Source organism: Deefgea sp. CFH1-16 (assembly GCF_016881365.1).
Taxonomy (GTDB): domain Bacteria; phylum Pseudomonadota; class Gammaproteobacteria; order Burkholderiales; family Chitinibacteraceae; genus Deefgea.
Window position 1 is genome coordinate 3187585 of sequence record NZ_WLYT01000001.1, and the last position, 57671, is coordinate 3245255.

55 protein-coding genes, 9 pseudogenes and 1 CRISPR repeat array (2 of these 65 only partly in view) are annotated in these 57671 nt (G+C 47.5%); of the genes and pseudogenes, 14 read left to right on the forward strand and 50 right to left on the reverse strand.

All coding sequences use genetic code 11. From position 1 onward, the window contains the following. Nucleotides 1–412: a CRISPR direct-repeat array (repeat unit 28 nt; unit sequence GTTCACTGCCGCACAGGCAGCTCAGAAA) (it extends 4307 nt beyond the left edge of the window). A gap of 148 nt (nucleotides 413–560) precedes the next feature. The 5 genes and pseudogenes from tyrS to GKO28_RS17410 form a co-directional block, all read right to left on the reverse strand. Then, nucleotides 561–1837, reverse strand: a pseudogene (tyrS, locus tag GKO28_RS17390) (tyrosine--tRNA ligase). 64 nt (nucleotides 1838–1901) lie between these two features. Beyond that, nucleotides 1902–2576, reverse strand: a complete 675-nt coding sequence (gene lolD / locus GKO28_RS17395; RefSeq protein WP_182077226.1) for a lipoprotein-releasing ABC transporter ATP-binding protein LolD — start codon at nucleotides 2574–2576, stop codon at nucleotides 1902–1904. Then, a pseudogene (locus GKO28_RS17400) lies at nucleotides 2569–3812 on the reverse strand (lipoprotein-releasing ABC transporter permease subunit). The gene lolD and the pseudogene GKO28_RS17400 overlap by 8 nt, the downstream one beginning before the upstream one ends. A gap of 109 nt (nucleotides 3813–3921) precedes the next feature. After that, nucleotides 3922–6558 carry a bifunctional acetaldehyde-CoA/alcohol dehydrogenase gene (adhE, locus tag GKO28_RS17405; protein WP_182077227.1) on the reverse strand — a complete coding sequence of 879 codons (2637 nt, stop codon included), beginning with the start codon at nucleotides 6556–6558 and terminating at the stop codon, nucleotides 3922–3924. Between the two features lie 372 nt (nucleotides 6559–6930). Further along, the gene (locus tag GKO28_RS17410) at nucleotides 6931–7686 is read right to left on the reverse strand and encodes a hypothetical protein (RefSeq protein WP_182077228.1); all 756 of its coding nucleotides are present in this window, start codon (nucleotides 7684–7686) and stop codon (nucleotides 6931–6933) included. Between the two features lie 146 nt (nucleotides 7687–7832). Between GKO28_RS17410 and GKO28_RS17415 the strand changes: the two genes are divergently transcribed. From GKO28_RS17415 to GKO28_RS17425, 3 genes are all read left to right on the forward strand, one after another. Further along, complete coding sequence (locus GKO28_RS17415; protein WP_182077229.1) at nucleotides 7833–8519, forward strand: hypothetical protein; 687 nt, start codon at nucleotides 7833–7835, stop codon at nucleotides 8517–8519. Continuing rightward, the gene (locus GKO28_RS17420) at nucleotides 8461–8916 is read left to right on the forward strand and encodes a class I SAM-dependent methyltransferase (RefSeq protein WP_182077230.1); all 456 of its coding nucleotides are present in this window, start codon (nucleotides 8461–8463) and stop codon (nucleotides 8914–8916) included. The genes GKO28_RS17415 and GKO28_RS17420 overlap by 59 nt, the downstream gene beginning before the upstream one ends. 208 nt (nucleotides 8917–9124) lie before the next feature. Next, nucleotides 9125–9328 (forward strand): RepB family protein, encoded by a 204-nt coding sequence (locus GKO28_RS17425; RefSeq protein WP_182077231.1) that lies wholly within the window; start codon nucleotides 9125–9127, stop codon nucleotides 9326–9328. Here GKO28_RS17425 and GKO28_RS17430 read toward each other — a convergent pair. Then, the gene (locus tag GKO28_RS17430) at nucleotides 9325–10245 is read right to left on the reverse strand and encodes a tRNA-dihydrouridine synthase (protein ID WP_182077232.1); all 921 of its coding nucleotides are present in this window, start codon (nucleotides 10243–10245) and stop codon (nucleotides 9325–9327) included. The two genes, GKO28_RS17425 and GKO28_RS17430, sit on opposite strands and share 4 nt — an antisense overlap. Before the next feature lie 163 nt (nucleotides 10246–10408). Between GKO28_RS17430 and GKO28_RS17435 the strand changes: the two genes are divergently transcribed. From GKO28_RS17435 to dapD, 5 genes and pseudogenes are all read left to right on the forward strand, one after another. Next, nucleotides 10409–10996, forward strand: coding sequence for a LexA family transcriptional regulator (locus tag GKO28_RS17435; protein ID WP_173534158.1), 588 nt, complete (start codon nucleotides 10409–10411; stop codon nucleotides 10994–10996). 58 nt (nucleotides 10997–11054) lie between these two features. After that, nucleotides 11055–11882 carry an NADPH-dependent 7-cyano-7-deazaguanine reductase QueF gene (gene queF / locus GKO28_RS17440; RefSeq protein WP_182077233.1) on the forward strand — a complete coding sequence of 276 codons (828 nt, stop codon included), beginning with the start codon at nucleotides 11055–11057 and terminating at the stop codon, nucleotides 11880–11882. A 9-nt stretch (nucleotides 11883–11891) separates the two neighbouring features. Continuing rightward, the gene (gene msrA, locus GKO28_RS17445) at nucleotides 11892–12368 is read left to right on the forward strand and encodes a peptide-methionine (S)-S-oxide reductase MsrA (protein WP_282099362.1); all 477 of its coding nucleotides are present in this window, start codon (nucleotides 11892–11894) and stop codon (nucleotides 12366–12368) included. A gap of 136 nt (nucleotides 12369–12504) precedes the next feature. Then, nucleotides 12505–13709: pseudogene (gene dapC / locus GKO28_RS17450) on the forward strand (succinyldiaminopimelate transaminase). Between the two features lie 111 nt (nucleotides 13710–13820). Further along, complete coding sequence (dapD, locus tag GKO28_RS17455) at nucleotides 13821–14642, forward strand: 2,3,4,5-tetrahydropyridine-2,6-dicarboxylate N-succinyltransferase (RefSeq protein WP_173534154.1); 822 nt, start codon at nucleotides 13821–13823, stop codon at nucleotides 14640–14642. Between the two features lie 115 nt (nucleotides 14643–14757). On the opposite strand, the gene rpoS is transcribed toward dapD, so the two are convergent. The 9 genes and pseudogenes from rpoS to rmuC form a co-directional block, all read right to left on the reverse strand. Continuing rightward, the gene (gene rpoS, locus GKO28_RS17460; RefSeq protein WP_182077234.1) at nucleotides 14758–15717 is read right to left on the reverse strand and encodes an RNA polymerase sigma factor RpoS; all 960 of its coding nucleotides are present in this window, start codon (nucleotides 15715–15717) and stop codon (nucleotides 14758–14760) included. Between the two features lie 7 nt (nucleotides 15718–15724). Then, a complete protein-coding gene (locus GKO28_RS21995) occupies nucleotides 15725–16699 on the reverse strand; it encodes a peptidoglycan DD-metalloendopeptidase family protein (protein WP_182077235.1) in 975 nt (324 codons plus the stop codon). A 39-nt stretch (nucleotides 16700–16738) separates the two neighbouring features. Next, the gene (locus GKO28_RS17470) at nucleotides 16739–17368 is read right to left on the reverse strand and encodes a protein-L-isoaspartate(D-aspartate) O-methyltransferase (protein ID WP_182077522.1); all 630 of its coding nucleotides are present in this window, start codon (nucleotides 17366–17368) and stop codon (nucleotides 16739–16741) included. Between the two features lie 20 nt (nucleotides 17369–17388). Next, the gene (surE, locus tag GKO28_RS17475) at nucleotides 17389–18132 is read right to left on the reverse strand and encodes a 5'/3'-nucleotidase SurE (RefSeq protein ID WP_182077236.1); all 744 of its coding nucleotides are present in this window, start codon (nucleotides 18130–18132) and stop codon (nucleotides 17389–17391) included. A 63-nt stretch (nucleotides 18133–18195) separates the two neighbouring features. Then, complete coding sequence (locus GKO28_RS17480) at nucleotides 18196–19074, reverse strand: DMT family transporter (RefSeq protein WP_247646622.1); 879 nt, start codon at nucleotides 19072–19074, stop codon at nucleotides 18196–18198. A 115-nt stretch (nucleotides 19075–19189) separates the two neighbouring features. Further along, on the reverse strand, nucleotides 19190–19663 hold the full coding sequence (locus GKO28_RS22480) for an SRPBCC family protein (RefSeq protein ID WP_307839058.1): 474 nt from the start codon (nucleotides 19661–19663) through the stop codon (nucleotides 19190–19192). Continuing rightward, nucleotides 19638–20330 (reverse strand): aromatic ring-hydroxylating dioxygenase subunit alpha, encoded by a 693-nt coding sequence (locus tag GKO28_RS22485; protein WP_307839059.1) that lies wholly within the window; start codon nucleotides 20328–20330, stop codon nucleotides 19638–19640. Before GKO28_RS22485 ends, GKO28_RS22480 begins: the two co-directional genes overlap by 26 nt. A gap of 229 nt (nucleotides 20331–20559) precedes the next feature. Next, nucleotides 20560–23146, reverse strand: a pseudogene (gene acnB / locus GKO28_RS17490) (bifunctional aconitate hydratase 2/2-methylisocitrate dehydratase). A gap of 473 nt (nucleotides 23147–23619) precedes the next feature. Next, nucleotides 23620–25146, reverse strand: coding sequence for a DNA recombination protein RmuC (gene rmuC, locus GKO28_RS17495; protein ID WP_247646623.1), 1527 nt, complete (start codon nucleotides 25144–25146; stop codon nucleotides 23620–23622). Between the two features lie 59 nt (nucleotides 25147–25205). Between rmuC and flgA the strand changes: the two genes are divergently transcribed. The 6 genes and pseudogenes from flgA (at nucleotide 25206) to GKO28_RS17525 (ending at nucleotide 33170) form a co-directional block, all read left to right on the forward strand. Further along, nucleotides 25206–25901: a flagellar basal body P-ring formation chaperone FlgA gene (gene flgA / locus GKO28_RS17500; RefSeq protein ID WP_182077239.1), complete on the forward strand. Its 696-nt coding sequence runs from the start codon at nucleotides 25206–25208 to the stop codon at nucleotides 25899–25901. A 124-nt stretch (nucleotides 25902–26025) separates the two neighbouring features. Further along, nucleotides 26026–26973 (forward strand): bifunctional riboflavin kinase/FAD synthetase, encoded by a 948-nt coding sequence (locus GKO28_RS17505; RefSeq protein WP_247646624.1) that lies wholly within the window; start codon nucleotides 26026–26028, stop codon nucleotides 26971–26973. Between the two features lie 24 nt (nucleotides 26974–26997). Next, on the forward strand, nucleotides 26998–29877 hold the full coding sequence (gene ileS / locus GKO28_RS17510; RefSeq protein ID WP_182077240.1) for an isoleucine--tRNA ligase: 2880 nt from the start codon (nucleotides 26998–27000) through the stop codon (nucleotides 29875–29877). Further along, nucleotides 29870–30352, forward strand: a complete 483-nt coding sequence (gene lspA / locus GKO28_RS17515; RefSeq protein WP_182077241.1) for a signal peptidase II — start codon at nucleotides 29870–29872, stop codon at nucleotides 30350–30352. The genes ileS and lspA overlap by 8 nt, the downstream gene beginning before the upstream one ends. Next, a pseudogene (gene ispH, locus GKO28_RS17520) lies at nucleotides 30349–31279 on the forward strand (4-hydroxy-3-methylbut-2-enyl diphosphate reductase). Before lspA ends, ispH begins: the two are co-directional and overlap by 4 nt. Before the next feature lie 121 nt (nucleotides 31280–31400). Continuing rightward, the gene (locus tag GKO28_RS17525; protein WP_182077242.1) at nucleotides 31401–33170 is read left to right on the forward strand and encodes a GGDEF domain-containing protein; all 1770 of its coding nucleotides are present in this window, start codon (nucleotides 31401–31403) and stop codon (nucleotides 33168–33170) included. 59 nt (nucleotides 33171–33229) lie between these two features. On the opposite strand, the gene rfaE1 is transcribed toward GKO28_RS17525, so the two are convergent. The 35 genes and pseudogenes from rfaE1 to GKO28_RS17670 all read right to left on the reverse strand — a co-directional run. Then, the gene (rfaE1, locus tag GKO28_RS17530; RefSeq protein WP_182077243.1) at nucleotides 33230–34159 is read right to left on the reverse strand and encodes a D-glycero-beta-D-manno-heptose-7-phosphate kinase; all 930 of its coding nucleotides are present in this window, start codon (nucleotides 34157–34159) and stop codon (nucleotides 33230–33232) included. Between the two features lie 2 nt (nucleotides 34160–34161). After that, a complete protein-coding gene (gene pyrF / locus GKO28_RS17535; RefSeq protein ID WP_173534139.1) occupies nucleotides 34162–34854 on the reverse strand; it encodes an orotidine-5'-phosphate decarboxylase in 693 nt (230 codons plus the stop codon). 47 nt (nucleotides 34855–34901) lie between these two features. Further along, nucleotides 34902–35681: a hypothetical protein gene (locus GKO28_RS17540; RefSeq protein WP_182077244.1), complete on the reverse strand. Its 780-nt coding sequence runs from the start codon at nucleotides 35679–35681 to the stop codon at nucleotides 34902–34904. Further along, the gene (locus tag GKO28_RS17545; RefSeq protein WP_182077245.1) at nucleotides 35645–36073 is read right to left on the reverse strand and encodes a hypothetical protein; all 429 of its coding nucleotides are present in this window, start codon (nucleotides 36071–36073) and stop codon (nucleotides 35645–35647) included. The genes GKO28_RS17540 and GKO28_RS17545 overlap by 37 nt, the downstream gene beginning before the upstream one ends. Nucleotides 36074–36091: 18 nt before the next feature. Then, entirely contained in the window at nucleotides 36092–36397 is a 306-nt protein-coding gene (locus GKO28_RS17550; protein ID WP_182077246.1) for a lipopolysaccharide assembly LapA domain-containing protein, read from the reverse strand. Nucleotides 36398–36520: 123 nt separating this feature from the next. Continuing rightward, nucleotides 36521–36805 (reverse strand): integration host factor subunit beta, encoded by a 285-nt coding sequence (locus GKO28_RS17555; protein ID WP_173534136.1) that lies wholly within the window; start codon nucleotides 36803–36805, stop codon nucleotides 36521–36523. Between the two features lie 14 nt (nucleotides 36806–36819). Continuing rightward, a pseudogene (rpsA, locus tag GKO28_RS17560) lies at nucleotides 36820–38490 on the reverse strand (30S ribosomal protein S1); the annotation flags it as partial. Between the two features lie 173 nt (nucleotides 38491–38663). Then, nucleotides 38664–39335, reverse strand: coding sequence for a (d)CMP kinase (cmk, locus tag GKO28_RS17565; RefSeq protein ID WP_182077248.1), 672 nt, complete (start codon nucleotides 39333–39335; stop codon nucleotides 38664–38666). 68 nt (nucleotides 39336–39403) lie between these two features. After that, the gene (locus tag GKO28_RS22005) at nucleotides 39404–39691 is read right to left on the reverse strand and encodes an aldo/keto reductase (protein ID WP_282099364.1); all 288 of its coding nucleotides are present in this window, start codon (nucleotides 39689–39691) and stop codon (nucleotides 39404–39406) included. Nucleotides 39692–39725: 34 nt separating this feature from the next. Further along, nucleotides 39726–39803 (reverse strand): annotated as a pseudogene (locus GKO28_RS22010) (hypothetical protein); the annotation flags it as partial. Between the two features lie 7 nt (nucleotides 39804–39810). Continuing rightward, nucleotides 39811–40122, reverse strand: a complete 312-nt coding sequence (locus tag GKO28_RS22015; RefSeq protein WP_282099365.1) for an aldo/keto reductase — start codon at nucleotides 40120–40122, stop codon at nucleotides 39811–39813. Nucleotides 40123–40126: 4 nt separating this feature from the next. Further along, entirely contained in the window at nucleotides 40127–40396 is a 270-nt protein-coding gene (locus tag GKO28_RS22020) for an aldo/keto reductase (protein ID WP_282099366.1), read from the reverse strand. Beyond that, nucleotides 40393–41274: a prephenate dehydrogenase/arogenate dehydrogenase family protein gene (locus GKO28_RS17575; protein WP_182077249.1), complete on the reverse strand. Its 882-nt coding sequence runs from the start codon at nucleotides 41272–41274 to the stop codon at nucleotides 40393–40395. The genes GKO28_RS22020 and GKO28_RS17575 overlap by 4 nt, the downstream gene beginning before the upstream one ends. A gap of 19 nt (nucleotides 41275–41293) precedes the next feature. Continuing rightward, nucleotides 41294–42310, reverse strand: coding sequence for an N-acetylneuraminate synthase family protein (locus tag GKO28_RS17580; RefSeq protein WP_182077250.1), 1017 nt, complete (start codon nucleotides 42308–42310; stop codon nucleotides 41294–41296). Between the two features lie 156 nt (nucleotides 42311–42466). Continuing rightward, entirely contained in the window at nucleotides 42467–43132 is a 666-nt protein-coding gene (locus GKO28_RS22025) for an MFS transporter (protein ID WP_182077251.1), read from the reverse strand. After that, nucleotides 43059–43616: an MFS transporter gene (locus GKO28_RS22030; RefSeq protein WP_182077252.1), complete on the reverse strand. Its 558-nt coding sequence runs from the start codon at nucleotides 43614–43616 to the stop codon at nucleotides 43059–43061. The genes GKO28_RS22025 and GKO28_RS22030 overlap by 74 nt, the downstream gene beginning before the upstream one ends. Before the next feature lie 117 nt (nucleotides 43617–43733). Then, nucleotides 43734–44306 (reverse strand): CDP-diacylglycerol--glycerol-3-phosphate 3-phosphatidyltransferase, encoded by a 573-nt coding sequence (gene pgsA, locus GKO28_RS17595; protein ID WP_173534130.1) that lies wholly within the window; start codon nucleotides 44304–44306, stop codon nucleotides 43734–43736. Between the two features lie 12 nt (nucleotides 44307–44318). Continuing rightward, nucleotides 44319–46214, reverse strand: a complete 1896-nt coding sequence (uvrC, locus tag GKO28_RS17600) for an excinuclease ABC subunit UvrC (protein ID WP_182077253.1) — start codon at nucleotides 46212–46214, stop codon at nucleotides 44319–44321. Beyond that, nucleotides 46211–46567 (reverse strand): phosphatidylglycerophosphatase A, encoded by a 357-nt coding sequence (locus tag GKO28_RS17605; RefSeq protein ID WP_307839060.1) that lies wholly within the window; start codon nucleotides 46565–46567, stop codon nucleotides 46211–46213. Before GKO28_RS17605 ends, uvrC begins: the two co-directional genes overlap by 4 nt. Nucleotides 46568–46702: 135 nt before the next feature. Then, on the reverse strand, nucleotides 46703–47152 hold the full coding sequence (locus GKO28_RS20625; protein WP_247646625.1) for a thiamine-monophosphate kinase: 450 nt from the start codon (nucleotides 47150–47152) through the stop codon (nucleotides 46703–46705). Continuing rightward, nucleotides 47124–47666 carry a thiamine-phosphate kinase gene (gene thiL, locus GKO28_RS20630; protein ID WP_307839061.1) on the reverse strand — a complete coding sequence of 181 codons (543 nt, stop codon included), beginning with the start codon at nucleotides 47664–47666 and terminating at the stop codon, nucleotides 47124–47126. The genes GKO28_RS20625 and thiL overlap by 29 nt, the downstream gene beginning before the upstream one ends. A gap of 47 nt (nucleotides 47667–47713) precedes the next feature. Continuing rightward, nucleotides 47714–48190 (reverse strand): transcription antitermination factor NusB, encoded by a 477-nt coding sequence (gene nusB, locus GKO28_RS17615; RefSeq protein WP_173534126.1) that lies wholly within the window; start codon nucleotides 48188–48190, stop codon nucleotides 47714–47716. Continuing rightward, a complete protein-coding gene (ribH, locus tag GKO28_RS17620) occupies nucleotides 48187–48654 on the reverse strand; it encodes a 6,7-dimethyl-8-ribityllumazine synthase (RefSeq protein WP_173534125.1) in 468 nt (155 codons plus the stop codon). The genes nusB and ribH overlap by 4 nt, the downstream gene beginning before the upstream one ends. A 2-nt stretch (nucleotides 48655–48656) precedes the next feature. Further along, nucleotides 48657–49757, reverse strand: a complete 1101-nt coding sequence (ribBA, locus tag GKO28_RS17625) for a bifunctional 3,4-dihydroxy-2-butanone-4-phosphate synthase/GTP cyclohydrolase II (RefSeq protein ID WP_182077254.1) — start codon at nucleotides 49755–49757, stop codon at nucleotides 48657–48659. Then, nucleotides 49754–50365: a riboflavin synthase gene (locus GKO28_RS17630; RefSeq protein ID WP_182077255.1), complete on the reverse strand. Its 612-nt coding sequence runs from the start codon at nucleotides 50363–50365 to the stop codon at nucleotides 49754–49756. The genes ribBA and GKO28_RS17630 overlap by 4 nt, the downstream gene beginning before the upstream one ends. Nucleotides 50366–50373: 8 nt before the next feature. Further along, a complete protein-coding gene (locus GKO28_RS23065) occupies nucleotides 50374–50547 on the reverse strand; it encodes a zinc-ribbon domain-containing protein (RefSeq protein ID WP_173534122.1) in 174 nt (57 codons plus the stop codon). Next, the gene (locus tag GKO28_RS20635; protein WP_307839125.1) at nucleotides 50544–51131 is read right to left on the reverse strand and encodes a RibD family protein; all 588 of its coding nucleotides are present in this window, start codon (nucleotides 51129–51131) and stop codon (nucleotides 50544–50546) included. Before GKO28_RS20635 ends, GKO28_RS23065 begins: the two co-directional genes overlap by 4 nt. Next, complete coding sequence (ribD, locus tag GKO28_RS20640) at nucleotides 51071–51655, reverse strand: bifunctional diaminohydroxyphosphoribosylaminopyrimidine deaminase/5-amino-6-(5-phosphoribosylamino)uracil reductase RibD (RefSeq protein WP_307839062.1); 585 nt, start codon at nucleotides 51653–51655, stop codon at nucleotides 51071–51073. The genes GKO28_RS20635 and ribD overlap by 61 nt, the downstream gene beginning before the upstream one ends. Nucleotides 51656–51657: 2 nt before the next feature. Next, the gene (gene nrdR / locus GKO28_RS17645; RefSeq protein WP_173534120.1) at nucleotides 51658–52110 is read right to left on the reverse strand and encodes a transcriptional regulator NrdR; all 453 of its coding nucleotides are present in this window, start codon (nucleotides 52108–52110) and stop codon (nucleotides 51658–51660) included. Nucleotides 52111–52317: 207 nt separating this feature from the next. Further along, a pseudogene (glyA, locus tag GKO28_RS17650) lies at nucleotides 52318–53566 on the reverse strand (serine hydroxymethyltransferase). A gap of 114 nt (nucleotides 53567–53680) precedes the next feature. After that, nucleotides 53681–54976, reverse strand: a complete 1296-nt coding sequence (locus GKO28_RS17655) for a CorA family divalent cation transporter (RefSeq protein WP_247646626.1) — start codon at nucleotides 54974–54976, stop codon at nucleotides 53681–53683. Further along, complete coding sequence (locus tag GKO28_RS20645; protein WP_247646627.1) at nucleotides 54882–55337, reverse strand: hypothetical protein; 456 nt, start codon at nucleotides 55335–55337, stop codon at nucleotides 54882–54884. Before GKO28_RS20645 ends, GKO28_RS17655 begins: the two co-directional genes overlap by 95 nt. Nucleotides 55338–55373: 36 nt before the next feature. After that, nucleotides 55374–55922: a hypoxanthine-guanine phosphoribosyltransferase gene (locus tag GKO28_RS17660; RefSeq protein WP_203564326.1), complete on the reverse strand. Its 549-nt coding sequence runs from the start codon at nucleotides 55920–55922 to the stop codon at nucleotides 55374–55376. A gap of 136 nt (nucleotides 55923–56058) precedes the next feature. Next, nucleotides 56059–56626, reverse strand: a pseudogene (locus tag GKO28_RS17665) (adenine phosphoribosyltransferase). Beyond that, on the reverse strand, nucleotides 56619–57671 hold the 3' portion of the coding sequence (locus tag GKO28_RS17670; RefSeq protein WP_182077256.1) for an NCS2 family permease. Its footprint extends 261 nt past the window's final position; the window shows 1053 of its 1314 coding nt (coding positions 262–1314); its start codon lies beyond the right edge, outside the window — the gene reads right to left on this strand; it ends in the stop codon at nucleotides 56619–56621. The pseudogene GKO28_RS17665 and the gene GKO28_RS17670 overlap by 8 nt, the downstream one beginning before the upstream one ends.

Below are 57671 nucleotides of genomic sequence, written 5' to 3' on the forward strand. Positions count from 1 at the left end.
ACACGCGGCTTTCGGATTTACGCGTTCACTGCCGCACAGGCAGCTCAGAAAGGACCAAAAAAAAGCCAGTCAGATTTACTTGAAGTTCACTGCCGCACAGGCAGCTCAGAAAGCCAGCGGTACGCATTGCAGCAGCTACGGCAAGTTCACTGCCGCACAGGCAGCTCAGAAAGCTTGCGGGGAGGGTTCCCGATTTGACTTACGGTTCACTGCCGCACAGGCAGCTCAGAAAAACAAGCGTAACCGCCGCCGCAGCAAGGCCGGGTTCACTGCCGCACAGGCAGCTCAGAAAAAGTTCAAAGCGGCTGCGGCTGCATCAGGTACGTTCACTGCCGCACAGGCAGCTCAGAAAATTAATTGAGACTGTACCGCCGGATCTATCGTGTTCACTGCCGCACAGGCAGCCCAGAAGTGCGGTAGTCATTGTGGCTTGATTGCGCTAGGCTCCAGAGCGTGTCAGGTGTCGACATAAAATGCCGCTTACCCGTGAGGTAGAGCGGCATTTTTACTGGGTATATTACATGGATCTATTTAGATACTAGCTTGCGTAATAATCCCCATTACTGCCAAACCACCAACGCATGATTTTTCTTGCCACGACGAAGTAGGGTGTAGCGGCCAAATTTGTAATCGGCTTCGGTAATTGTCGCGGTTAGATCAGTGATTTTGGCTCCATTCACAATCGCGGCGCCGCTTTCAATAAAGCCACGTGCTTGGCTTTTTGAGGTGGCAAGCTCAGTAGCGGCCAAGACATCAATCAAGCCGTTGGCGTCGCGCGCCAGCTCGAATGTTGGCAAGCCGTCCAGTGCCAGTTGTTCAAAATCAAGTTCGGTGAGGGCGTTTTGGTCTTCAGCAAACAGGCTTTGGCTAATGCGCTCAGCAGCGATCACCGCGTCTTTGCCGTGTACGAGTTCAGTGACTTGTTCGGCCAAGATACGTTGGGCTTCTGGCTTTTTACCTGAAGCCAAATCGGCGGCTTCAATTGCGGCAATCTCAGCCACACTCAAGAATGTGAAGTAGCGCAGGAATTTATATACGTCGGCATCTGCAGTCGAAAGCCAAAATTGGTAGAACTTGTACGGTGAGGTTTTTTTTTGCGGTCCAGCCAAATGGTGCCGCTTTCAGTTTTGCCAAATTTAGTGCCGTCAGACTTGGTGACCAATGGCATTGTTAAGCCATGTACCGATTGTTGACGCATGCGGCGAGTTAAATCCGTGCCTGCTGTGATATTGCCCCATTGATCAGAACCGCCGATTTGCAATTGGCAATTGTATTTTTCGTTCAGCACAACAAAATCGTAACCTTGCAATAAGCTGTAGGTGAATTCAGTAAAAGAAATGCCGTCGCCGTCACGGTTAATTCGTTGTTTTACTGATTCTTTGTTAATCATATTGTTAACAGAGAAGTGTTTGCCGATGTCGCGCAAGAACGCCAAGATGTCCATCTTGGCGTACCAGTCATGGTTGTTGGCCATAATAGCGGCGTTATTGCCTTCGAAACTTAAAAACGGCGAAACTTGGTTGCGGATTTTGCCAACCCAGCCTTCGATAACGTCCAGTGTATTGAGCTTGCGCTCAGCCGCTTTAAATGAGGGGTCGCCAATCATGCCGGTGGCGCCGCCAACCAGTGCGATTGGTTTGTGACCAGCTTGTTGGAAGCGCTTTAGTACCAAAATAGGTACCAAACTACCAATGTGCAGGCTGTCTGCAGTTGGGTCAAAGCCACAATACAGAGTGATGGCTTGTTCGCTCATGAGTTTGCCAAGTGCAACGGCGTCGGTTTGTTGAGCGATGAGGCCGCGCTGTTCTAGGTCTGCCAATAAATCAAATTGAGTCATTTGTTTTCCTTCTTAATCACAATAATAATGGGTATTTGCTGCAAAGCATTGTCTCTCGCTGTTGCTAGCTCAATACCCCAAAGTCTAAACGCAGTGAGCGATCACAGCGCGCGGCCAATTCAGTGTCGTGGGTTACGATCACAAAGCCAGTGCCACTCTCTCGAGCCAATTCCAGCATTAAGTCAAACACCACGCCGGCATTTTTGCGGTCCAAATTGCCGGTCGGCTCGTCAGCCAATACGCAGGCGGGCTGGGTCACCAGTGCTCGCGCAATGGCGGCGCGTTGGCGCTCGCCGCCCGAAAGTTCGCTCGGCTTGTGGTGCCCACGATGACCAAGGCCGACTTTGTCGAGCATGGCTTGCGCTTGCGCTAGGGCGGCGACCTTGTTCATTCGGCGAATAAATAGCGGCATGGCCACATTTTCGGCGGCGGTAAACTCGGGCAATAAATGATGAAACTGATATACAAATCCCAGCTGATGATTGCGCAATAGTCCGCGCTCAGTTTCATTGAGCAAAAATGGATCTTGTTCCAGTAGGCGAACTTCACCACTGGTAGGGGAGTCAAGCGCACCAAGGCAGTGTAGTAGGGTGGATTTGCCCGAGCCCGAAGCGCCAATAATCGCCACGATTTCGCCACGATTCAGTTCGAAATTTACCGCACTTAATACTGGTGTTTGCAGTTGGCCAGACAGATAGGTTTTGCTGAGGTTTTTTGCTGACAAAATTACATTACTCATAGCGTAGCGCCTCCGCTGGATTAACTCGCGATGCACGCCAGCTGGGGTAAAGCGTTGCCAATAGCGCCAATAACAATGAAATGACGCCGATGCTGATCACATCGTTGGCGATGATTTTGGATGGCAACTCGGTGATCAAATAGACATCGGCAGACAGAATCTGCGCGCCGATGATTTTTTCAATAAAGGGGACGATGGTGCCAATATTGGCGGCGACCAATACGCCACCCGCGACGCCAGCCGCAGTGCCGATAAAGCCGGAAATCGCACCATTAACTAAAAATATTTTCATAATCGAAGTCGGTGACGCGCCCAGTGTTCGCAAGATGGCAATGTCCGCTTGTTTGTCAGTCACCAGCATCACCAGGGTTGATACCAGATTAAACGCAGCGACAGCGACAATGAGCGTCAAGATAATAAACATCATGCGTTTCTCGATTTCAACGGCGCGAAAATACGTCGGGTTTTCTTGGCTCCAGTCGGCAACAATCAGCTCAGGTAAGGTGCGGTTGATTTCTCGTGCCACTTCACGGGCTTTAAATAAGTCGTCGATCTTGAGGCGTACGCCGCTGACTGCATCGCCGGTGCGATATAGTTTTTGCGCGTCGACCAGATGAATCATCGCCAAATTGGCGTCATACGGGTAGTAGTCCGCTTTAAAAAATGCCGCCGACGGTAAACTGTCGCATGCGCGGGAGTAGTCCGGCCGGCGTGACTTGCCCTTGTGGGGTGATGAGGGTGACTTTGTCGCCCACGCCCACGCCGAGCTCTTGCGCTAAGGCCCAGCCTAGCACCACATTAAATTGCCCTTGTTGCAAGGTGTCTAGCCGACCGCTAACGATTTTTGTCGGCTAACTCGCTCACTTTAGGTTCGAGCTCAGGGTTGATGCCGCGCACCAAAACCCCTTTGACTTGGCTGCCATTGGTGAATAAACCTTGCCCCATTACATAGGGTGCAGCGCCTTTGACGTGTGGATTTTGCGCACTGATTTTTGCTGCCGCATGCCAGTCTTGCAGGCTGTTTTCGGGGCTAGAGATCGTAATGTGCGAGGTCATGCCGAGCATGCGATTGCGTACTTCTTCTTGAAATCCATTCATGACCGACAAAACAATAATGAGCGCGGCAACGCCAAGGGCAATCCCGAGGATTGAAACCAAAGAAATAAACGAAATAAAGCCATTGCGCCGCTTGGCGCGGGTGTAGCGAAGGCCAATTAATAATTCATACATGCACAAGCGACCGGTTTTTTTGGTGTGGGTGGGCAGTTTACCATGTGGACGCACAATCCTCCGACAGCAAAAAGCCCGCTTTTGCGGGCTTTTTAAGGTTAAGGCAAATTATTTCTTATTTGCTGGCTTTGACTTCAGCGACTACGCCGTATGTTTCTTTGTAGGCGCGGCCGTAGTAGCTGTCGATTAGCAGTTGTTTCAATTCGCTAATCAATGGGAAGCGTGGGTTGGCACCGGTACATTGGTCATCAAACGCTTCTTCAGCAATGCGGTCAACACGAGCCATAAAGTCAGCTTCGTTAACACCCGCGTCTTTGATCGACATTGGAATGTTCAATACTTGTTTGAGTTCATCCACCCAAGCAATCAAGCTTTCCATTTTTTGGTCGTCGTTTTTGCCAGCCAGACCCAAATGCTCAGCGATATCAGCATAACGGCATTTAGCTTGTGGGCGATCGTATTGGCTAAATGCAGTTTGTTTGGTCGGAATGTCGACTGCATTGTAACGGATCACGTTGCTGATCAATAGGGCGTTGGCTAAGCCGTGCGCCAGATGGAATTCAGCGCCCAGTTTGTGCGCCATTGAGTGACAAACACCCAAGAATGCGTTGGCAAATGACATGCCGGCGATCGTTGCTGCATTGTGAACTTGTTCACGTGCTTTAGGATCGTTCGCGCCATTGATGTATGACGATGGCAGGTATTGCTTAAGTAATTTGAGCGCTTGCAGAGCATGCGGATCAGAGAACTCGTTCGCCAATACCGATACATAGGCTTCAAGTGCGTGGGTTACGGCATCAATACCACCAAAAGCAGTCAACGATTTTGGCATGTTCATCACCAAGTTTGAATCGATGATGGCCATGTTTGGTGTGAGTTCGTAATCGGCAATTGGGTATTTCATGCCAGTTACTTCATCGGTTACCACGGCAAATGGCGTTACTTCTGAACCAGTGCCCGAAGTGGTTGGAATGGCAATCAATTCAGCTTTAATGCCCATTTTTGGGAAAGTGTAGATACGTTTACGGATATCCATAAAGCGCAGCGCCAAATCTTCAAAATGAACTTCTGGGTGCTCGTACATAACCCACATGATTTTTGCGGCATCCATTGGTGAGCCGCCACCGAGCGCAATAATGACATCAGGTTTGAAGCTGTTGAGCATCGCCACGCCTTTGCGAACAACGGCCAAGGTTGGGTCGGCTTCAACTTCGTGGAATACTTCAACTTCTAAACCTTGTTGTTTTAGTACGCGGATGGTTTCATCGCACATGCCGTTATTGAACAAGAAATGGTCGGTAACGATGGCTGCGCGTTTTTTGCTGCCACCCAATTCTTTCAGTGCAATCGACAAGCTGCCACGACGGAAGTAAATGCTTTTTGGAAGTTTGTGCCACAACATATTTTCAGCTCGCTTCGCAACAGTTTTCTTGTTGAGTAAGTGTTTTGGGCCTACGTTTTCAGAGATCGAATTGCCGCCCCATGAACCACAACCCAAAGTTAGCGATGGTGCTAATTTAAAGTTGTACAAGTCACCAATACCACCTTGTGAAGAAGGCGTATTAATCAAGATACGGGCTGTTTTCATTTTGTCGCCAAAGTAGGCGATGCGTTCAGCTTGCAAATCTTGGTCGGTATAAAGTGATGAAGTGTGGCCAATGCCACCCAAAGCCACCAGTGCTTCAGCTTTAGATACCGCATCAAAGAAGTCTTTAGCGCGATACATGGCCAAAGTAGGGGAGAGCTTCTCGTGAGCGAACTCTTCTTCTTCGCCAACTGAAGTCACTTCACCGATCAATACTTTGGTGTAAACCGGTACTTTAATGCCGGCCATTTCAGCGATCTTGATTGCAGATTGACCAACGATATTGGCGTTTAGGCCGCCGTTAACCAAAATCACTTTACGAACTGCTTCGGTTTCTTTTTTGCTTAAGATGTAGCCGCCGTTTTGGTTAAAGCGCTCTTTAACTTGTTCGTAGATGCTATCCACAACGATAACTGACTGTTCTGAAGCGCAAACCACGCCATTGTCGAATGTTTTTGACATCAAGATTGAAGCAACTGCGCGTTTGATGTCGGCAGTTTCATCGATAACAACTGGGGTATTGCCTGCGCCAACACCAATAGCAGGCTTGCCAGAGCTATACGCTGCTTTAACCATGCCTGGGCCACCGGTCGCCAAGATTAAGTTCAAATCTGGGTGTTTCATTAGGTGGTTTGATAATTCAACAGTTGGTTCGTCAATCCAGCCGATGATGTCGCGCGGTGCGCCGGCAGCAATGGCTGCTTCTAGAACGATGCGTGCCGCAGCGCAAGTTGATTTGCGGGCACGTGGGTGCGGGCTAAATACGATACCGTTGCGGGTTTTCAAAGAAATCAAAGCTTTGAAAATGGCAGTTGAAGTTGGGTTGGTCGTTGGTACGATACCGCAGATAATCCCGATTGGCTCAGCAATTGTCATTGTGCCGAAAGCATCATCCACTGACAGAATGCCGCAAGTTTTTTCGTCTTTGTAAGCATTGTAGATATATTCAGAAGCAAAGTGATTCTTGATGACTTTGTCTTCAACAATGCCCATGCCCGTTTCGGCAACTGCCATTTTAGACAGTGGCAAGCGTGCATCGGCAGCGGCCAAGGCAGCAACACGGAAGATTTCATCGACTTGTTCTTGCGAATATGTGGCAAACAATTGCTGTGCTTTTTTTACCCGAGCGACCAGTGCATCAAGTTCTTGTACATTAGTAACAGTCATTAGGATCTCCGTATATTTCAGTAGGTGTTGGTGTTTCTATAAATTATGCACTGATTTTATTTACTGGGCACTAAAGCTTTGCCAGGTAAATAAGCGTAACTATAAACATTGTTGGTTGGACAAAATCGCTATAGCTGCTGTGGCATGAATTTCTATGTCGCTAGAATAAACGTCTACCGAATGACGTTGTTTGATATTTGTCATGTTTTTTACTGTGTATCTACATATGTTCGCATAATGTATATTATGTAAAGTAAAGTAGATGAAGTTCATCAAGGCCGCGCAAGCGCTGGGTTTGTTGTGTGTTTTGGTGTGTATTCCTTTGTTGGTATGTCCCATTCTATCTCGCACTCAAGTCCCCTCCTCGTGCAACTACGTGTTGAAACAATCGTCGTACCAGATTTTGCTAAGTTGATTGTATTGGTCACGCAAATATTGCGTTGAGTTCGCTCTTTGTTGTGCACGAATTCGTTCGCGCTCGGATTCGATATTTTTACAGTATGGTGAGTTACGCTTTGATTCGTTGTTGATTCGCGCAATTGCTGGTTTGTAGGGGTCGGCCGATGTGGACGTTGCATTGGTTTGGAATGCATCAGCCCTAGAATGCTGCAATTCAGATGTAGAAAGCACTTTTACTGGTGTTAGGCCGTTATCTAAACAATTACTTGCCTGATAAACGACGCGACCTTCGTCGGAGAGGCATTTCACCACTTGCGCTGAATTTGCCACTGCGGGCTGGTGGTGGTTGATTACTATCGTGCGGCTGGACGGATCTGAGTGCTGAACTTCTAGTGTTGAGTCTAGGTCTTGTGTATTTTCTGCGTAAGCATCCAAGGTTTTTCGGTTGGCGGCGATGATTTTACGGTTAGCTTCGTCGATGGCTTCGCCCTTTTGCGCTTGCTCGGCCAGATATTTGGCGTCATCACGAATAAGCTCAACCTTATTGCCGTCGATTAAGAATGTGTAATGCGGTAAAACGTCCGCGCGGTAGGCTCCCAAAAGTGCGGCGCTCAATATGCCAGCAAATACAATAATCGGCAGGATTCGATTGGGTTTGCTTGGCTCATGACCCGCTCGGTCGTCGATGTAGTTCATTGTTGGTTTGCTCGGAGATGTGCGATTAGTCATAGGCTGACACAAATGCTCGAGTATGAATACAGCAAATCGGGGCATTGTAGGGCTTTTGGGTCTGGGTGCGGCAGGTTTTGTCTTGAGCTGCTAGAATTGCGCCTCGAACAAGATCGCTCGATCTGTAGCCCTATAAAGAAAACTTGATGTCTGCTGATTTATTGCCCTCTGCGCCTTTTGTTGCGCTTAATTTGCAACGCTATCCCGTTAAACACGCCAAAGATTTGCAGGCATGGGATGCTGCAGATGCCTATTTGGCTAGTTTTATTCGTAAAGACGCTGCACTGGTTTTGCTTAATGATAGTTTTGGTGCTCTGCATGCAATGGCGATTCAATGTGGCGTTGCCGCAGTCTTGCATATTAATGATTCGTGGTGTTCACGGTATGCGATCGAAAAAAACACTCGTGCAGAATTGATTGACTATGTAGGGCAAGTAACGACTTGCGCGCTGGTCAAGTTGCCAAAATCATTGTCTATGCTTGAGGCGCAACTGCTTCAGTTAGCCAACGGGATAACGATGCCGGTTGAAGTGTATTTTTCCGGTATGCAAAAACACGTGAGCAATGGGCATTTAGCGTTAATCAAGCAGTATTGTGATGATGTTGAATATTTGCCAACACAGCGCAAAGCCAGAATGTATCGCGCTAATTTGCGACCCAGCCAGCTGCGCATACAGCCCTATAGCCAGTCAGTGCCTGAGCTTGATTTGATCTTGCAGAATGTGGCTGGGGTTTTTGCCGAGCAAAAAATAGACATCGGGTCACGATTTTTTATTGAGCACTTTTTCGCAGTTGCCAGCGGCAAAAACAGTGGCCGATGTCGGTTGCGGTAATGGCTTGTTGTCTTTGGCTTATCATCAGCGTCATCCTGATGCGGCCTTGTATTTGTATGATGAATCAAAGGCTGCTGTTGCGTCGGCACAGCTTAGTTTTGCGGCCAATTTCCCGCAGGCGGCGGTAGAGATTTTGCATCGCGATGGTTTGGTGGGTGTGGCTCAACAGTTTGATTTAATTTTGATTAATCCACCGTTTCATCAGCAAAATACCATTACCACTGATATCGCGATCAGTATGTTTACACAGGCCAAGCAATGCATGCATGCCGACAGTGAATTATGGGTGGTGGCAAATCGCCATTTGAATTATCAAGCCGATTTAAAAAAGCTATTTCGTCGAGTGAGTGTCATGGCACAAAATGCAAAGTTTGTGATTTTAAAAGTGATGCGCTAGGGGTTGGTGTTGCGGGTGGTAATTTTTTAGTTAAAGCCAATCTAAGCTCGTCACCTATTGTCTGAATGTGCGTTCTGCAGGATAATAGAGCGCCATAAATTCGCGACATGTCACACTATGAAGCACCCTGGCGATCAGCATACGCTTGAACTACCTGAAATCCCCTTGTTAAAAAAAACGCGGTCGCCCAGCAATTCATGGCAAGCCGATGAGTGCCGCTGAGCGCAAGCGCCGCTCGCGTTCAATGCAAGTTGGCCGCGCGACGCGCGACCACAACCAACGATTACCCAAAGCGCTCTCAGTCGAGATTGATGCCAGCTTGCATCAGCGCCTAAAGCGGTATTGCGAAGCCAATGGCATGACGCAGATTGAAACCTTAGAGCAATTAATTCAGACTTTGCCAGAGGTTTAGTCGGCTATTCGAACGAGCGCTGGACAGGCTTGTTCGATCTCTTCGGGCAAATTCAAGGTGCGAATTTGCTGAAATAAAACTTCGGCCTCAGGGTAGTGTTTACGTAAGTAGTTGAGCCACTGCTTTACCCTGCCCGCCTGATATTTTGGATAGCAATGCGTTAAAACTTGCTGCCAGAAAATCAAAAACAAAGGCTGCAACTCACTCCAGCTTAAGGTGCGCCCAAGTTTTGCCTCCAAAGCCAAGCCCGGATTGGCGACGATACCTCGCCCCAGCATGATGTCGTCACAGCCTGAGATCTGTTGGCAGCGTTTAAAGTCTTCTAAAGTCCAGATTTCGCCATTTGCTACGACAGGAATGGTGATGTTTGATTTAATCTCTGCAATCCATTCCCAGTAAGCCGGCGGTTTATAGCCATCGGTTTTTGTTCGCGCATGAACCACGACCTCGGCGGCACCGGCGTTGGCAATGGCTTGGGCGCAATCAATCGCTTGAGAGGTATCTTCATAACCAAGGCGCATTTTGGCGGTTACGGGGATATGCCCCGGCGTGGCTTGGCGAACCGCGCTAACAATCTGATAAATAACCTCTGGTTCTTTGAGTAAAATCGCCCCGCCACGATGGCGATTGACGGTTTTGGCGGGGCAGCCAAAATTTAAATCAATACCGTGCGGATTGAGCTCAGCCAGTTTGGCTGCGTTTTCCGCCAGGCATTGCGCGTCAGAGCCTAATAGTTGTACGCGAACCGGTACGCCACTGTTGGTGTGACTCTGGTTATTGAGTTCGGGGGCAATTCTTTGGAAAGTGCGGTACGGTAATACACTGCCACTGACACGGACAAATTCAGTGACGCACAAATCGATTCCGCCTGCGCGCGTTAATACGTCGCGCAACACGCAATCGAGCAACCCTTCCATGGGGCTAATAAAATCCGCACGGCAAACTCAAGCAATAAAATAAAGCGCCATTGTAATCGACTGTGCGCCGCTTGTATGGCTAAGTTATATGCCCTTTCTTGCTTGACAGCAGAACGAACGTTCAATACGCTATAGAGATATAATTGATACTACGAGGTGCGCGATGGCCAACCCCAATCGTGATGCAGAATATCTAGGCAAGCTGCAAGACTACTACGCTGATTATCGCAATATTCCATCGTATTCAGCCATTGGCGAGCTACTCGGCATGGCTTCAAAATCGGCGGTGTCGGCCCTAGTTAAGCGCCTGACTTTGGCGGGTTTTATTGAAGTGACGCCGGATAAGCGCCTGGCACCAACAAAGCGATTTTTTGAGCGTGAATTGGCCGATTTTAATCTACCGGCGGGTTTGCCTGCAGCGGCCAATGATGCGATGAGCGAAGCCATCTCGCTGGATGAATTTTTGATGCCACGACCCGCATCGTCGATTTTGGTAAAAATCAAAGGCGACTCGATGATGGAGGCGGGTATTTTTGATGGTGATATTGCCGTTGTCGAAAAACGCCATGCCGCCTTGGTTGGTGATATTGTCGTGGCGATTGTGGATAATGAATACACGCTTAAAGAGCTGGGTAAGGATAAGACGGGATACTTTTTGATTCCGCACAATAGCGACTACAGCATTATCCGCCCAGAGGCGAGTTTGGAAATATTTGGCGTTATGGTGGGTTTGGTGCGTAAGTACCGATAAAATGCAGTTGATTATTGCCAGCGGCAATGGCCGTTAAACGATTTATGGATGCAAAGCGATGAGTGAAGTCGAGTTTTCGCCGCTAGGAAAAACGAGCGAATATATTACAGAGTATGACCCTAGTTTATTGTTCCCAATTGCTCGTGAGCAAAAGCGGCTAGAAATTGGGATTAATGAAAACCTGCCTTTTTTTGGTGTGGATATCTGGAATGCCTATGAGCTTTCTTGGCTGAATGCCAAGGGTAAGCCGCAGGTGGCGATTGCGAGTTTTCATATCCCAGCAAATAGCCCAAACATTATTGAATCCAAGTCGTTTAAATTATATTTAAATAGCTTTAATCAGACTAAAGTCGATGGTTTTACTCAGCTGAGCGAGTTGTTGCAACAAGATATTTCAGCTGGCGTTGGCGCGCCGGTTCAAGTGAAGTTAACTGAGCCCGCTTTATTTGCACAGCAACAAATGGCCGAACTCAGCGGTTACAATATTGATAACTTGGATCTGGATGTTGATCTTTATTCGCCTCAATCCGGTATTTTGCGCTGTGAAAATACCGAAGCGACCACGACTGAAACACTGACTTCGGATTTGTTGAAATCTAACTGCTTGGTGACTGGTCAGCCCGATTGGGCGAGTGTGCAAATTCAATACACCGGCAAGGCGATTAATCGTGAAAGTTTATTGCGCTACTTGATTTCGTTTCGCAACCACAATGAATTTCACGAACAATGTGTTGAACGGATCTTTGTTGATATTATGCGCGACTGTGCGCCGCTCAAATTGGCGGTTTATGCGCGTTATACCCGTCGCGGTGGTTTGGATATCAATCCTTTCCGCACAAATTTTAATGCCGCTCAACCTTCTAATGCGAGAACGGCGCGTCAATAAGGAAAAATTATGCTTGAGACCATTACTTTAGCTGGCGGCTGCTTTTGGTGTTTGGAGGCGGTATTTCAACGTGTACGCGGTGTTGAGTCGGTGGTTTCAGGTTATATGGGTGGGTATGTTGATCAACCCCAGTACGAGCAAGTCTGTCAGGGCAATACTGGGCATGCCGAGGTGGTGCAGATTGAGTTCGACAATGCTGTAGTTAGTGTATCCGACTTGCTTGATATTTTCTTTGCAATTCATAATCCACGCACCCTCAATCGACAAGGGCATGATGTGGGAACACAGTATCGCTCGGCTGTTTTTGCCAGTAGCGCCGAGCAGCTGGCCGTGACTAAAAACAAAATCAATGCACTGGCACAGCAAGACCAAGGCCCGATCGTGACCGAGCTAGAAATGGCGACTCATTTTTTGGCCCGCAGAAGTCATTCACCACAATTACTATCGTTCAAATTCAAATCAACCCTATTGCGTGGCAGTTGTTGAACCTAAGCTTAAGAAGTTGATGCTCGATTTTGCAGAAAAAATACGCTAAGCCTTGTTTTTGCTGTATCTAGCGTGGCGCAGGGAGCGTGCAAGAGGTTATAATTGCCGTCTTCCCTAACTGCCAAAGAGCCGCGCAATGTCGCCGCGACTAAATTTACTTCAGCCCTACCCTTTCCAGAAACTGCGTCAGCTTTTTGCTACGCTGACGCCGAACAAAGATTTAAAGCCGATTAATTTGTCGATTGGTGAGCCCAAGCATGCTGCCCCCGAGCTCATCAAAGCCGCTTTGCTCAATAATTTATATCAGGTCTATCAAGTTACCCTGCCACGTTAGGTTCGGACGACTTGCGAGCCAGTATTAGTGAATGGCTTGCACGTCGTTACAATATACCGGCTCTTGATATAAACACTGAAATATTGCCAGTTAATGGCAGTCGCGAAGCGCTATTTGCTTTCGTTCAGGCGGCTATTGATCCAACTCGCGATCGTCCGGTGGTGCTATCCCCTAATCCGTTTTATCAAATTTATGAAGGCGCGGCATTGTTGGCCGGCGCCGAGCCTTGGTTCGTCAATTGCACCGCATCGCAGCGTTTTCAGCCTGATTGGGATAGCCTGCCCCAGGCCGTTTGGGAAAGAGTGCAAGTGGTTTTTGCCTGCTCGCCGGGCAATCCGACTGGTGCAGTGGCCTCGCTGGATGATTGGCGGCGTTTGTTTGCGCTGTCCGACCAGTACGGCTTTGTGATTGCATCCGATGAATGCTATTCGGAAATCTATTTTGGTGACAATAAGCCATTAGGCGGGCTTGAGGCGGCTCGTTTGCTGGGGCGTGATTATACGCGTCTGGTGGTTTTTTCATCATTATCAAAGCGATCGAATGTGCCGGGGATGCGCTCAGGTTTTGTTGCGGGAGACGCGCAGATTTTGGCGCAATTTTTGCTGTATCGTACCTATCACGGTTGCGCTATGAGCCCAATGGTGATGGCAGCCAGTGCGGCCGCGTGGCGTGATGAGGCGCACGTAGTTGAAAACCGTAAATTATATGCCGAGAAATTTGCTGCGGTGACCCATGTGTTGCAAGAAGTGCTGGAGGTTACGCTGCCTGATGCGGCCTTTTATCTTTGGGCTAAGGTACCGATGGATGATGAGCAATTTACGCGGGAGCTATTCGAGCAACAACACGTGACTGTTTTGCCTGGCTCTTACTTGGCGCGTGAAGCTCACGGTGTGAATCCAGGGCTGGGTTATGTCCGCATTGCATTGGTTGCTCCGCTTGACGAATGTGTTGCTGCCGCCGAACGAATTGTGCATTACTGCAAGACATTAAGTCATAAACAACGTTAATGCTTGTGCCCTGTTTTTAGGGCTGACATTCAAATGAGCCATCAAGGCTAGTTTGAATGTCGATGTGACTATTGAATTTCTATTGATCTGCCAACCCGAGGACTAATTAAAATGAATCATTTGCAAGCCATTATTGAAACTGCATTCGAAAACCGTGCAGACATTACGCCAAGCAACGTCTCAGCCGATTTACGCGTGGCGGTGAACGAAGTGATTGCCGCTTTGGATCAAGGTCAATTGCGCGTGGCCGAAAAAATTGATGGCAACTGGCTAACTCATCAATGGATTAAAAAGGCAGTATTGCTGTCATTTCGTATCAACGACAATGTGGTGCTAGATGGCGGTTGCACGCAGTTTTTTGATAAAGTGCCAAGCAAGTTTGCGGATTACACTGAAGAAGATTTTCGCGCTGGCGGTTTCCGTGTCGTGCCAAATGCAATTGCTCGTAAGGGCGCTTACATTGGCAAAAATGTCGTATTGATGCCCTCTTACGTCAATATCGGCGCTTTTGTTGACGAAGGCACTATGGTGGATACATGGGCAACCGTGGGTTCATGCGCACAGATTGGTAAAAACGTACATCTTTCTGGTGGTGTTGGTATTGGTGGTGTGCTTGAGCCATTGCAAGCCGGTCCAACCATTATCGAAGACAATTGCTTTATCGGTGCTCGTTCCGAGGTGGTTGAAGGCGTGATCGTTGAAGAAGGTTCGGTCATCTCAATGGGCGTTTATATTGGGCAATCAACGCGCATTTATGATCGTGAAACGGGTGAAGTCACTTATGGCCGTATTCCTGCAGGATCTGTGGTTGTTTCTGGTAATTTGCCGTCTGCTGATGGTAAATACAGCTTGTATTGCGCGGTGATCGTGAAGAAAGTGGATGCAAAAACACGTTCAAAAGTGGGTATTAACGAGTTGTTGCGTGGAATTTAAGGCGACTTGTCATCAATGACATCAAACCCCGAGTTGGCGTTGCTGCTCGGGGTTTTTGTTGTGTGGATAGATGCCGGGATAAATAGTTTGCAGTGCCCAGTTAAGGGGGGGTAAATTACAGGACCACATCACGAGCTACGCCGTAGCGACGCAAAATTCTACGCAACTGATCTAGCGCTTCGATTTGGATTTGTCGTACTCGCTCTCGCGTTAAGTTAAGATTGGCGGCCAAATCTTCTAAAGTACAGATTTCGTAACCATTTAGTCCGTAGCGCCGCTCGATGACCATGCGCTGCTTGTCATTAAGCTGTTTTAACCATTCTTTAACATAACGCTCAACTTCGGCATTTTGTAAAATGGCTTCTGGGCCATCGTGCTGCTCATCAGGGATCGACTCGCCGATCGATAGCATCGGGTCAATATCGAGCGGTGCATCTAATGAAGCGACACGCTCATTCAGACTCATTACACGACGAACTTCTTCTACATCTTTGCCGACCAAGTGGGCAATGTCTTCAATTGCGGGTTCGTGCCCCAAGCTGGCTTCTAAGTGTCGCTGCGCACGTAGGTAAACATTCAACTCTTTAATGACATGCACTGGCAGTCGAATCGTGCGAGATTGATTCATGATCGAGCGCTCAATACTTTGGCGAATCCACCATGTGGCGTAGGTCGAAAAGCGAAAACCACGCTCAGGATCGAACTTCTCTAAGGCATGCATCAGGCCAATATTGCCCTCTTCGATCAAATCGAGCAAAGTCATACCGCGATTGATATAGTGTTTAGCGATATTCACCACTAGGCGCAAATTGTGCTCAATCATTTTCTGTCGCGCAGAAAAGTCGCCCTGCACCACGCGTCGAGATAGCGCGCGCTCCTCGTCAGGGGTGAGCAATTTACTTTGCCCGATCTCATTGAGGTAAATTTGCGTTACATCGCCGGTGCTCTCGGCGGTGTAACGGTCGGTTTCTTCTTTGGCTTCGGTATCGACTTCAGCATCATCCGCATCTGCCTCAATGAGTTCATCATCTTCGTCAGCAAGATCTTCTTCTAAAATATCGATTTGATCGCTCATACAGCCTCTAATTCAACTTGATGTAGTTGCTCGGATCGACCGGCTTACCAAACTTGCGTAATTCGAAGTGCAGCTTGACCTGATCGCTATCGCTATTCCCCATTTCGGCGATTTTTTCGCCTTTTTTTACTAAATCATTTTCTTTAACGAGCAGTTTGCTGTTGTGCGCATAAGCGGATAAAAAGCCATCGCTGTGTTGAATGATGAGCATTTTTCCGTACCCTTTCAATCCGGACCCAGCGTAAACAACCTTACCACTGCCTGACGCAACTATAGATTGCCCCATTTGTCCTTTGATATCAATGCCTTTACTTTCAGCAGAGAAAGTAGAGCTCACCTTTCCTGCTGTTGGTGGGGTCCAAATTGTGGCAGTGGTGTTACTGTCTGCCGAATTTAAGTCCACTGTAGCGCCTGATTTCTCTACGTTTGCTGTCTTAGTGGCCGATGCTGGTGCGCTGGCTGGTTTGCTGATCGTCGCTTTGCTCGGGCTGGAAATATTTTGTTGTTTGGCAACAACAGCTTGCCCTTCGGCACGCAGCGCAATGCTACTTGCTGTTTGGTTGGAATATGGCTCTTTTATGGCCCGAGGATATTGCTGAGTGCTGGCTGGTTTACTTGGGGGCGCACTGACTGCTTCATCGGAAACCAAGGGTCTTATTTCAACACCGGACGTGGCGATGGTCGAATTGGCAGGGCCAAGACGTAATACTTGGCCAATTCTTAGGCCATTTACATCTTCAATTTGATTCCAAGCGACCAGATCTTTGTAAGCAACGCCATTTTCAAGCGCAATACGATAAAGTCCGTCACCCGCTTTAACTGTGTAGGTATTGGTCGCGGGTTGGCTAGTAGGTGCGGCAGGCACGGCGGCTGCAACTGGTGCATTGCTGCGATCAACAATCGGTGCTGGGGTGTTGGGCGTACTGGAGCAGGCGCATAAGACGAGGGTTGAACAAATGGCGCTGTAACGAATAGCACTCACGCGCGTTCTCCTTTTATTTGAGTAAAGTCGGATGATGAATTACGAAATGCCCGGTAGCAATGGGACAAATTTTACTTTTTCCAGCCGGGTTTCAGTAAAACCTTCGTCGAGTCGCTCAATCATTCTTAATTCTTGATCGGCATCGCCAACAGGAAAGACCAAACGACCACCAATATTGAGTTGGTCCATAAGGTGCTCTGGCACAATGGGCGCTGCAGCAGTAATAATAATGGCGTCAAATGGTGCAAGTTCGGGCAAGCCTTTACTGCCATCAGCATGACGCAATCGAGCATTATGCACACCCAGCGTATTAAGTCGATCCCGAGTATTACGCACTAAGCCAGCAATCCGCTCAATGGTATGCACTGTTTTGAAAACCTTAGCCAGAATCGCCGTTTGATAACCGCACCCCGTGCCGATTTCTAAAACTTTATTGTGTTTAGGTACGGCATAGAGCAGCTCTGACATTCTGGCGACGATATAGGGCTGAGAAATCGTTTGCGCAAAGCCAATCGGCAATGAAAAGTCATCGTAGGCCTTGTGCGCAAGGGCTTCATCGACAAAAGCATGCCTTGGGATTTGCCCCATGATGGTGAGGATGTTTTCGTTCGAGATGCCCTGTGCACGCAGCCGCTCTATCATTCTGGTTCGTGTGCGAACGGAGGTCATGCCACTACCTTGCTGCAGCATTATGAATTTACCCACTGAGTCATAAAATCAATTTGTTGATGTGCTGTTAAATCAATAGAAAGCGGTGTGATCGATACGTAGCCATTGGCAATGGCGTCAAAATCGGTGCCACTACTGGCGTCAGCAACTTTACCAATAGGGCCCACCCACCAGATTGGCTCGCCGCGCGGATTTTCATCACGAATGACAGGGGCTGACTTGTGACGTCGCCCCAGTCGAGTGATTTTGGTGCCAGACAATGACTCGTAGGCGATATCGGGTACGTTCACGTTGAGTAGTATGGCGCCACGAAATGGATTTCGAATAAAGCGCTGTACTAAATCATTTGCCACTTGCGCTGCCGTTTCAAAGTGCACTGGATTGTGCGAAGCCAATGAAATTGCAATTGCAGGTATTCCCAGTAAATAACCTTCCGTTGCGGCGGCCACCGTACCGGAATAAATCGTGTCGTCGCCCATATTTGGGCCGTGATTAATCCCAGCTACCACCATATCAGGTAAGTCAGGCATTAAGCCCGTTGCGGCCAAGTGCACGCAATCGGTCGGTGTGCCATTGACGTAAAAAAAGCCAGATGCAGACTGATTGACAGAAAGAGGTCGATCCAGCGTGAGAGAGTTGCTTGAGCCACTTCGATCACGCTCAGGTGCGCACACAAAAGTATCACCTAGCCCGCCTAAGGACATCGCTAAGGCGGCTAATCCCGGTGAAAAATAACCGTCATCATTGCTGATTAAAAAACGCATATTTGATGCCCTTTGGCTGGGAATTTTAATTGCTGTTCATGGTACGAAAAAACATCGACTTGATTACGGCGCTCGGCTTGATCTGGCACCGATTCCCGCTAGTACAATCATCAGCATGGCGACGATAGCCAGCGAAGTTGGCGCATCCGCCCAGACTATCCAGCTGAGTAAGGTAGAAAACAATACTGTTAAATACGACAAGCTGACAATAACCAGAGAACGACCTTTGCGGTAGGCTCGCGTCATAGCCAACTGCGCTACCGTGGCACAGCTGCCCATGCCAAGCACAATCCATGCATCATACAAGCTCGGCCGAAGTAAGGGCTCGGCTTGCAGTAGCATAAAAAGCGCCGCGCCCAATGTCGAAATCAACGAAAAGTAAAATACAGTTCGCCATTCTGGCTCGCCATACTTGCCTAATTCGCTGACATTCATATAGGCCACGCTCGCCAATAGGCCGGATAATAAGCCCATTACACCGCCTAACCATTGCTCGGCTGCAAACGTGGGTTGCAATAAGGTGACGACGCCTAAAAAGCCCAATGCAATACTGCCCAATAATTGCCATTGAGGCCATTTCTTTTGTCGAACGATGGTAATTAATACAAAAAATAGCGGAGAAGTGTAATTGAGTGTCACCGCCATGGGTAGAGTGAGCTGACTAATCGCATAAAAATACAGCATCAATGCGATAAACCCAGCCATGCTGCGTGAAAGGTGCATTTTAAAAATGGGGTAGCTGACTTTGAGCGTTTTACCCTGCGGCAAAATCATTGCCGCAATAAAAATCAACCCTGCTGCGCAGCGATAAAAGACCAATTCTGCCGTACTAAAATCCGTTGAGCCAAGCTTAACGAAGACCCCCATAACGGCAAACGAGAGGCTGGCCAGTATCATCCAAAAAGACCCAGATTCACGGCAGTATGCAATTATTTGCTTCATTAAATCCTTAGGTATATCAATGTGAGCTATGATTTTAAAAGGCTAGCAAAGTATACAGTAGCTTAAATCAAAAAACTGTTGAATAAAAACAAAGGCCGCCGAAGCAGCCTTGGTGTTATTCAATGTCGTGAGTAGGAATGTATCCAGCGAGTTCTCGCCTTAAAAACTGATGAAAATGCCGCATGCCATCTTCCATCGGGCTTTGGTACGGTCCGACTTCATTTCGACCCTCGGCATATAGTGCCTGTCGCCCAGCTTCCATTCGATTAATGATTTCTACGTCTTCGACTGCGGTCTCTGCGTAAGCGGCCTGCTCTGCTGCAATAAATTCAGGCTCAAAATACGCGATGTCTTCTGGATAATAAAATTCGACTACATTTTTATAGCTGCGTGGCCCCGTGGGGATGATGGTCGAAATCACTAGTGTATGCGGATACCATTCAACCGTAATATTGGGGTAATAAGTCAGCCAAATTGCACCATATTTTGGTGTTTTGTCTTCAGAATACCGTTTAACTTGGTGATGCCAATCTTGGTACACCTTAGAGCCGGGCCGAGCCAAGTCATGATGGACGCCAACGGTTTGCACTGATATACCAGTCGCCAAACTCCCACTGGAGTTGATTGCAATCAACAAAACGCCCCAAGCCGGGGTGAAACGGCACAACGTGATAGTCTTCGAGATAGACTTCGATGAAAGTTTTCCAATTGCCTTGGTATTCATCAATAGTCACGCTATGAAAAACATACTGTGAAAAATCTAAGTCTTCACGCACACCCAAGTTTTTTAGGTCGCGTTCAATATCCCGTCCAGATTCAAACAGCATGCCATTCCAAGATTGCAGCTCAGTTTCAGGCAAATGCAAGCATGGTTTTTCGCTAAAGTGGGGTGCACCTAATAATTTACCGTGCTGATCATAAGTCCAGCGATGCAAAGGGCAAACTGTATGTGCTGCATTGCCGCGACCTTCCAGCATGGTGGCTTGGCGATGACGGCAAATATTGGAAAACAGCTTGACGCCCTCATCGGTGCGTTTTAGATAGCGCGCGCCTTGACTCGACTCAAGAACGTGGTAATCACCTGCCGCAGGGACCATGAGTTCATGGCCGATATAGCGTGGACCTTGATTGAAAAGTTGTTTGATTTCTTGCTGATAGAGTGCGTCGTCAAAATAGGCCGCCACTGGTAGTGGTGTCGTTAAATCAAGTGCTGAACTTGATTCTTGTGGCGCAGTTACTGTAGCCAGATTGGACATGTCCAATACCCCCTGGGCTAGAAGGTCTTGCCACTTTGTTCGCCAATATTACCGACGCCCGATGGGTGGGCAAGCCATCAAATGAGAAAAATCAAACCCATGAGTTTGATGCGAAAAAAGGCGCTAATTTTGCCCGATATTCAGGTCTCAGGCAAGAAAAAATCAGTGTGCAATGAAGCGCTTAGCAAAAAAAAGACCCGCAATGCGGGTCTTTTGGCGTAAGCGTCAATTAAACGTTAACTTGATCCGCTTCAGCTTGATACGACTCGATTTGATTGAAGTTGAGGTATTTATAAACTTCAGCGGATTTTGGCGCCAAAATAGCAACGTCCGCCATATATTCAGCCACGGTTGGAATGCGACCCAAGCGTGATGCAATCGCTGCCAATTCGGCAGAAGATAAAAACACATTGGTGTTTTTGCCTAAGCGATTTGGGAAGTTACGTGTTGAAGTTGAAACTACCGTTGCACCCTCACGTACCTGCGCCTGATTGCCCATGCACAATGAGCAGCCTGGCATTTCGGTGCGCGCGCCTGCCGCGCCAAATGTGCCGTAGTAGCCTTCTTCGGTCAGTTGCTCGGCATCCATTTTGGTTGGTGGTGCAATCCACAACTTGGTTGGCAAATCGCGCTTGCCTTCCAGTAATTTACCCGCCGCACGGAAGTGACCGATATTGGTCATGCAAGAGCCGATAAACACTTCATCAATCTTAGTGCCGGCCACTTCAGACAAGATTTTCACATCATCAGGGTCATTCGGGCAGGCCAAGATTGGCTCTTTCACGTCGGCCAGATCAATCTCGATGACCGCAGCATATTCAGCATCCGCATCGGGCTCGATCAGGCTTGGGTTAGCCAACCAGCTTTCCATGCTGGCTACACGGCGCGCCAAGGTTTTAGCGTCGCCATAACCGTTAGCGATCATCGATTTAAGTAACACGATGTTCGATTTGAGGTATTCAGCAATTGGCTCTTCGTTTAGGCGAACCGAACAACCTGCGGCTGAGCGCTCTGCTGAGGCGTCCGTCAATTCAAATGCTTGCTCAACCTTAAGATTTGGCAAACCTTCAATTTCAAGAATACGACCCGAGAAAATATTTTTCTTGCCCGCTTTCGCTACGGTCAACAAACCCGCTTTGATGGCGTACAAAGGAATTGCATTCACCAAATCACGCAAGGTAATACCCGGTTGCAATTCACCTTTAAAGCGAACCAGTACTGATTCCGGCATATCCAATGGCATAACGCCAGTTGCTGCCGCAAACGCCACCAAGCCTGAGCCTGCTGGGAATGAAATACCGATTGGGAAACGGGTATGTGAGTCGCCGCCGGTGCCGACGGTATCTGGCAACAACATCCGGTTTAGCCATGAGTGAATCACGCCATCGCCTGGGCGCAATGAAACGCCGCCACGATTGCGAATAAACTCTGGCAAGGTGTGGTGCGTTTTAACGTCAACAGGCTTTGGATAAGCCGCGGTATGACAGAACGATTGCATCACTAAATCTGCCGAGAAACCCAGACATGCCAAGTCTTTTAGCTCGTCACGTGTCATGGGTCCGGTGGTATCTTGCGAGCCAACCGAAGTCATTTTTGGTTCGCAGTACGTGCCTGGACGAACGCCCTTGCCTTCTGGTAAACCACAGGCGCGGCCGACCATTTTTTGCGCTTGCGTAAAGCCTTTGTTGGATGCAGCTGGATCTTGCGGTAGACGGAAAATCGTTGACGCTGGCAAGCCCAATGCTTCACGCGCTTTTGACGTTAAGCCACGACCAATAATCAAGTTAATCCGGCCGCCGGCGCGAACTTCATCGAGTAATACATCGGTTTTTAGCGCGAAGGTAGTGATCACTTGATCGTCTTTTTCGACTTTACCTTCAAATGGGTAAATCGTGATCACGTCGCCCATATTCAAATTCGTGACGTCGAATTCGATCGGCAATGCACCGGCATCTTCCATGGTATTGAAAAAAATCGGTGCAATTTTACCGCCGATGCAATAGCCGCCAAAACGTTTGTTTGGTACGAATGGAATGTCTTCACCTGTCCACCACAATACCGAGTTTGTCGCTGATTTGCGGCTTGAGCCCGTGCCGACAACGTCGCCCACGTAGGCAATTGGGTGGCCTTTTTGTTGCAAAGCAACGATTTGTTTCATTGGACCAACTGCGCCTGGCACATCTGGGTTGATGCCTTCGCGCGGGTTTTTCAACATGGCCAGTGCGTGCAATGGAATATCAGGGCGCGACCAAGCATCTGGTGCTGGCGACAAATCATCGGTATTGGTTTCGCCGGTAACTTTAAATACCGTCAGTGTCACTTTGGCAGGTACTTCTGGACGGCTAGTGAACCATTCGGCATCCGCCCATGATTGCAATACAGATTTAGCGTTGGCATTGCCTGCGTCGGCGAGTTCTTTAACATCATGGAAGTAGTCAAACATCAACAAGGTGTTTTTTTAAACCCGCGGCGGCGATTTCACCTACTTCGGCATCACCCAACAAATCAATTTGTGGCTTGATATTAAAACCACCCAGCATGGTGCCGAGTAATTCAGTGGCCTTGGCGCGAGAAATCAAAGCACAACTTTCGCGGCCTTGTGCCACGGCAGCCAAAAATGCCGCTTTTACTTTTGCCGCATCATCTACGCCAGCTGGAACGCGGTGCGTAATTAAATCAAGCAAAAAGGCTTCTTCACCTGCAGGTGGATTTTGCAGCAAAGCAATTAAATCGACGGTTTGCTGAACAGACAGTGGCAATGGAGCGATGCCTTGCGCGGCACGCTCAGCGACATGTTGACGGTAGGCTACTAGCACGGCGATACCTTTTTTTGAATTTTAAGGGGGAGTAAAACTTGATCAAAAACAAATCCAGCTCATTTTACCTGTAGAGCAGCACGCTGTGAACTGATCAGTAGCCGAATTTCACCGACTACATTTACACCTAAGCATTGGTCGGCTGATGATTGTTTGTAGCTGAATGAAAAATTTAAGTAACACTCTGAGTGGAATCAAATAGATAGCATGTGAGTTTAGTGCAATATTGACTCTACCAATGTCAGCTTATATGTGGGGTATATATAGCCATACTCTGTATATTAAGCGCCACATGCATATACCTAGCAAATATGCTTTTACCGATTAACTGCGGTCAGCTAAACGGCGATCAATCAGAAAGTCGCTTATTTAAATCTTACTGACCGCAATTACTCATGCCTCGGGATATTCCCCAATAAATCGATTTCTCATCCAGAAAGAAACACCTTCCGCGCAATTTTGTCCGCTTTAAGTCAATGATTGCGCCTGCCGCGTCTTGGCTCACTCGGTTTCAACGGCAATACTAGCACTGGCGCCGCCTCACCTTCAAGGCGAACTTGCTCAATATTGACAAACTGACGGGAAATTTTTTCACTGGTAATGCTCACTTCCAGTGCGTCTTCATGGGCTTGGCGAATATGCGTGGCTAAGTTTTTCATTCGTTTATCAAAGCGCCCAAATTCTTGCCCTAGCTTGCCAAGTGCCTCTTTAATAATGTGCACTTGTTTGCGTGTTTCAACGTCTTTAATCACCGCGCGCGCCGTATTAAGCACTGCCATGAGCGTGGTTGGCGACACAATCCATACGCGGCGTTTCATGGCGTACTCGACTAATTCTGGGTGATAAGCGTGAATTTCAGCAAACACGGCTTCTGCCGGTATAAACATCACCGCGCCGTCTGCGGTCACATTTGGAATGATGTATTTATTAGCAATGTCATCCACGTGTTTTTTAACGTCAGCTTTAAAAAATCGAGTTGCAGTTAACTTATCCATGTCGCTGCCAAACATCCGATGATAGTTTTCTAGTGGAAATTTCGAATCCACCGCAATGGTTCCGGTCGGCTCGGGCAGTTTAAGTAGGCAATCGACTCGAACGCCGCTCGGCAGCGTGGCTTGCAGCTCATAGGTTTGTGCTGGCAGCACATTACTCACCAAATGATCTAGTTGCACTTCACCAAAAGCACCGCGCGAACGTTTATCCCCTAGCAGCTCTTGCAAGCTGACCACATTGGAGGTCAAACCGTCGATTTTCTTTTGCGCTTCATCAATCGTGGCCAGGCGCGCCATCACATTGGCAAAGGTTTCATTGGTTTTTTTAAAGCCTTCATCCAGGCGCTCGGTGACCTTGCCAGAAATTTCAGCCAAGCGTAAATCGGTCGCCTTGGTGAGTTCTCCTACGCTGGCGGTCAGTGTTTGGGAGGATTGCAGCAGAGCCGCCTGTATCTGTTCCATTTCGCGTTTGGATTGTTCTGCCAGCATGGTGGAGAGTTTGAGCAGCATATCTTCGCGTAAAGCATCTTGCTTACCTTGCAGTGCTGCCGAAATATCACTGAGTTGCTTGAGCATTTGTTCGCGAGAGTCGCCAAGGCTGGCGACTAAGGTCAGTCGCAAGGTCGATAGCGCTTCGCTTTGCATCGTTTGCATTCGCACTATGGTTTCGCGGCTTTCTTTCATTTCATGATTGACGCCATGACGCAAACGCTCAAATGATTCACTCATACTGTCACGTAAGCGCTCGCTAGTACGATTGACCGTTTCATTGAGTATGCTGCCATGCTGAATTAACCCCTGCTGCATGGATTCGGTTTGCTTACTCATGCCTTGGTGCAAATCATTGAGCATCTCACGATGCTTATTCTCTAAATCTTGCGTTAAGGTATCGAGTACCTCACGCTGAGTGCTTGCCAATTGATGTAAGCGACTCACCACCAAGATGCCCGCTAATAAAACCACAAGGGTTGTTACTCCAAACAGCAGTTCTAGCATAATGTGGCGCATCCCAATCCAAGAAAACGACGATTGTAGGCTAAGGCATACGATGCGACTATAATTTGCCAATGCGAAAAATATTAATCTCAAGCTTTGCGCTATTTTCAAGCCTGCTAACGCCGCTATTTGCTGCGCCGACGTCGCAAGATTTGAAAGTCATTACTCAAGAAGTCAATCAATGGCTCAGTGCTGAATTAGCCAATAGCCCAGGCACTGCATCGTTTGAGGTGCGCCCAGTGGATGCGCGCCTTAAATTAACAGCCTGTGCCCGCCGCGAGATTAGCCTACCCGCAGGCTATCGCTTAGTGGGCAATACCATGTTGCGGGTTAAATGTGTTGATGGCGCCAATTGGAGCTTTAATTTACCGACCAAAATTAGTATTGCCGTCAACTATGCGGTTGCAGCTCGACCTTTAGCGGCCAATCAAATTCTGGATGTCGGTGACATTGCCATGCAGCAAGGTGATCTTGCTATGTTACCTGGTTCGGTCTTTTTAGATCCGACCCCCATTTTAGGGCGAACGCTGAATAGTCCGGTTTCGGCAGGGCAAGCTTTGCGGCAAGAGCAATTGCGCGCCTCGATGGCCATTTTGCAAAATCAAAAAGTAAAAATCATTTATCGGCAAGACGGTATTGAGATCACTAACGAGGGTATTGCCATGAATGCGGCAGCCGAAGGGCAACCGGTACGGGTACGTATCGATAAAAACAAAATCATTAGTGGTACAGCGCAGCAAGGTGCGATTGTGATGATGGGGCAGTAAGTTAAGGGTTGTTGACGTTGGCTTTTTTGCCGTGTAAATGCTGCAGACACGCCGAACGTCAAAAGCGCCCGAAGGTTATTCTGACAATTTTCACGCTAGGCGTTAGAATCTTAGGTTTTATGATTTGCCGCTCAGCGCGGCGACGATACGCTCAATGCATGTATTACGCGGCACACCGCACACCCCACTTCCTCGTTCTGCACTCACGATTGGCAATTTTGATGGCCTGCATTGTGGACATAGTGCCATGCTGGCGCGGCTAAAAGCCGAAGCGAAAGCGCGTCATCTGGTGAGTGTAGTCATGACGTTTGAGCCGCATCCACGCGAGCTTTTTACGCCTGATTCGGCTCCGGCTCGTTTAACCAGTTTGCGCGAAAAGATCGAGTTGCTGCGCGAAGCGGGTATTGATTACCTGATTGTGCAGCACTTTAATCGCAGCTTTGCCAGCATTGATGCCCTCACCTTTCGTGATCATATCGTTGCTCAGCAATTGAATGCGCAATTGGTTTTAGTGGGGGACGATTTTCAATTTGGCGCTAAGCGCAGTGGCGACTTTAATTTACTCGCGGCATCGAGCGATTTTGAAACATATAGCTTGCCTACGCTCAAGCAAAATGGTGAACGCGTTTCATCAACCGCAGTGCGTTTGGCGCTACAATCTGGACAAATGGCGCACGCTGCTAAATTGCTTGATCGACCGTATTCGATTGCGGGTCGAGTAGTGGGCGGCGATCGTTTAGGCCGTGAATTTGGTTTTCCAACGGCCAATATCCAGCTCAAACACAATAAGCCACCGTTATTTGGTATTTTTATCGTTGAAGTTTTAGGCTTAGATCGCACCTATCAAGGGGTGGCTAGTCTTGGATTTCGGCCAACGATTCACGGTGGCGATATCAAACCCAAATTAGAAGTGCATTTATTTGATTTTAATCGCGATATTTATCGCCAGCATTTACGTGTTAACTTCCTTGCCAAGTTACGCGATGAAGAAAAATACCCTGATTTTGATACGCTGATCGCTCAGATTCAAAAAGATTGCGATCAAGCCCGCGCTTGGTTCGCCGCGCGTTAACCTATTGAGTACAAAGAGACGACTATGAGCAATAAACCTGCTAACAAATATCCAGTTAATTTATTGGATACGCCGTTTCCAATGCGTGGCGATTTAGCTAAACGCGAACCCGGCTTTTTAAAACAATGGGAAGACGCTCAGATCTACCAGCAGCTGCGTTTAGCGGCGAAAGAACAAAATCGCCCGAAATTTATTTTGCATGATGGCCCTCCCTACGCCAATGGTGATATTCATATTGGCCATGCAATGAATAAAGTTTTAAAAGATATTATTTTAAAATCCAAATCACTCAGCGGTTTTGATACGCCTTACGTTCCTGGTTGGGATTGTCACGGCATGCCGATTGAGCATCAAATTGAGAAGTTGGTAAAGTCAGATAAAGACGCCATTAAAGCCAATCCGGCAATTCATGCGCAAATTGTGGCGTATCGTAAAGCCAATCAATTGGATGAAAAAGAAATCCATTTGCCAAGTTATTTTATTCGCGAATTGTGCCGTGAATACGCGGCCATTCAAATTGAACGCCAAAAAGTGGATTTTATTCGTTTAGGCGTACTTGCCGATTGGCAGAACCCATACCTGACGATGAATTTCAAAACTGAAGCCGACATCGTGCGTACGATGGGCAAAATTCATCACAATGGGTATTTGGTCAAAGGTCAAAAACCCGTGCATTGGTGTGTCGACTGCGGCTCAGCGCTGGCTGAAGCCGAAGTTGAATATGAAGACAAAGTATCGGCAGCGATTGATGTTGCTTTCCAAGTGGTCGACATGGCCGCCTTGTCTGCCGCCTTTGGCGGCGTTAATGTGGGCGAACAAACCGCGAGCGCGGTCATTTGGACTACAACGCCTTGGACTTTACCTGCCAATCAGGCGGTTTCGGTACATCCAGAATTTACTTACGATCTGATCGCCACTGAAAAAGGCTTACTCATCTTAGTGCGTGAGTTGGCAGAAGCGGCCTTAAAGCGTTATGACATTGATGCCAATGAAGTCATTGCGCAAGCCAAAGGTGATGCGCTCAATGGTCTGTTATTGCAGCACCCATTCTTAGCACGCCAAGTGCCAATCATCTGCGGTGAGCATGTGACGGCTGATGCCGGTACGGGTTTGGTGCACACTGCGCCAGCGCATGGTCTAGAAGACTACCAAGTTGGTCTTAAATATAAATTAGCGGTTGATAATCCAGTTGCCAACGATGGTCGTTATATCTCAACAGCGGAATTTTTTGCCGGTGAAACGGTTTGGAAAGCCAATCCTAAGGTCGTTGCCTTGCTGGAAGAGCGCGGTGCACTACTGGCCAATAAAAAACTAGAGCATAGCTACCCGCATTGCTGGCGCCACAAAACACCGCTGATTTTCCGTGCGACGACGCAATGGTTTATTGGCATGGATAAAAAAGTCGGCGATGAAACCTTGCGCGACAAAGCTAATCGTGCGGTTGATGCGACTGAGTTCTTCCCTGCTTGGGGTCGAGCACGCCTAGAGGCGATGATTAAAAACAGTCCAGACTGGTGTGTTTCACGTCAACGCACGTGGGGTGTGCCGATGACATTCTTTATTCATAAAGAAACCGCCGAATTGCATCCACGCTCGACTGAGTTGCTTGAAGAAGTTGCTAAACGCATTGAAAAAGAAGGCATTGAAGCTTGGTTTAAGCTCGATGCAAGCGAATTGCTGGGGGATGACGCGGCCCACTATGAAAAACTGAAAGACACCATCGATGTTTGGTTTGACTCGGGTTCAACGCACTTTGCCGTAATTCAGCAACGTGAAGAGCTCAACCATGGCGACGCCAATCGCCCTGCTGCCGATTTGTATTTAGAAGGCTCAGATCAGCACCGTGGTTGGTTCCAGTCGTCATTAAAAACCGCTTGCGCCACAGTGGGTCACGCGCCGTATAAACAATTGCTGACGCATGGTTTTGTGGTCGATGGCAAAGGCATGAAAATGTCAAAATCCAAAGGCAATGTGGTTGCACCGCAGCAAGTGATTAATCAAATGGGCGCCGATATGCTGCGCCTGTGGACTGCGAGTACCGATTATTCCGGTGAAGTGTCGATTTCAGATGAAATCTTAAAACGGACCACCGACTCATATCGCCGTGTTCGTAATACTTTGCGTTTCTTGCTGGCAAATTTATCTGACTTTACACCCGAAGATAAACTGCCAGTGAACGAATTGCTGACGTTAGATCGTTATGCTTTGGTTGAATTGGCCAAATTCCAGCACAACTTGACGGCATTTTATGACAAGTATGAGTTCCATCTGGGCGTGCAAGAAATTCATCGCTATTGCGCCGATGAATTAGGTGCTTTCTACCTCGATATTATTAAAGATCGACTGTATACGATGGCAGCCGGCTCACATGGCCGCCGCTCAGCACAAACCGCCCTATGGTATATCACACAAGCTTTAGTGCGTTTGTTATCACCGATTTTGTCATTTACCGCCCATGAAGCATGGGATGTACTGAAAAACGACGGTAATGTCTTTGTCGGTGAGTGGTTAACTCTGCCAGAAATTCATGATGCCGATACGCTACAAGCGGCGTTTGCTTTGATTCGTGAAGTGCGGGCTAGCGCGCAAAAAGACATCGAACTGCAGCGCGCTGAAGGCGTTCTTGGTTCAAGCTTACAAGCGGAAGTAACGATTCATGCGCAAGGCGAAGTGTTTCAAGCCCTTGAATCTTTGGGTGATGAACTGAAATTCATCATGATTACCTCGCAAGCTCACATTCAGCCCGGCACGCCGGCGATTGCAGTGGCTGCGGCGACAGCGGAAAAATGTGAACGCTGCTGGCACTACCACCCAAGCGTAGGCACGATTGCGGCACACCCAACACTGTGTACTCGTTGCGATTGCAATTTGCATGGTGCCGGAGAAACTCGTCAACATGCCTAAGCGTTTTGTGCAGTTTATGTTGCTGGCGTTGGTGGTTTTATCCTTAGATCAAATCACCAAACATGCTGCCGAGGCGGCGTTTCAGTACGCTGAAATTCTAACGGTAATTCCTGGCTTTTTTGACTTGACGCTAAGGTATAACCCCGGTGCCGCCTTTTCATTTTTGGCCGATGCAGGGGGATGGCAGCGCTACTTCTTTACTGGCTTAGCACTGATTGTTTCTGTGATTTTGGTTTTTTTAATCAAAAAACATCATACCGAAACGCGATATGCTCTGGCCTTGTCATTGATTTTGGGCGGCGCTTTAGGTAATGCGATTGACCGTATGGTGTTTGGCCATGTGATTGATTTTTTGCTGTTTCATTGGAAAAATCAATGGTATTACCCGGCGTTTAATCTTGCCGATTCAGCCATTTGCATCGGTGCGGTGCTCATGGTGATTGATAGTTTTAAAAAACCCGAGAAAACCACATGAGTATGAATATCATTTTGGCGCAGCCACGTGGATTTTGCGCTGGCGTTGATCGCGCGATTGCCATTGTTGAAAAAGCACTAGAAAAATATGGCGCACCGATTTATGTGCGCCATGAGGTGGTACACAATAAATTTGTGATTGAAGATCTCAAAGCCAAAGGCGCGATCTTTATTGAAGATTTATGCGATGTACCGAGTGGCAATACGCTGATTTTTTTCTGCGCACGGCGTTTCGCAAGCGGTGCGTGCTGAAGCAGCTGAGCGCGGTTTAAATATATATGATGCAACCTGCCCTTTAGTGACCAAAGTGCATTTGGAAGTTAAACGTTTGCGTGAGCAAGGCTTTGAAATCGTGATGATTGGCCACAAAGGCCATCCAGAAGTTGAAGGGACGATGGGCCAAGCGCAATCGGGCATGTATTTAGTCGAAGAACCTAGCGATGTAGTTCATTTGCAAGTGAATGACGCCAGTAAATTGGCTTACGTTACTCAAACGACCTTGTCGGTTGATGATGCCCAAGTGGTTATTGAGGCATTACGATTGCGTTTTGCTGATATCGTCGGCCCTAAAAAAGACGATATTTGTTACGCAACGCAAAATCGCCAAGATGCAGTAAAACAACTGGCGCGTGATGTTGATATTTTAATTGTGGTTGGCTCACCCAATAGCTCAAATTCGAATCGTCTGCGTGAAGTGGGCGCTAGTTTGGGAATTGATGCCTATATGGTTGATAATGAAACTGAACTCAATGCAGCTTGGTTTGATCAAAAAATGAAAGTCGGCATTACCGCTGGCGCTTCTGCCCCAGACGTTTTAGTGCAACAAGTCATTGCTAAAATTAAAAGTTTTGGCGCTGATTCAGTCGTGGCAATGGATGGCATTGAGGAAAATGTGATTTTCTCTTTGCCAAAAGGGTTGCTGTCTTAAGCTGGTTTTGGTACTCAAAATGCAAAACGCCGCGATTTTCGTGGCGTTTTGTTATTTAAGTTGTGGAGCATCACAATCGCTCAACTATAATGCCTTCACCTCTCGCGGCTAGAATCGACAAATGACCAAGCTCACCAATCCCACAGAAATCGCCCGTGAAACGCTTAAACAACTGGCAGTTCGGCGTATTTTGCCTTCGCCAGATCATTATGAAGCGATTTATCATGAAATAGCGCAAACACCAGACGATGCCCGCCTACACCCAGGATTTAAAGAATTAGTGGCTGCATTTGAGGCGTTACCGATTCAATCCCCGGTGTTAAGTCGGCAGATCAGCCAAATTCGCACTTCGATTAGTACCGAAAAATGGGCTGAGCTGCCAGAGCAAATATTTCGCATTGTCAATAGCCAAAGTGGCCAAACCGAACTGACCAAAACTTGGTCTGACTTGATTCGAGAATTGATTTTGCAGTGGGATTTACGCAATCCAAGCTATCCGCCGAGTCGAAAAAAAGATGCGCTTGAAAAAGTGTTGCTCAATTTCAAGCAAGACAGCAATGTTCTAAATGAAAAACTCAGTGGTTTAGTGAATTCCTGGGCAGAAACTGGGGTTGCTGGCTTGGGTTCGGTGATCGAACCCACTGCCAATGTGGAAAGTACGGCAAACAGCAGCACCGATAATGTGGATATCCGTTGGCAAGAGTGGCGCGATGCATTTACGCAGGCCTTAGAGTTTGGGCTATCTGCCCGTTTATTACATAACCCAGATTTACAAACTGAAACCAATGCTATTGCTCAAGAAGCCAAAAGTGTGGATAACTCGGCCTCTATGGAGAAGTGGCTGCCTCGTTTAAGAAAATTTTGGCTCAAGCTGGAGCTAGAGAACGATAACGAGCAGCGTTTGTGCGATGGTTTGATGGGTTTGCTTAGACTACTGACCGATAATATTGCTTCAATCGTCATTGATGATGATTGGGTGCGAGGGCAAATTGCGGTTGTACAGCACATCATGGCTCAACCACTCGATATGCGAGTGATTTATGATGCCGAGATGGGACTGAAAGAAGTTTTATTTAAACAAAGTCAGGTGAAGCACAGTTTAGTAGAAGCACAAACCGTACTTAAAACCATGCTGACCTCTTTTATTGATCGACTCGGCGTGATGTCGGAAAGTACGGACAAATATCACGACAAAATCAATCAATATGCTGAAAAAATCGACTCTGCGAATGATTTAACCAGTATCCGGCATGTCATGGAAGATTTGCTGCTGGATACTCGAAGCATGCAATTGGATGTTCAGCGCTCAAGAGATGATTTATTTAATGCACGAAAGCAAGCCGATGAGGCCCATAGCCGTGTGATTGAGTTAGAGCAAGAGCTCAGCTCGCTCAGTGACAAAGTAAGGTCTGATCAGCTGACCGGCGCTTTAAATCGTCGCGGCTTAGAAGAGGCTTTTGACGTTGAAGCGGCCAGAGCCGTACGCAATTCATCCTCTCTAGCTATCGCACTTTTAGATATCGACAATTTCAAAAAGCTCAATGATTTACAAGGCCATGCTGTTGGTGATAAAGCGCTGGTGCATTTGGTACAAGTCGTCAAAGATTTAGTACGCCCAACCGATAGCGTGGCTCGTTATGGTGGTGAAGAATTTATTGTTTTGATGCCTGACACGGATTTAGAGGCCGGCGTGCAAGTGATGCAAAGAGTGCAGCGTGAGCTAACTCGACGCTTTTTTACGCATAATAATGAAAAGGTATTGATTACCTTTAGTGCTGGCGTGGCACTGTTTCACGCAGAAGATAGTCGAGATGCCGTTATCGAGCGCGCCGATCAGGCGATGTATGTTGCAAAAAAATCAGGGAAAAATCGGGTAGAGACTATAGATTAAATGGGTATTGCTTGCAAACGTTTCAAAGTCAAAGCGTAGTAAGCAATACCTATCAATATTTATGCAAATAGCTCTGCGTTTGTCGCGACCGCTGTTCCTAATTTAGCAACAACAATCCCTGCTGCGCGATTTGACCAATCCATTGCTTCCGGTAAGTCCAAGCCCGCAGCCAGCATGAGTCCCATTGTGGCAATCACTGTGTCGCCAGCGCCAGAAACATCAAATACTTCTCGCGCTTGGGTTGGTTTATGCACCACCTGCCCATCGCGAAACAAAGTCATCCCTTCTTCACTACGTGTCACTAGTAAGGCATCAAGATTGAATTTTAATCTCAATTGATCGGCTTTTTCGATTAGTTCAGCTTCACTATTCCACTTTCCGGCGACTTGTTTGAATTCACTACGATTAGGGGTAAGCAAGGTTGCACCACGATATGCCTCATATTCATCCCCTTTAGGATCGACTAAGACCGGCTTATTCATCGCGCGTGCGGCCAAAATCATTTGCTGCACATGCACTAAACTGCCTTTGCCGTAATCCGATAAAATAACTACATCACAATCAAGTAACGAAGCTTTGAAATCATCAAGCTTGGCTGCCAAAATTTCATGGCTTGGGCTGTTTTCAAAGTCAATGCGGAGTAATTGCTGTTGTCTGGCCAATACGCGCAATTTAACCGTGGTCGAGATTTCTGCGTCACGATGCAATACAGTTTCAACCCCTTGCGCAACAAGTAAGCGCTCAAGGCTGGTGCCCGCTTCATCATCCCCCACCACGGATAGTAATTTTGCTTTCCCACCCAAGGCGACTACATTACGTGCAACATTCGCTGCCCCGCCCGCTCGCTCATCAGTTTTGGTGATCCGAGCAACAGGTACGGGTGCTTCAGGTGAAATTCGTTCGACATCACCAAACCAGTAACGGTCTAGCATCACATCGCCCACCACGAGCACCTTGGCATTTTTAATTCGATCGTTCAATGTGTGCATACTTAGGCCAACTCTGCGTTAATTTGCTGCAAAGTCAAAATAGGATCAATGCTTTGGGTGATTGGACGGCCAATCACTAAATAATCTGAACCAGCTTGCATTGCTGATTTTGGTGTCATGATCCGAGTTTGGTCATTGCTATCACTACCCATTGGGCGAATGCCAGGTGTAACCAGTTTAAAGTCCGCACCACATACTTGCTTGAGTTGGCTGGCTTCTTGTGCAGAACAAACCACGCCATCTAAACCGCATGATTGCGCTAATTTGGCAAGACGTTCAACTTGTATTGCCGGCGCAGGTAAGCCCATTTCTGCGAGTTCTTCTGCACCCATGCTGGTTAAAACAGTTACCGCGATTAACAACGGACGATGCGGTAACGCTTCAAGTGCGTCTTTTGTCGTTTCTAGCATTTTACGACCGCCAGATGCATGCACATTGACCATCCATACGCCTAAACTGGCCGCAACCTTGCACGCCTGAGCAACCGTGTGTGGAATGTCGTGAAATTTCAAATCTAAAAATACATCAAACCCACGAGCAACCAATTGTTCAACTAAAGCAGGGCCTGATGCGGTAAACAATTCTTTACCCACTTTTAATCGGCATAAGCTTGGATTGACGCGATCAGCAAAAGCTAAGGCTGCAGCAGCACTTGAAAAATCGAGAGCGACAATAACACGTGGATCAAAATTCATAATTCTTCCTATCAAGCTTTATATCTAATAATTACCAATGCAATAAATTACACCACTGAACGACTTTTTCCGCGAACTGGAGCGTACGTTTCCCACAGATTGCAGCCAGGGCAATGCCAGAAAAATTGACGGGTTTTAAAGCCGCATTCACTACAGTAATACATGCTGTAACTGCGGGTATTGTCGTGCAGTAGTTTACCAATGACTTCTAGCTCGGACTTTTGATCCGCAGGTGCGACCAACAAATGGGCATCTAATAATTTTTTCAGGCCCGGCATGCTTGGATGTTCACGCAAACGTTCGCGAACAAAATCATAAGCAGCATCAATGCCTGCTGTCGCTAATAATTGTTCATAAATCAGGTCAACGACATCTAGTTCGGGATACTGCTGAACATAACGAATTAATAGCGCAATTCCATCGGCAAGTTGGTTTTTGCTGTGGTAGGCCGCAATAAGATGCCTTGCGGCGAGCGCTAAATAATGAATATCTTGGGCTGGCATTTTAAGCCAATGTTCAATTGCGTCATCTGGCCGCGCTTCTGAAAGCGCAATTTCACCCAACATCAGACGAGCGCGAGCACTATGGCGGTGTTCTTTTAATGCCAGATTGAGTTCGTTAATTGCTTTCTCGTTTTGATTACGAATCAGGCTTTCTGATGCTAGTTCACAGTAAAACTGGGCAATCTCATGCTGAAAGCTGTTGCTTTCGTCACGGAGTAGTTCGGCAGTTGCAATGGCTTTTTGCCACTCATGTTCTTGCTGATAAATCGCCAATAATTCTACCCGCGCTAACCGAGCAGAGTCAGTATTTGATAGATCGTGCAAATTTTCTCAGCGCGATCAAATAAACCCGACTTAATAAAATCAATGGCCAAATCAAGTTGTGATTGCTGTCTTTGTGACTCGCTTAAGTCGCGACGAGATAGGATTTTTTGATGCATGCGAATTGCACGTTCAAGCTCCCCTCTGCGACGAAACAAATGTCCGAGTGTGACTTGGAGTTCAATTGTTTCGGAATGATTCTTTGCGATTTCTATATAGATATCAATTGCTTTATTCATTTCACCGGCTAATAAATGATTAACCGCTTTGAAGTAAGCTATTGGCAAAGAATGGCTTTCGGCAATAACGTGCTTAATGTCAACACGAGCGGCTAGCCAACCAGCACCAAAGAAAATAGGTAGGATGGCTAACCACCAAAATTGGATTTCAATCATGTATAAACGCTTTAAAAATTAAAGGGCATCACGCGGCGGTTCGAATGCGACGGTAGGAGGAGCGGTAACAATACTATTAATCGGTTGACGCTTTTCTTTACGTAAAGCAACGAGTTCTCGACGCAAGCGAATAACCTGACCTAGGCTTGCCAAAAGACCAATTACTGCGCCAGAAACAAAAAAAACCAATAAAATCAATGCTAATGGCGCATGCCAAGTATAATTAAAGAAGAAATTCAACGTTACTGAATTTGCATTGTGCATTGCAAAGCCAAATAGCATAACAAAGGCTATAAATTTAACTGCCCAAAATAAATATCGCATTATATTAAAACCTCCTGTTTTTGATATTGTAGCTTAATTACACATTATTTTTTTGGTTTAAGTACCCAACAAAAAGGCGACACTCGAAAGCGTCGCCTTTTTTATGCCACAATGAATTAAGAATTACGCATCAATATCAACACGTTCTCGTAATTCTTTGCCCGCTTTGAAGTGCGGAACGAACTTCTCCGGAACGGACACTTTCGTGCCCGACTTTGGATTTCGTCCAGTCCTTGGCGGGCGGTAGTTCAGGTCAAAGCTGCCAAATCCACGAATTTCGATACGTTGGCCTTGCGAAAGGCTGCGTGCCATCGCATCAAGTATCGTTTTTACGGCTAACTCTGCGTCTTTTGCTACCAACTGCGGATAACGAGCAGCAAGTTTCGCAATGAGTTCTGATTTGGTCATTCTAGCTAATACCCTTACTCAGCAGAGCCTGACAATTTAGCTTTTAACAATGCGCCGAGGTTAGTCGTGCCTGCATTGTCATCGCTAGAAGACAATTTGCTCATTGCTTCGCTTTGTTCAGCTTGATCTTTCGCTTTGATTGACAAGTTGATCGAACGGTTTTTGCGGTCAACATTGATGATGACAGCTTCAACTTCATCGCCTTCTTTCAGAACAGTGCGGATATCTTCAACACGGTCACGCGAAACTTCAGTCGAACGCAAGTAGCCTTCTACATCATCCGACAAGGCAATTGTTGCGCCTTTAGCGTCGAGTGATTTAACAGTACCCTTAACGATCGCGCCTTTGTCAGACGTAGAAACGTAGTTGTTAAATGGATCACCTTCCATTTGTTTGATGCCGAGGCTAATGCGCTCTTTTTCAACATCAATAGAAAGAACCATTGCTTCAACTTCGTCGCCTTTCTTGAAGTTGCGAACGGCTTCTTCACCAGCAACGTGCCAAGACAAGTCAGACAAGTGAACCAAGCCGTCGATACCGCCAGCCAAGCCAACAAACACACCGAAGTCAGTGATCGATTTGATCGCGCCTTTCAGTTTGTCGCCTTTCTTGAAGTTTTCTGCGAAATCATCCCATGGATTAGCCATGCATTGTTTCATGCCGAGGCTGATACGACGTTTGTCTTCGTCGATATCCAAGATCATTACTTCAACTTCATCACCTAAAGAAACAACTTTAGATGGGTGAACGTTCTTATTAGTCCAATCCATTTCAGAAACGTGAACCAGACCTTCAATGCCTTGTTCGATTTCAACGAATGAACCGTAGTCAGTCAAGTTAGTTACTTTACCGAACATGCGAGTGCCCGATGGGTAACGACGTGACAGACCCACCCATGGGTCTTCGCCCAATTGTTTCAAGCCAAGAGATACACGGTTTTTGTCTTGATCGAACTTGAGAACTTTAGCTTCAAGTTCATCGCCCACTGCCAATACTTCAGATGGGTGCTTAACACGACGCCATGCCAAGTCAGTAATGTGGAGCAAGCCATCAATACCGCCAAGATCAACGAACGCGCCGTAGTCAGTGATATTTTTAACAATACCCTTAACAATCGAACCTTCTTTCAAGGTTTCTAGCAATTTCTGACGTTCTTCACCTAGTGAGTCTTCGAGGACTGCACGACGTGAAACAACGACGTTGTTGCGTTTACGATCAAGTTTAATAACTTTAAACTCAACCATTTTACCTTCGTACGGCGTGGTATCTTTAACCGGACGAATGTCAACCAATGAACCTGGCAAGAAAGCGCGCAAGCCGTTGACCATAACAGTCAAACCGCCTTTTACTTTGCCAGAAATAACGCCAGACATGATCTCGCCGCGTTCGAGGCAGTCTTCCAACTCGATCCAAGACGCGAGGCGCTTGGCCTTTTCGCGAGAAAGCTTAGTTTCGCCGTAACCATTTTCAAGGCTGTCGATCGCAACAGGAACAAAATCACCGATCTTAACGTCGATTTCGCCGTTGTCGTTTTTGAACTCTTCCAACGGGATCAGCGATTCAGACTTCAAACCTGCATTCACAGTTACGAAGTTGTTGTCGATACCGACCACTTCAGCAGTAATCACTTCACCCGAACGCATTTCTTGACGGGTTAAGCTTTCCTCAAATAGGGCGGCAAAGCTTCCATAGTATCAATAGTCATATTTAGTGGAAAATTCCATTAGCTAGTGTGGAATACACCAGCAGGTTAGTTAATCAATCCCGCCCCATGAATATAGGGCGAGCATTCAAAATCAGCACATGCCAAAAACGAATCTGGCGATTATACGGAAATCTTCTTGCTCTATCAAAGTGCTTAGAGCGTTTTAGTCGATTTATCATGCCACCAAAGCAAGACTTGATTGACTGCTGCTTCAATCGATAAATTGGACGTTTCTAATAAGTAAGCATCTGCCGCTTGAACTAGTGGAGCGACACTACGCAAACGATCTCGTTCATCTCTGGCTTGCAAATCAGCAGTAATCACTGCCAAATCAGCCGACTCGCCACGCGCGATTAATTGTTTAAATCGGCGCTCTGCACGAACTTCAGGGCTTGCGGATAAAAAGATTTTTAATTGTGCCGCAGGAAAAACAACAGAAGCCATATCCCGCCCATCGGCAACCAAGCCCTCTTCGCTAGAAAATTCGCGCTGTCTTTGCAATAAGGCCACGCGGACAGCAGGTAAGGCCGCGACTTGGGAAGCGCCAGAGCCAATCCACTCTGAGCGAATCTCGACTGAGACATCGTCGCCAGACAATAAAATAGACTCACCAACAAAGACCACATCCAGTTTCGCCGCCAACTCAGCCACTGCCGCCTCATCAGTCCACAACAATCCAGCGCGTTGCGCGGCCAATGCGGTTAACCGATACAAAGCACCCGAATCAAGATAAGCAAAACCAAGTAGATTGGCGACCTTTTGCGCGACCGTACCCTTGCCTGATGCGGATGGGCCATCAATTGCAATCACTGGAAAATGATTCATATTGTTCCTTAAATTAAAAAACCAGCGATGAACACGCTGGTTTTTTAATTATACGGACTCGCCACACCTTACGTCGACGCTAAAATGCGCTCGATTTCCTGCAATTCAGCCGCTGAAAAAGCCAAATTCGTAATCGCACCGACGTTTTCTTCCAACTGCGAAACACGACTTGCGCCAATAATGACGGAAGTGACCGTAAGTAATGCCCATGCCAAAGCCATTTGCGCCAAGGTTTGTCCGCGCTGCAAGGCTAAGGCATTCAATTGGCGCAACTGGGCAAGGCGTGGCATAACCGCATCGCCATTTAAAAAATGATTGTCCGAGCGCAGCAGCCCTAGAATCAGCAGGAATGTCATTTAAATATCTACTGGTTAACAATCCCTGCGCTAAAGGACAAAATGCAATGCTGCCCATTCCTGACTCACTGAGCACTTGCGTTAATCCTTGTTCAATTTCACGCTCGAACATTGAGTATTTAGGCTGATGAATTAGGCAAGGTGTACCCAGCGCTTTTTAAAATACTGGCGGCTTCTAAAGTTTGCGCTGGCGAATAAGATGAAATGCCGACATAAAGCGCTTTGCCTTGACGAACGATGGCATCTAACGCGCCCATGGTTTCTGCCATAGGCGTTTCGGGGTCGGGTCGATGCGAATAAAAAATGTCGACATAATCTAAGCCCATACGCTGCAAGCTCTGATCCAAACTCGCCATTAAATATTTGCGACTACCCCATTCACCATAAGGGCCAGGCCACATCTCCCAGCCCGCCTTAGTACTTACAATCATTTCGTCACGATAAGCGCGTAAATCTTGCTTTAAAAACACGACCAAAGGTTTCTTCGGCAGCACCGGGACGTGGGCCATAATTGTTGGCCAAATCAAAATGCGTAATCCCCAAATCAAAAGCGCGTAACAACATCGCCCGACTATTATCAAAGGGCTTGTTATCGCCAAAGTTATGCCACAAACCCAAAGAAATTGCCGGCAACTTCAGGCCACTATGACCGCAGCGGCGATAAGGCATTGAGGCGTAACGATTCTCTGCTGCTTGATAAGTCATTTTTTACCCTTTAACGGCTTGCCCCACTCAATTCGAGCCAAGCTTGCACGTTGAATGTAATTGGTTAAAGCGACACCGTCGCTCGATTCAACCAACTCGATTAAAGACTGCAATTGCTGCATATTGGCGCGTAAATCATTCAAAATGGCACTTTGATTGGCCAGCGCAATATCACGCCACATATCCGGATGCGAACCGGCAATGCGAGTAAAGTCGCGAAAACCACTGGCAGCAAAATCCAAGCATTCAGCCGCATTGTAGCGATCCAGTACTGAATTCATATACGCAAACGACAGCAAATGCGGCACATGGCTAACTGAAGAAAAAATTTCATCATGCGCCAAAGCACTCATTTGGTACACCTGAGCGCCACAGGCCAGCCACCAATTGCGGACTTGTTCAATCACCACAGCATCCGATTCAGGTAACGGCGTTAATACCACGCGGCGCCCTTCATACAAACCAAATTGCGCCGCCGCCGCACCCGACAAATCTGAACCTGCAATCGGATGGCCCGGTATGCAGTATGCCAACTGCTGCGGTAAATAGGCTTGATATAAAGCAGCGACATCTTGCTTGGTAGAGCCACCATCAGTGACGATACAATCGGCAGATAAATGAGGTGCAATTTTTTGCATTAAAGCGCCCATTTGTCCAACTGGGGTGCCAATAAAAACCAAATCGGCGCCGACAACCGCATGCGCTGCATCGTCACTGATGGCATCAACCACATTTAAATCGAGCGCACGCTGAAGATTGTCTAGATTTCGGCCAACGCCAACCACGTGTTCAACCAAACGGGCGCGTTTTAATGCCAAGGCAAACGAGCCAGAAATCAAACCCGTCCCTAGTAAAACCAATTTTTTTACTGCCTGCATAATATAAAAACGCCAAAGTTTAAATCGTGCGATTGAGCGCGGGAGCGATTGCGCGCAAGGTCAACATCAAAGTCGTTAATTGGCACAAATCAAGCGACTGATCTGCATTGCGCCAAGCGGCGTTTGGATTAGGGTGCACATCCAACCAGATGCCATCGGCACCTGCGGCCACTGCCGCCTGCGCCAACGGTGGCACCAACCAAGACTTGCCCGCGGCACTACTGGCATCGACCACCACGGGCAAATGGGTTTCTTGCTTTAGCCATGCAATCGTTGCCACGTCCAATACATTGCGCACTTCACTCCCCAGGGCGCGCGCGCCATGTTCACAAAAAACAATATGATGATTGCCACCGGCCGCAATATATTCCGCTGCCATCAGCCATTCTGCCAGTGTTGCAGCATGACCGCGTCGCAATAAAATTGGCTTATTAATCCGGCCTAATTCTTTTAATAAAATCCGGTTTTGCATTTGCCCTGCGCCCACTTGAATCAAATCCACATCGTGCGCCATCAAGTCATCGAGCATTTGCAAATCAACTAATTCAGCAGCAAAGGGCAATTTAAACTGACTTGCCACTGATTGCAGCAAAGATAAATTGTCGTGCTCAGTGCCTTGTAATTGATAAGGGCCATCGAGCGTTTGAGCAATGTCGCCCCATAAAAACGGACAAGCCAAATCGACAATGCCTTGCGCCAAAGCGCTCATTTGCGCGGTATTTTCAATTGAACTGCTGCCGACAAAGACTTGAATTTGCTGGCCACCCAAAGGAATGCCACGGATTTTAACCACCGAGCCCGCTGGGTGCGTATCGCGTGCGACGATACGGTATTGCTTGGTCACGCGGGATACCCGATCAACGCCCGGTAGCATTTCAAAACGCGCGGCATTGAGCGCGTCTTCGTCACCAATGGCACCAATAATCACGAGTTCCGCACCCCGCGAAACATGTTCAGTCAAACCGGCGCTGCGTATATAGGCAATGACTGCTGCAACCTCAGCCTCACTGGCATTGAACTTCATCACAATAATCATGCAAGCCTCACACTGATGTATTTAAAGCGAGGCTATGCTCAGTAAGCACTCACTGGCAATACCTCTATGCATTGAATATTAAACACTCAATGCTAGGATTGAATTTAACGCCTTGGTGCTTGGCAAAATCAAGCCTAAGCAACCATAAAGCGCAAATTAAGTATTATTTTTATTGATGCCGACCCAAGCCACACCAAACCCCAATAACGCCATGCAAGCGGATAGCATAAACACCATCGCCCCGCCTTGCGGCCACAGCAAGCCAGCCAAAATACCACCTAAGCTACCACCAAGACCAAATGACACGGCAATATTTAATGCCTGCCCTTTGGCTTGATGCGCGCCAGAAAAATGACGATGAATATAACTCATCGTCACGGCATGATGGCTACCAAAAGTGAAGCCATGCGCCAATTGCGCCACAATTAACAGCACAATAAAGTCAGCTGCCAAACCAATGAGCATAAAGCGCAATACTGCCAGCAACAAACCCCATAAAAATATCTTTTTAAGGCTAAAGCGCTGCGTAATCGACGGCATCAACCAAAAAACCGCAATCTCAGCAATCACCCCCAAAGTCCATAACCAAGCAACAACTCGCTTGCTATAACCGTGCTCCACCATATAAATGGAATAAAAACTGTAATAAGCCCCATGGGCCAGCGCCATTAAAAAACACACTAACAATAAGGCTTTAACTTCTGTTTTGGCTAAAACATCAAAAAATTTCACGTTGGCTAGCTGATTTTTAACCAGAGCAGGCGCTTCGGGCACGTAAAAAGAATACATAGCCAGCCCGGCCATCACGGAAACTACAGCCATTGGCAACACGCCAACACCGAAAAGCTTCGATCAAATAGCCTGCCAGCAAAGCGGCAACGACAAAACCAATTGAGCCCCAGACGCGTAGTCGCGCATATGCCCCGCTATTGCCGGCGAGCAAAGTCATGCTCGTCGCCTCAACCAAGGGGAGTGCCGAGCTCCAGAAAAAACTCGCGATCCACACCGAAATCAATAAAGGCCAGAACGAATGCGTCAACAGTAGCGGCAAGAAAAAAACCAAGCCCATCACGCCCGCCAGCCGTAATATTTTTTGCCGTTGCCCACTGCGATCGGCTAACCAGCCCCATAGGGCTGGTGCATAAATTCGATTGATTTGCGTCAGAGACGTCAGAATGCCAATTTGCCATGCAGGAAACGACAGCTCGGCAAGATACAAGCCCCAATACGGAGAGAACAGGCCGTTAAAAGCAAAATAACAAAAATAAAACCCGGCGATCAGCAGTAATGCTTTTGACTTTTGCATGTCTTAGATGGGGTATATAAATAGAGAGGAGTAATACAGGTAATTAGCGATCAATACCCTTAGATGTCAGTTATACGGCGTTAAACGTTGACGATACGAGATAACGCCGCAGTTGACTTATCCATGCTCGCGAAATTGCTCCGCAGCGACACGTAGATAATAAAACATCGACCAAATGGTGAGGATAGCGGCAATATATAAGGCCAAAGTGCCCAATAGCTGCGTCGATACGCCCGGAATCAGCGGCTCAGACCAAAGCAACAACACAATCGCGATCATTTGCGCTGTGGTTTTAAGTTTGCCAATCAAATTCACCGCAACACTTTTCGCCTTCCCCAATTGCGCCATCCATTCGCGCAAGGCCGAAATGGTGATTTCGCGACCAATAATAATCACCGCCAGCCAGCTCTCAGTGCGGTCGAGCTGCACCAATAAGATTAGTGCCGCAGCAACCATCAATTTGTCGGCCACCGGATCCAAAAAAGCACCAAACTGTGAGGTTTGATTCCAGCGCCGCGCTAAAAAGCCATCAAACCAATCGGTCACTGCCGCTAGCATAAATAGGCTAGCGCCGACCATATTTTGCCAAGCCAAAGGATATTCAGCGTACGGCAAAGAAAAAACCCCGACAAAAACGGGAATGAGCGCAACGCGCAACCAAGTCAGAAAAATAGGTAAATTAAATGGCATTAGGACACTTTATTAGCCGCGCAAAGCAGCGTGAATTTTCTCAGCAAGCGCTTGGTTAATGCCATCAACTTGCACTAACTCATCGACACTTGCAGCTTTTACTCCTTGCAAACCACCAAAGCGGGCCAGCAATTTTTGCCGGCGTTTGGGGCCAACGCCTTCAACGTCTTCAAGCGTTGAAGCGAGTCTGGCCTTACCGCGCCGAGCGCGATGCCCGGTAATGGCAAAGCGATGTGCTTCATCCCGAATTTGCTGAATCAGATGTAAGCCAGGATGGTCGCGGCGTAATTGTACCGTGTTTCCTGACTTGGGCACGATCAATTGCTCTAAACCGGCTTTGCGCGTTTCGCCTTTGGCCACGCCAACCAGCCATGGCGTAGTCAAGCCAATTTCATTCATCACCTCAATCGCAATGCCCAACTGCCCTTTTCCGCCATCAATCAAAATCACATCCGGCATCACGCCTTCACCTGCAGCGACCTTCTCGTAACGGCGTAACAAGACTTGGCGCATTGCTGCATAATCGTCACCGGGCGTAATTAAAGCAAAGCCATCTTTGGCTGTACCCGAGTTATCGGTGCCAATGTTGTAGCGTCGATACTCCTTCGGTTGCATCGCTTGTCGATCATAAACCACACACGATGCCACAGTCGCCTCACCTAAAGTATGCGAAATATCAAAGCACTCTAAACGTTGCGTCTCCTCCGGCAAACCCAGCGCTTCAATCAAGGCCGCCAAGCGGCTCGCCTGATCGGCTTGCTGGCCTTTTTTCTGTAGTATAGCCAGCTCAGCATTGCGTTTAGCCATCTCTAGCCAAATACGTCGCTCACCATTGGGGTTGACATTAAGCAGTACTTTCCTCGCAGCCTGCGCGCTTAATAGCTCAGCCAAAACCTCGCATTCATCGGGCTCTGGCGAGCATAAAATCATCGTGGGGGTAATTCGGTCTAGATAATGCTGGGCTAAAAATGCATGAATCGCTGCGGCAGGCGTGTAGTCATCGGCATGGCTAGGAAATAAATTTTTGTCCCCAACATGACGTCCGCCTCTGACCATCGCCAGATTGACACACAACATCCCCTCACTTTCAACACAGGCCACAATATCGACGTCCATTTCACTGGTATTGGACGAAACAAACTGCCGCTCTTGTACTTGTGACAATGCTTGGATTTGATCACGCACTGCGGCGGCGGCTTCAAATTGCCATTCTGTTGCCAGCACTTGCATTTTTTCTTCAAGGGTATTGAGAACTTCGTTTTCTTTGCCGGACAAAAACAACACTGCGTTATGCACGTCTTGTCGATAAGCTTCAGGCGTAATCAAACCGACACAAGGGGCTGAACAGCGTTTGATTTGGTGTAATAAACAAGGGCGAGAGCGATTGGCAAAAACGGAGTCTTCACAGGTGCGCAGCAAAAAGACTTTTTGCAGTAACTGAATGCTTTCTTTGACCACATAGCCATTGGGAAACGGGCCAAAATAGGTGTTTTTTTTGTCTAAGCTACCGCGATAATACGCCAGCCGTGGGCTGGCATGACCACTGAGCATTACATAGGGATAAGACTTGTCATCCCGAAACAAAATATTGTAACGAGGACTTAAGGCTTTAATTAAATTGTTTTCTAGCACGAGGGCTTCGGCTTCAGAACGCACCACCGTCGTCTCAACCGTCGCCACTTGCGCCAACATTAAGCGAATTCGAGGACTTTGATCATTTTTTTGAAAATAGGACGACACCCGCTTTTTTAGGCTTTTAGCCTTACCGACATATAACACCGTACCATCGGTAGCGATATAACGATAAACGCCGGGCAAATCGGGCAAAAGGCGTACAGTATCGAGCAAGGCCGCTCTTTGCAGTTGCGCCTCGTTCAATTCGGGTAAATCAGCAGGCGAATCGATCATAAATAAGCACGAAGCAAATACAGCGGAATCATGGCAAAAACAGCCGCCAAGATATCGTCGATCATGACGCCAAATCCGCCTTTAACATACTGATCCAGCCAGCGAATTGGCCAAGGTTTCAGAATATCAAACACACGAAACAAGACAAAAGCCAACACCCAAGCCAATACCGTCGGCGGCGCAATGCAAAGAACCAGCCACATGGCGACGATTTCATCGATCACAATGCCGCCATAATCACTCACCCCCAAATTGCGACCTGTCAGCTCTGCAGCCCAAGTACCAATAATGAAAGCGGAAATACACAGCAGCGCGATGGTCAGCGGCGTAAAAAAAATACTGTAAGAGCGCAAATAAAGGCAGTGCCGCCAAAGTGCCCCATGTGCCCGGTGCAACTTTAGCTAAACCACTACCAAAGCCCAGCGCAATAAAATGTGCTGGATGCGCCAAAAGAAAGCGCAGATTGACTGCAATCTGAGGTTGTTTTTTCATTTAAAGTGGTCAAAACCAGTAAACGGGGTCGCAATGACGCCCCCTGATGCATCTAATACTTGCACTAACGGCGATTGCGGCTGATGGGAGATTATTTCCCCGACCCGATACAAAGGCGTCGCCAAACTTTGCCCAAGGGCTAAGATGGCCTGCCGATGCAATGGCGATGCCGTAAAGCAAAGCTCATAATCATCGCCACCCGCAAGTATGGCCTCTAAAGACAGCGCTGGGGAGAGTTCTTTTAGCTCTTCCGCATAAGGCATTAAATCAATATGAAGTCGTGCGGCACATTTTGATTGCTCACAAATATGCGCCAAATCACCCAGAATGCCATCCGACAAATCCAAAGCTGAGTTTGCGATACCGCGTAATGCCATACCCAGAGCCAGCCGTGGCGTAGGTTGATCTAAGCGTAAATCACAGCGCTGGACAATATCGGGTGGCAAAAGCGACGCGACCCGTACGATGCATGACTGCGGCAGCGGCGGCACCCAAAGGACCCGACACCCAAACGTCGTCGCCGATTTGAGCGCCGCTACGTAGTAAAGCTTGCCCGCTTGGAATCTCGCCGGCAATTTGAATTGAAATGGTTAATGGACCTTTAGTCGTGTCGCCGCCGACCAAAGACACTGCATGCTGATCGGCTAAGGCAAATAATCCACGACTAAATGCCGCCAACCAAGCTTCGTCCATGGCTGGCAAGGCCAGCGACAGCGTAAACCACGTCGGTTTAGCCCCCATTGCCGCCATGTCAGATAAATTAACGGCCAAGCATTTGTGCCCTAACCGTTCAGGATCGGCATCAGCAAAAAAATGCCGACCCGCGACCAGCATGTCCACCGAAATGGCCAATTGATGCTGAGCGGAGATCGACATTAATGCGGCATCATCACCAATACCTAAATCGGCATTGACCGCTGGGCGGGTAAAATATTTAGCGATTAAATCGAATTCATTCACAACATTTAACCCTGCCCAATCAACTGGGCAGTTAAGGGAATTGATAATTAACGACGTTTTGCAGCAGCCGCCGCAAACTCATCGGCACGTACTAATGCTGCCAATTTGTCGAGTACACCATTCACAAAACGATGACCATCTGAACCACCGAATGTTTTGGCCAATTCAATCGACTCATTGATAATGACCGGATATGGTGTTTCTGGCATTGAAATAATTTCGAAAGCGCCAGTATATAAAATCGCCATTTCTACGATGCTGACTTCTTCCAATGGGCGCTCAACGTGTGGCTCAAGTGCTTTGGTTAAAGCGCCGGCATCTTTAATCACGCCAAACAAAATGCCACGGTACAAGGCTTCATCGCACTTGTTAAAATAAGAAGTGCTGTTGTGAATAAAAAGATCAATATTATTGACCGTATCCCGCGTCATTAGCCATTGGTAAGTCCCTTGAACGGCAAATTCACGCGCACGGCGACGAGCCGATTTTGGTTTTGGACGAGGTGCTACGATGGCTTCAGTCATACTTGTAATGCCTTAATTAAATTAGCCGTTTCCACGACAGTGCGAGCCGCATCACGGCCCTTTTCTTTGATACGAATTTCTGCTTGTTCATCTGTGTCGGTGGTTAAGATGGCATTCGCAATCGCGATTCCAAAATCCAAGCCCACGCGAGTTACCCCAGCGCCTGACTCATTGGCCACCAATTCAAAATGATAGGTGTCGCCTCGAATGACTGCGCCAAGTGCAATCAAGCCATCAAAACGATCGCTTTCTGCCATGGTTTGTAACACGACAGGAATTTCTAATGCGCCAGCTACCGAGCACAGCACAATGTCTTGCTCTGCCACGCCAAGCGCTAATAACTCAGTCAGGCAAACATCACGTAGGCCTTCACAAACCGGGGTATTAAATCGACTCATTACCACGCCAATTCGCAATCCCGCGCCAGATAAAACGGGTGCAATTGTTGGAATATTTTTTGACATTCTCATTTTCCTTCTAGGGCTACAAAGCCCGTAATTTCTAATCCAAATCCCATCATGCTCGGAATTTTACGCTCCGGCGACATCAGGCGCATACGGCCAACGCCAAGATCTTTTAGCATCTGTGCACCGATACCATAGGTGCGTAAATCCCATTTTTGCGGTGGATTTAGCTTCAACTCCGGTAGCGCTCGACCTAGTAAATCGGAGCCCAGTTCGGTGCGATGCAATAAAATCACCACGCCTTCACCTGCGGCGGAGATGGCATTCAAGGTGGCTTCAATCGACCAAGAGTGCGCAGATGAGTCTAGATCAATCCAATCCATCACCGATAATGGCTCATGCACCCGAACCAGAACCTCACGATCGACTGCTGGTTGACCTTTGATTAACGCTAAGTGCGTTGCGGCGGTGAGTTTGTCGCGATAAACCGCCAATTCAAACTCGCCGGCCAAGGTGCGAATCATACGCCGACCCACACATTCGACCAGTGATTCTGTTTGACTACGGTAATGAATGAGGTCGGCAATAGTACCAATCTTGAGTTGATGCGTTTTCGCGAATTCAAGCAATTCTGGCAAACGGGCCATGGTGCCGTCTTCATTCATGATTTCGCAAATCACCGATGCTGGGGTTAAACCCGCCATCATTGCTAAATCACAACCGGCCTCGGTGTGTCCTGCACGCACCAAAACACCACCCGGTTGCGCCATAATGGGGAACACATGGCCAGGCGAAACTAAATCACTGGCTTTGGCACCAAAAGCAACGGCTTTTTGGATCGTCAGAGCACGATCATGCGCTGAAATGCCGGTCGTGACCCCTTCAGCCGCTTCGATTGAGGCAGTAAAGTTGGTGCCAAACGACGAGCCATTGTTTTTTACCATTGTTGGTAAATTAAGTTGCTGGCAACGCGTTTGATCCAACGTTAAGCAAATTAAGCCACGACCAAATTTAGCCATAAAATTAATGGCTTCTGGTGTCACAAAATCGGCGGCCAACACCAAATCACCTTCGTTTTCGCGGTCTTCTTCGTCGACCAAAACCACCATGCGACCAGCTTTTAATTCGGCAATAATTTCATTAACAGGTGCGATCTGGCTCATGATTTTGACTCCAAAGAAACCATACGTTCAACATAGCGAGCGATTAAATCAATTTCTAAATTGACCCGCTGACCTGGCTCAATCGCCCCTAGCGTTGTGACTGACAGTGTATGTGGGATTAAGTTAATTGAAAACTCACAGCCATCGTTCACGTCACGGATCCAGTTGGTCGTTAACGAAACGCCATTGACGACCACTGAGCCCTTTACGGCTAAATATTTGGCTAAAACCGCCGGCGCCAGAATAATTAATTCGCGGCTATCACCCACTGGATCAAAACTACGTACTATCCCAACACCATCCACATGCCCTGAAACCAAATGACCGCCAAGCATATCGCCCAAGCGCATGGCTTTTTCTAAATTAACTGGGCCAACAGCATCTAATCCTGCAGTACAACGCAAAGACTCATCTGAAACGTCGATTAGATATTTACCACTGGGTATTTGCTCGACAACGGTCATACATGCGCCATTGTGGGCAATACTGTCCCCTAAACCAACATTAGATAAATCTAAATCACCCGCATCGATGGTTAAGCGTACGCCGCCATCAAAAGGCGAAACGGCTTCAATTTGGCCGATCGCTTGAATAATGCCTGTAAACATAAACGTCCTTATTTTTCCGGTTGAGCGGGAAAGACAATCGGATTGGCTGCCTTGACGCGCTGTGACGACTTCAATTCATTGCAATGATTGCAAAAAAAGTTACTCGCGCCACACGCTTTTAACACTTCAATTTCCTTGCCGCAATCAGGGCAAACAATGATGGGTTTTGAATTCATTTTCATTTTCCTAGCCAATCGGTTGCGGGGTCAGTAAAACGCATAATAATGCGCTGATCATCGCCCACCATACGTCGAGCAATATGCGTTGGGACTTGTTTTTGACTTAAATCACTTAAGGAAAACTGCGCCATCGCCTGCCCCTGCCCCAGCAATACCGGCGCTTGATACAGCCACAATTCGTCAATCAAGCCTGCTGCAAAAAAAGCGCCGACTAAAGTGCCACCAGCTTCAAGTGTGACTTCATTGCATCCGCGTGCTGCCAATACGCCACATAATGCGGCCAAATCAATACGAGTACCAGATTGGTCAGGACACAAAATTACTTGTGCGCCTGCGGCTTCCAAAGCCAAGCGGCGCTCCGTCTCTTGCGCCGCGACAATCAAAACGTGGCCTTGCTGTAGGATTTTAGCCGAGACGGGGGTGCGCATTTGGCTATCTAAAATTACTTTAATCGGTTGCCGTTCAACCGAAAAGTCACGCACATTCAGCTGTGGATCATCATGCAAAATCGTTGAAACACCGGTGATCATCGCACATGAGCGCGCACGGATTCGCTGTACATCGGCACGTGCTGCAGCACCCGTAATCCATTGCGATTGCCCATTGCCTCTAGCGCAATCTGTCCGTCCAAACTCGCGGCAACTTTACAACGCAGCCAGGGTCGTTGCCGCATCATTCGGCTAAAAAAACCTTGATGATGCGCCAATGCCTCGGCAGCCATTAAACCATGTTCAACGACAATGCCATGCTCGGCCAGTCGGCGTAAACCTTGCCCGGAAACCAGCGGATTCGGGTCCAATAATGCGGCAACCACTCGAGTAACACCAGCAGCAATCAGTGCATCCGCGCAGGGTGGGGTTTTTCCAAAGTGGCTGCATGGCTCTAAAGTGACATATGCAGTGGCGCCTTGCGCAGCATGGCCCGCTGCACGCAGTGCCATCACTTCTGCGTGCGCGCCACCTGCGGCTTGGGTATGCCCCATGCTTAATATTTGATCATTTTTAGTCAGAACACAGCCAACACTTGGATTGGGCGAGGTGTTGTTTTGGCCCAATTTCGCCTGATGCAACGCCTGGGTCATCATAAAGTAGTCGATCGAACGCCAGGCCATGCTTATTCCTTGCTGACTTCACGAATGACGTCGCGAAAATCTTCAACGTCTTGAAATGAGCGATATACGGAGGCAAAGCGGATATAGGCGACTTTATCGAGCTTGGCCAGCTCGGCAATCACCATTTCACCAATCTGTCGCGACATAATTTCTCGCTCGCCAACAGTCAGTACTTTTTGAATAATTCGGGAAATGGCTTCATCAACCAAAGGGGTCGGCACCGGGCGTTTGTGTAAAGCGCGCATAAAACTAGTGCGAATTTTTTCTCTTTCAAATTCAACACGCTGACCGGTTTGCTTCACTACTTGCGGCATACGCACTTCAGCAGTTTCAAAGGTGGTGAAACGCTTATCGCAAATCGCACAGCGACGACGACGACGTACCGTATCCCCTTCGTCAGAAACGCGAGAATCCACGACTTGAGTGTCGGGTGAACCGCAAAATGGGCATTTCATAGCACGAAAACCTAAAAAGAACGAATAAAGAGCATCTTAAGCTGTTCATTTCATATTGAACAGTCAAGCCAAGGTACATTGGTAGTAATACGCTTGGTATATTAATCCAAGTCAACTGACAGCTGCCTTGGATTAATATACCTCAAACTAACACGACAAAATGCAAAAAGGTGGTGCAGGTGCACCACCTTTTTTAATTGCGTAAAATTATACTTCGTAAACTGGGAAACGCGCAGTTAATGCTTTTACTTTTTCGGCGACAGCGGCCAAATTAGCTTCATCATTTGGATTATCTAATACATCTGCAATTAAATGCGCGACTTGAATGGCTTCTGCTTCTTTAAAGCCACGAGTGGTAATGGCAGGTGCGCCGATACGAATCCCCGAAGTGACAAACGGGCTTTCTGGATCATTTGGGATCGCATTTTTATTGACGGTAATGTGAGCTTTACCCAAAACGGCATCGGCAGCTTTACCAGTTAAGCCTTTAGGGCGCAAGTCAACCAAGAATACGTGCGATTCGGTACGGCCAGAAATAATCCGCAAACCACGTTCAGCCAAAGTTGCTGCCATGGCTTGCGCATTGAGCAACACTTGTTTCTGGTATGTTTTGAATTCTTCTGTTGCCGCTTCTTTAAACGCAATCGCTTTACCGGCGATTACGTGCATTAGCGGGCCACCTTGCAGTGTTGGGAACACATTAGAATTGATTGATTTTTTCAAACTCAGCTTTCGCCAAGATAATGCCGCCACGTGGGCCACGCAATGTTTTGTGCGTAGTCGACGTAACAAAGTGAGCGTGCGGCACTGGATTTGGATAAACGCCTGCAGCGATCAAACCGGCGTAATGCGCCATATCGACCATAAAGTAAGCACCAACTTTGTCGGCGATTTCACGCATGCGCGCCCAGTCAAAGCGCAGTGCGTAGGCTGATGCACCACCGATTAACAATTTTGGTTTGGTTTCTAGCGCAACGCGCTCCATATCGTCGTAATCGATTTCTTCGTTTTCATTCAAGCCGTAAGCCACGATATTGAATAATTTACCCGATAAATTGGCTGGCGAACCATGCGTCAAATGACCACCATGACCCAGATTCATACCCATGATGGTATCGCCTGGTTTCAAGATAGAAAAATACACGGCTTGATTGGCTTGCGAGCCAGAATGCGGCTGCACATTGGCGTATTCAGCGCCAAACAATGCTTTTACACGATCAATGGCAAGTTGTTCGATGACGTCAACGTATTCACAGCCACCATAAAAACGCTTACCAGGATAACCTTCGGCGTATTTATTAGTCAGTTGCGAGCCTTGAGCCTCCATCACTGCTGGGCTAGTGTAGTTTTCCGATGCGATCAGCTCGATGTGTTCGTGCTGACGAACAACTTCGGCCGCCATAGCAGCGGCGAGATCAGGATCATACTGGGCAATGGTTTGAGACTTAGAGAACATGAGTTAACGCATCCGTATTCATCGTTAAAAGATGCGCAATTCTACCACGACATGAGCAACTTACAGCAGTCCAATCAACAAAAAAACATCTACTCACACCAGCATGCATTATTTTCATGAGCGTTTTTTTATATGCAGAAACTGCTTGAGTTTACTTAACCAAAGAATCCGATCATCAGATAACACATCCAAAAACTCAGACAGGCTTTTTGATTTAGCCACGGCAAATAAAATTAAAATCGTAATTGGAATACTCACGCCAATGAAATACCACACGCGACTCCAGCCACTTTCTTCCGCTAAAGCAAATAGATTCATCCCTAAAAAACCAGTGATTGTCGTACCCACCAAGCCTAAAATAGTCACCACGGTCAAGCGCACAACGGTATCGGCTTGTCGACGTAAGTCTTCATTTTCAAGGTATTGACTCATTGCTTGCACCGACTCACGTACATCGGAATATAAGGTCTCGGTATCTAGATGGCGCTTGAGCATCAAAAATAATTGACTACTAATGGCTTGATTGGAAACTTCGCGAAACCAATACCGCTGGGTGAAACGCAAAAAAGCGGCCTGAAGCAGCCGCGTTTCACGTTTAAAATTGCGAATTGAGATTTCATCTTGCACATTAAGCTTGGCCAGCGCCACCGCCAGACGATCAGAAAACATCAATAACGAAGCTTTGTGAAAGTGGGCGATCAGTGTCAACAAAAAATATTGATGCCGAAATTGCCCGAGAGAGCCAGTATAAGGATCAACAAAGAATGGATTGCCCGCCATACCCACCATCACAAAAGCGTGACCATTACACATCAACCGCGTTGAGGCCATGGGACTGTTATTTTCTGGAATCCAAAATCGATCGTAGCAGCAATCAGCTTCGAAAGCCGCAAACACCTTGCTAGAAAAAGGCAGCGCATCCATGTCGCTCGGTCGACTGACCGTACCTAGCCGATAAAAGTCTTCGTCCGACAGCGCAAAAGGGTTCTCGAATGACAGGTAGGCCAACATCGGCATTCGATGGTATTCAATTTGTCGGTAACGTAAATCGCCCACCGCATTAGAATGGTGCATCACCAAAGGGCTAAGCAAATATTCCCAATGGGACGCCATTTTGGGGGCGCAAAACTGCCCCATATGCTGCAAATAACCCGTTCGATCCTCGTAATCACTTGAGGCAATCACTTCGCCTGCCGCGTCGAGCCAAGCCACTTTGCGCATACAACTCGCTGCAGTTTCGTTTTCATCCCACTGGGCGGGAAAGGTACGACCAAAACGAAACATGGCATCTTGCACCCGTCTTAACGATAAATTGTCACCACCCAATTCCAGCGCCAAAATAACGATATCCAGATCGTAAAAAAAATACAGGTCTAAATGGATTACTTTTAAAATGATGTGTTTTACCATCTTTAAAGACCATTAAGACCTGTTGAATATCTTTACGCCGAAAAACGTGCATGGGCGAGTGCCCGTAATTAGCCGCATCCCCCGCCTCACTACGCCCTTCCCCGTACAAAAAACGCTGTACATATGGCAAAAAAGTGACAAATTCTCGATAGTGCCGTTCTTTAAACTCCGCCGGGTCGCCATCAAATTCCGTGGGTCTGGGTTGCCAAGGCGAGCCAGCAACAGACATTGCCGACATCACTTCCCAGTGACGTCCCATCGCACGACTTCGCCCCTTTATCTCGGGCAAAGGCATTAATTGCAATGGCCAAATCAAAATTTGTCGATAATGCTTAACAACGATATCGGTGCTGTTGCCCATGATGTCTCCATGGCTGCAACACGCACCAATGCGGTATTACAGCCCTTTTACCGCATAAATCGCTAAAGTATTACGCCAGTAACCCTGATAATCCATACCACAGCCAAACAAGAAGCGATCTTCTACTTCAAGACCAACAAAGTCTGCCTTAATCCCTGGTGCTTTGCGATCGTGTTTTTTATCAATCAACACCGCAACGTGCACCGCACTGGCTCCTTGTTGCTTGCAATATTCAACAATAGCGGCCAAGGTATGACCCTCATCGAGAATATCATCAACAATAATGACCGTTCGACCACGCAAATCTTCGCGGGGTTTTACTTTCCAATCGAGCTCGCCACCACTCGTTTCATTGCGATAGCGTGTGGCATGCATGTATGAAATTTCAAGCGGAAAACGTAGACGAGGCAATAAATGTCCCGACACAATCAAGCCGCCATTGAGTACGGTATAGACAATGGGATTGGTATGAGCCAATGTGGCGCACATGGCCTCACCCATTTGGTCTAACGCAGCTTGAACCTCAGCTTCATTATGCAGGCAGTCCGCATTATCAAGAATAGTTCTAGCTTCAGGTAATTGCATCGTCACGATAAATCCTTTATTTGTTTCATTACACTTACAACACCACACATAATACAAAGGTGAATCAATTCAAGCTCAACAAGCTATTTCAATGAATTGATCAGCACCTTGCTATGAATAATGTTAGTGCCTTTATTTAATGCCCAGAGAAATCACAAACTGTAAATAGTTCAATATGTTGATCTCTCACCAATTTTGAGCCGCCTAACTCTGGCAAATCAACAATGGCTAGCAGCTTCAACAACTTCAGCACCTAGCCGTTTCAACAGGTTTGCTGCGGCAATCATGGTGCCACCGGTTGCGACCAAATCATCGATCAGTAGCACGCGATCACCAGCTTGACATGCATCCGCATGTAATTCCACGGTCGCTGAGCCATACTCCAGCTCATACTCTTCGGCAATCGTATCAAATGGCAGCTTGCCTTTTTTACGAATAGGAACAAAACCGAGGTTGAGCTCATAAGCGACGACTGCACCCAAAATAAATCCACGTGCATCTATTCCAGCGACGACATCTAACTTTTGATCCATGTAGCGATGGACAAAAATATCCACTAACAGACGAAAAGTTTTCTTATCTTGCAATAAGGGCGTGATATCGCGAAACATAACCCCAGCCTGCGGCCAGTCGGCCACAGTTCGGATTCGATCACGGATATAGTTCGCATTAGGTAATGCGTTATTGCTAATGGATTTATTCATCCGAACGCTCGCTTAATGGAAAAAGGCAAATTTTAACAACCCACAACGCAGCAATAATCAAAACTGCAGCACTCAGGTCTTTATAACGGCCTGCCAACAGTTTAATCACAGCATAGCTGATAAAGCCAAATGCAATACCATCAGCAATTGAGAAGGTAAATGGCATGGCCAGCGCGGTCATGACTGCCGGTGCTGACTCAGTTAAATCATCCCATTCAATCTCAGCCAAACCACGTGTCATTAATACGGCGACATAACACAGAGCTGGCGCTGTTGCATAGGCTGGCACTGTGGCGGCCAAAGGCGAAAACCATAACGCCAATAAAAATAGAATCGCAACAACCAAAGAAGTCAAACCAGTGCGGCCACCAACTGAAGTGCCTGCGGCAGACTCAACATAAGCGGTACTTGAAGAAGTACCCATCACAGCACCGGCAGTAATTGCAACTGAATCAGCCAGCAAGGCTTTTTTCAAGCGTGGCAACTTGCCATCTTTATCTAACAAACCAGCGCGGTGCGAAACACCCACTAAAGTACCGGTGGTATCGAACAAATCGACAAAGAACAACACAAACACCACGCCCAACAAGGCCACATCTAATGCGCCCATTAAATCCATTTGCATGAACGTTGGGGCCATTGACGGCGGAGCAGAAAATACGCCTTTAAATTCAGACAGGCCCATGCCAATTGATATTAAAGTTACTGCCAAAATTGAAATAATAATCGAGCCATGCACCTTGCGGTATTCCAAAGCAACGATCAAAAAGAAGCCAAAAATCGCCAGCAGTGTTTGCGGCGCATGAATATCACCCAACGTAACCAAAGTAGCAGGTGAACCTGTCACCACACCCGCGTTTTTCAGCGCAACAATCGCCAAAAACATACCAACACCGGCAGAAATCGCCAATTTAAGCGAATGTGGAATCGCATTTACGATCGCTTCACGGACTTTAAAGAGTGAAACGCAAAGAAAAATTACCCCAGAGATAAATACGGCCCCTAGTGCTACCTGCCAAGAAACCCCCATACCCAAAACCACGGT

Coding starts and splice junctions, on each gene's coding strand:
- lolD (WP_182077226.1), bottom strand. CDS start 2,576: ATGAGTAATGTAATTTTGTCAGCAAAAAACCTCAGCAAAACCTATCTG.
- adhE (WP_182077227.1), bottom strand. CDS start 6,558: ATGACTGTTACTAATGTACAAGAACTTGATGCACTGGTCGCTCGGGTA.
- GKO28_RS17410 (WP_182077228.1), bottom strand. CDS start 7,686: ATGACTAATCGCACATCTCCGAGCAAACCAACAATGAACTACATCGAC.
- GKO28_RS17415 (WP_182077229.1), top strand. CDS start 7,833: ATGTCTGCTGATTTATTGCCCTCTGCGCCTTTTGTTGCGCTTAATTTG.
- GKO28_RS17425 (WP_182077231.1), top strand. CDS start 9,125: ATGAGTGCCGCTGAGCGCAAGCGCCGCTCGCGTTCAATGCAAGTTGGC.
- GKO28_RS17430 (WP_182077232.1), bottom strand. CDS start 10,245: ATGGAAGGGTTGCTCGATTGCGTGTTGCGCGACGTATTAACGCGCGCA.
- GKO28_RS17435 (WP_173534158.1), top strand. CDS start 10,409: ATGGCCAACCCCAATCGTGATGCAGAATATCTAGGCAAGCTGCAAGAC.
- queF (WP_182077233.1), top strand. CDS start 11,055: ATGAGTGAAGTCGAGTTTTCGCCGCTAGGAAAAACGAGCGAATATATT.
- msrA (WP_282099362.1), top strand. CDS start 11,892: ATGCTTGAGACCATTACTTTAGCTGGCGGCTGCTTTTGGTGTTTGGAG.
- dapD (WP_173534154.1), top strand. CDS start 13,821: ATGAATCATTTGCAAGCCATTATTGAAACTGCATTCGAAAACCGTGCA.
- rpoS (WP_182077234.1), bottom strand. CDS start 15,717: ATGAGCGATCAAATCGATATTTTAGAAGAAGATCTTGCTGACGAAGAT.
- GKO28_RS17470 (WP_182077522.1), bottom strand. CDS start 17,368: ATGACCTCCGTTCGCACACGAACCAGAATGATAGAGCGGCTGCGTGCA.
- surE (WP_182077236.1), bottom strand. CDS start 18,132: ATGCGTTTTTTAATCAGCAATGATGACGGTTATTTTTCACCGGGATTA.
- GKO28_RS17480 (WP_247646622.1), bottom strand. CDS start 19,074: ATGAAGCAAATAATTGCATACTGCCGTGAATCTGGGTCTTTTTGGATG.
- GKO28_RS22485 (WP_307839059.1), bottom strand. CDS start 20,330: ATGTCCAATCTGGCTACAGTAACTGCGCCACAAGAATCAAGTTCAGCA.
- rmuC (WP_247646623.1), bottom strand. CDS start 25,146: ATGCGCCACATTATGCTAGAACTGCTGTTTGGAGTAACAACCCTTGTG.
- flgA (WP_182077239.1), top strand. CDS start 25,206: ATGCGAAAAATATTAATCTCAAGCTTTGCGCTATTTTCAAGCCTGCTA.
- ileS (WP_182077240.1), top strand. CDS start 26,998: ATGAGCAATAAACCTGCTAACAAATATCCAGTTAATTTATTGGATACG.
- lspA (WP_182077241.1), top strand. CDS start 29,870: ATGCCTAAGCGTTTTGTGCAGTTTATGTTGCTGGCGTTGGTGGTTTTA.
- GKO28_RS17525 (WP_182077242.1), top strand. CDS start 31,401: ATGACCAAGCTCACCAATCCCACAGAAATCGCCCGTGAAACGCTTAAA.
- rfaE1 (WP_182077243.1), bottom strand. CDS start 34,159: ATGCACACATTGAACGATCGAATTAAAAATGCCAAGGTGCTCGTGGTG.
- pyrF (WP_173534139.1), bottom strand. CDS start 34,854: ATGAATTTTGATCCACGTGTTATTGTCGCTCTCGATTTTTCAAGTGCT.
- GKO28_RS17545 (WP_182077245.1), bottom strand. CDS start 36,073: ATGATTGAAATCCAATTTTGGTGGTTAGCCATCCTACCTATTTTCTTT.
- GKO28_RS17550 (WP_182077246.1), bottom strand. CDS start 36,397: ATGCGATATTTATTTTGGGCAGTTAAATTTATAGCCTTTGTTATGCTA.
- GKO28_RS17555 (WP_173534136.1), bottom strand. CDS start 36,805: ATGACCAAATCAGAACTCATTGCGAAACTTGCTGCTCGTTATCCGCAG.
- cmk (WP_182077248.1), bottom strand. CDS start 39,335: ATGAATCATTTTCCAGTGATTGCAATTGATGGCCCATCCGCATCAGGC.
- GKO28_RS22005 (WP_282099364.1), bottom strand. CDS start 39,691: ATGACATTCCTGCTGATTCTAGGGCTGCTGCGCTCGGACAATCATTTT.
- GKO28_RS22015 (WP_282099365.1), bottom strand. CDS start 40,122: ATGATTGTAAGTACTAAGGCGGGCTGGGAGATGTGGCCTGGCCCTTAT.
- GKO28_RS22020 (WP_282099366.1), bottom strand. CDS start 40,396: ATGACTTATCAAGCAGCAGAGAATCGTTACGCCTCAATGCCTTATCGC.
- GKO28_RS17575 (WP_182077249.1), bottom strand. CDS start 41,274: ATGCAGGCAGTAAAAAAATTGGTTTTACTAGGGACGGGTTTGATTTCT.
- GKO28_RS17580 (WP_182077250.1), bottom strand. CDS start 42,310: ATGATTATTGTGATGAAGTTCAATGCCAGTGAGGCTGAGGTTGCAGCA.
- GKO28_RS22025 (WP_182077251.1), bottom strand. CDS start 43,132: ATGGCTGTAGTTTCCGTGATGGCCGGGCTGGCTATGTATTCTTTTTAC.
- GKO28_RS22030 (WP_182077252.1), bottom strand. CDS start 43,616: ATGCAAAAGTCAAAAGCATTACTGCTGATCGCCGGGTTTTATTTTTGT.
- pgsA (WP_173534130.1), bottom strand. CDS start 44,306: ATGCCATTTAATTTACCTATTTTTCTGACTTGGTTGCGCGTTGCGCTC.
- uvrC (WP_182077253.1), bottom strand. CDS start 46,214: ATGATCGATTCGCCTGCTGATTTACCCGAATTGAACGAGGCGCAACTG.
- nusB (WP_173534126.1), bottom strand. CDS start 48,190: ATGACTGAAGCCATCGTAGCACCTCGTCCAAAACCAAAATCGGCTCGT.
- ribH (WP_173534125.1), bottom strand. CDS start 48,654: ATGTCAAAAAATATTCCAACAATTGCACCCGTTTTATCTGGCGCGGGA.
- ribBA (WP_182077254.1), bottom strand. CDS start 49,757: ATGAGCCAGATCGCACCTGTTAATGAAATTATTGCCGAATTAAAAGCT.
- GKO28_RS17630 (WP_182077255.1), bottom strand. CDS start 50,365: ATGTTTACAGGCATTATTCAAGCGATCGGCCAAATTGAAGCCGTTTCG.
- GKO28_RS23065 (WP_173534122.1), bottom strand. CDS start 50,547: ATGAAAATGAATTCAAAACCCATCATTGTTTGCCCTGATTGCGGCAAG.
- ribD (WP_307839062.1), bottom strand. CDS start 51,655: ATGGCCTGGCGTTCGATCGACTACTTTATGATGACCCAGGCGTTGCAT.
- nrdR (WP_173534120.1), bottom strand. CDS start 52,110: ATGAAATGCCCATTTTGCGGTTCACCCGACACTCAAGTCGTGGATTCT.
- GKO28_RS17655 (WP_247646626.1), bottom strand. CDS start 54,976: ATGGTAAAACACATCATTTTAAAAGTAATCCATTTAGACCTGTATTTT.
- GKO28_RS20645 (WP_247646627.1), bottom strand. CDS start 55,337: ATGGGCAACAGCACCGATATCGTTGTTAAGCATTATCGACAAATTTTG.
- GKO28_RS17660 (WP_203564326.1), bottom strand. CDS start 55,922: ATGCAATTACCTGAAGCTAGAACTATTCTTGATAATGCGGACTGCCTG.